The sequence below is a fragment of the Mycobacterium sp. PS03-16 genome (assembly GCF_004570325.1).
Taxonomy (GTDB): Bacteria; Actinomycetota; Actinomycetes; order Mycobacteriales; family Mycobacteriaceae; genus Mycobacterium.
Genome location: NZ_SPQO01000020.1, coordinates 57,030 through 98,395 on the forward strand (window position 1 = coordinate 57,030; position 41,366 = coordinate 98,395).

General features: G+C 69.3%; 39 protein-coding genes and 1 pseudogene (1 of these 40 only partly in view). 26 read left to right on the forward strand and 14 right to left on the reverse strand.

Going from position 1 to position 41,366, the window contains the following annotated elements:
* Positions 1-897 carry the 5' portion of an FAD-dependent oxidoreductase gene (locus tag E4P42_RS17365; protein ID WP_135127315.1) on the reverse strand. The gene continues 744 nt to the left of window position 1, outside the view, so the window shows 897 of its 1,641 coding nt (coding positions 1-897); its start codon is at positions 895-897; the stop codon falls past the left edge of the window.
* Between the two features lie 27 nt (positions 898-924).
* Complete coding sequence (locus E4P42_RS17370; RefSeq protein ID WP_135127316.1) at positions 925-1,632, reverse strand: IclR family transcriptional regulator; 708 nt, start codon at positions 1,630-1,632, stop codon at positions 925-927.
* 105 nt (positions 1,633-1,737) lie between these two features.
* On the opposite strand from E4P42_RS17370, the gene E4P42_RS17375 reads away from it, so the two are divergent.
* The 19 genes from E4P42_RS17375 (at position 1,738) to E4P42_RS17465 (ending at position 22,354) form a co-directional block, all read left to right on the forward strand.
* Positions 1,738-2,604 carry an alpha/beta fold hydrolase gene (locus E4P42_RS17375; RefSeq protein WP_135127317.1) on the forward strand — a complete coding sequence of 289 codons (867 nt, stop codon included), beginning with the start codon at positions 1,738-1,740 and terminating at the stop codon, positions 2,602-2,604.
* Positions 2,601-4,280 (forward strand): bifunctional 3-(3-hydroxy-phenyl)propionate/3-hydroxycinnamic acid hydroxylase, encoded by a 1,680-nt coding sequence (locus E4P42_RS17380; RefSeq protein ID WP_135127318.1) that lies wholly within the window; start codon positions 2,601-2,603, stop codon positions 4,278-4,280. Before E4P42_RS17375 ends, E4P42_RS17380 begins: the two co-directional genes overlap by 4 nt.
* On the forward strand, positions 4,228-5,145 hold the full coding sequence (locus E4P42_RS17385; protein ID WP_245234077.1) for a 3-carboxyethylcatechol 2,3-dioxygenase: 918 nt from the start codon (positions 4,228-4,230) through the stop codon (positions 5,143-5,145). The genes E4P42_RS17380 and E4P42_RS17385 overlap by 53 nt, the downstream gene beginning before the upstream one ends.
* 20 nt (positions 5,146-5,165) lie before the next feature.
* A complete protein-coding gene (locus E4P42_RS17390; protein WP_135127357.1) occupies positions 5,166-6,932 on the forward strand; it encodes an FAD-binding protein in 1,767 nt (588 codons plus the stop codon).
* Positions 6,929-8,239 (forward strand): LLM class flavin-dependent oxidoreductase, encoded by a 1,311-nt coding sequence (locus tag E4P42_RS17395; RefSeq protein WP_135127320.1) that lies wholly within the window; start codon positions 6,929-6,931, stop codon positions 8,237-8,239. Before E4P42_RS17390 ends, E4P42_RS17395 begins: the two co-directional genes overlap by 4 nt.
* An 8-nt stretch (positions 8,240-8,247) precedes the next feature.
* Positions 8,248-9,060 carry a coniferyl-alcohol dehydrogenase gene (locus tag E4P42_RS17400; protein ID WP_135127321.1) on the forward strand — a complete coding sequence of 271 codons (813 nt, stop codon included), beginning with the start codon at positions 8,248-8,250 and terminating at the stop codon, positions 9,058-9,060.
* A gap of 1 nt (position 9,061) precedes the next feature.
* Positions 9,062-10,051 carry a cyclase family protein gene (locus E4P42_RS17405; RefSeq protein WP_135127322.1) on the forward strand — a complete coding sequence of 330 codons (990 nt, stop codon included), beginning with the start codon at positions 9,062-9,064 and terminating at the stop codon, positions 10,049-10,051.
* An 11-nt stretch (positions 10,052-10,062) separates the two neighbouring features.
* The gene (locus E4P42_RS17410) at positions 10,063-10,674 is read left to right on the forward strand and encodes an NADPH-dependent FMN reductase (protein WP_135127323.1); all 612 of its coding nucleotides are present in this window, start codon (positions 10,063-10,065) and stop codon (positions 10,672-10,674) included.
* The gene (locus tag E4P42_RS17415) at positions 10,671-11,513 is read left to right on the forward strand and encodes an alpha/beta fold hydrolase (protein WP_135127324.1); all 843 of its coding nucleotides are present in this window, start codon (positions 10,671-10,673) and stop codon (positions 11,511-11,513) included. The genes E4P42_RS17410 and E4P42_RS17415 overlap by 4 nt, the downstream gene beginning before the upstream one ends.
* Positions 11,513-12,349, forward strand: a complete 837-nt coding sequence (locus tag E4P42_RS17420; protein ID WP_135127325.1) for an SDR family NAD(P)-dependent oxidoreductase — start codon at positions 11,513-11,515, stop codon at positions 12,347-12,349. The genes E4P42_RS17415 and E4P42_RS17420 overlap by 1 nt, the downstream gene beginning before the upstream one ends.
* Positions 12,346-13,089 (forward strand): TetR/AcrR family transcriptional regulator, encoded by a 744-nt coding sequence (locus E4P42_RS17425; RefSeq protein ID WP_135127326.1) that lies wholly within the window; start codon positions 12,346-12,348, stop codon positions 13,087-13,089. Before E4P42_RS17420 ends, E4P42_RS17425 begins: the two co-directional genes overlap by 4 nt.
* Positions 13,089-13,283 carry a ferredoxin gene (locus tag E4P42_RS17430; RefSeq protein WP_135127327.1) on the forward strand — a complete coding sequence of 65 codons (195 nt, stop codon included), beginning with the start codon at positions 13,089-13,091 and terminating at the stop codon, positions 13,281-13,283. Before E4P42_RS17425 ends, E4P42_RS17430 begins: the two co-directional genes overlap by 1 nt.
* Positions 13,284-13,288: 5 nt before the next feature.
* Positions 13,289-14,521, forward strand: coding sequence for a cytochrome P450 (locus tag E4P42_RS17435; RefSeq protein ID WP_135127328.1), 1,233 nt, complete (start codon positions 13,289-13,291; stop codon positions 14,519-14,521).
* A 40-nt stretch (positions 14,522-14,561) separates the two neighbouring features.
* Positions 14,562-15,734 (forward strand): amidohydrolase family protein, encoded by a 1,173-nt coding sequence (locus tag E4P42_RS17440; protein ID WP_135127329.1) that lies wholly within the window; start codon positions 14,562-14,564, stop codon positions 15,732-15,734.
* Between the two features lie 68 nt (positions 15,735-15,802).
* Entirely contained in the window at positions 15,803-16,987 is a 1,185-nt protein-coding gene (locus E4P42_RS17445; RefSeq protein ID WP_135127358.1) for a Xaa-Pro peptidase family protein, read from the forward strand.
* Positions 16,988-16,998: 11 nt separating this feature from the next.
* Positions 16,999-18,132 (forward strand): Xaa-Pro peptidase family protein, encoded by a 1,134-nt coding sequence (locus tag E4P42_RS17450; protein ID WP_135127330.1) that lies wholly within the window; start codon positions 16,999-17,001, stop codon positions 18,130-18,132.
* A gap of 4 nt (positions 18,133-18,136) precedes the next feature.
* On the forward strand, positions 18,137-19,114 hold the full coding sequence (locus E4P42_RS17455) for an enoyl-CoA hydratase/isomerase family protein (protein WP_135127331.1): 978 nt from the start codon (positions 18,137-18,139) through the stop codon (positions 19,112-19,114).
* Complete coding sequence (locus E4P42_RS17460) at positions 19,111-21,528, forward strand: CaiB/BaiF CoA-transferase family protein (protein WP_135127332.1); 2,418 nt, start codon at positions 19,111-19,113, stop codon at positions 21,526-21,528. Before E4P42_RS17455 ends, E4P42_RS17460 begins: the two co-directional genes overlap by 4 nt.
* 16 nt (positions 21,529-21,544) lie before the next feature.
* Positions 21,545-22,354 (forward strand): SDR family NAD(P)-dependent oxidoreductase, encoded by an 810-nt coding sequence (locus tag E4P42_RS17465; protein ID WP_135127333.1) that lies wholly within the window; start codon positions 21,545-21,547, stop codon positions 22,352-22,354.
* On the opposite strand, the gene E4P42_RS17470 is transcribed toward E4P42_RS17465, so the two are convergent.
* Entirely contained in the window at positions 22,351-23,418 is a 1,068-nt protein-coding gene (locus tag E4P42_RS17470; protein WP_135127359.1) for an NAD(P)-dependent oxidoreductase, read from the reverse strand. The two genes, E4P42_RS17465 and E4P42_RS17470, sit on opposite strands and share 4 nt — an antisense overlap.
* Positions 23,419-23,503: 85 nt before the next feature.
* On the opposite strand from E4P42_RS17470, the gene E4P42_RS17475 reads away from it, so the two are divergent.
* Together E4P42_RS17475 and fadD12 are read left to right on the forward strand one after the other, a co-directional pair.
* Positions 23,504-24,304, forward strand: a complete 801-nt coding sequence (locus tag E4P42_RS17475) for a lysophospholipid acyltransferase family protein (protein WP_135127334.1) — start codon at positions 23,504-23,506, stop codon at positions 24,302-24,304.
* Positions 24,301-25,944, forward strand: coding sequence for an acyl-CoA ligase FadD12 (gene fadD12 / locus E4P42_RS17480; RefSeq protein ID WP_135127335.1), 1,644 nt, complete (start codon positions 24,301-24,303; stop codon positions 25,942-25,944). Before E4P42_RS17475 ends, fadD12 begins: the two co-directional genes overlap by 4 nt.
* Here fadD12 and E4P42_RS17485 read toward each other — a convergent pair.
* From E4P42_RS17485 to E4P42_RS17495, 3 genes are all read right to left on the reverse strand, one after another.
* Entirely contained in the window at positions 25,941-27,389 is a 1,449-nt protein-coding gene (locus E4P42_RS17485) for a wax ester/triacylglycerol synthase family O-acyltransferase (RefSeq protein WP_135127336.1), read from the reverse strand. The genes fadD12 and E4P42_RS17485 overlap by 4 nt on opposite strands.
* A gap of 168 nt (positions 27,390-27,557) precedes the next feature.
* Positions 27,558-28,394 carry a mycofactocin-coupled SDR family oxidoreductase gene (locus E4P42_RS17490; RefSeq protein ID WP_135127337.1) on the reverse strand — a complete coding sequence of 279 codons (837 nt, stop codon included), beginning with the start codon at positions 28,392-28,394 and terminating at the stop codon, positions 27,558-27,560.
* A gap of 221 nt (positions 28,395-28,615) precedes the next feature.
* Positions 28,616-29,335: a TetR/AcrR family transcriptional regulator gene (locus E4P42_RS17495; protein WP_167759524.1), complete on the reverse strand. Its 720-nt coding sequence runs from the start codon at positions 29,333-29,335 to the stop codon at positions 28,616-28,618.
* 121 nt (positions 29,336-29,456) lie between these two features.
* Between E4P42_RS17495 and E4P42_RS17500 the strand changes: the two genes are divergently transcribed.
* Both E4P42_RS17500 and E4P42_RS17505 read left to right on the forward strand, forming a co-directional pair.
* On the forward strand, positions 29,457-30,638 hold the full coding sequence (locus E4P42_RS17500; protein ID WP_135127339.1) for an acyl-CoA dehydrogenase family protein: 1,182 nt from the start codon (positions 29,457-29,459) through the stop codon (positions 30,636-30,638).
* 9 nt (positions 30,639-30,647) lie between these two features.
* Positions 30,648-31,430 carry an enoyl-CoA hydratase gene (locus E4P42_RS17505; protein ID WP_135127340.1) on the forward strand — a complete coding sequence of 261 codons (783 nt, stop codon included), beginning with the start codon at positions 30,648-30,650 and terminating at the stop codon, positions 31,428-31,430.
* A 75-nt stretch (positions 31,431-31,505) separates the two neighbouring features.
* Here E4P42_RS17505 and E4P42_RS17510 read toward each other — a convergent pair whose 3' ends face one another.
* The 8 genes from E4P42_RS17510 to E4P42_RS17545 form a co-directional block, all read right to left on the reverse strand.
* Positions 31,506-32,393 carry a hypothetical protein gene (locus E4P42_RS17510; protein WP_135127341.1) on the reverse strand — a complete coding sequence of 296 codons (888 nt, stop codon included), beginning with the start codon at positions 32,391-32,393 and terminating at the stop codon, positions 31,506-31,508.
* A 163-nt stretch (positions 32,394-32,556) separates the two neighbouring features.
* A complete protein-coding gene (locus E4P42_RS17515; protein ID WP_135127360.1) occupies positions 32,557-33,309 on the reverse strand; it encodes an acyl-CoA dehydrogenase family protein in 753 nt (250 codons plus the stop codon).
* Positions 33,310-33,371: 62 nt separating this feature from the next.
* Positions 33,372-34,496 carry an acyl-CoA dehydrogenase family protein gene (locus E4P42_RS17520; protein ID WP_135127342.1) on the reverse strand — a complete coding sequence of 375 codons (1,125 nt, stop codon included), beginning with the start codon at positions 34,494-34,496 and terminating at the stop codon, positions 33,372-33,374.
* Positions 34,493-34,948 carry a nuclear transport factor 2 family protein gene (locus E4P42_RS17525; RefSeq protein WP_135127343.1) on the reverse strand — a complete coding sequence of 152 codons (456 nt, stop codon included), beginning with the start codon at positions 34,946-34,948 and terminating at the stop codon, positions 34,493-34,495. Before E4P42_RS17525 ends, E4P42_RS17520 begins: the two co-directional genes overlap by 4 nt.
* Positions 34,932-36,158 carry an amidohydrolase family protein gene (locus tag E4P42_RS17530; protein WP_135127344.1) on the reverse strand — a complete coding sequence of 409 codons (1,227 nt, stop codon included), beginning with the start codon at positions 36,156-36,158 and terminating at the stop codon, positions 34,932-34,934. The genes E4P42_RS17525 and E4P42_RS17530 overlap by 17 nt, the downstream gene beginning before the upstream one ends.
* 2 nt (positions 36,159-36,160) lie before the next feature.
* Positions 36,161-36,490, reverse strand: a complete 330-nt coding sequence (locus E4P42_RS17535) for a hypothetical protein (protein WP_135127345.1) — start codon at positions 36,488-36,490, stop codon at positions 36,161-36,163.
* The gene (locus E4P42_RS17540) at positions 36,483-37,820 is read right to left on the reverse strand and encodes an SRPBCC family protein (RefSeq protein WP_135127346.1); all 1,338 of its coding nucleotides are present in this window, start codon (positions 37,818-37,820) and stop codon (positions 36,483-36,485) included. Before E4P42_RS17540 ends, E4P42_RS17535 begins: the two co-directional genes overlap by 8 nt.
* Positions 37,821-37,826: 6 nt before the next feature.
* The gene (locus E4P42_RS17545) at positions 37,827-38,369 is read right to left on the reverse strand and encodes a carboxymuconolactone decarboxylase family protein (protein WP_135127347.1); all 543 of its coding nucleotides are present in this window, start codon (positions 38,367-38,369) and stop codon (positions 37,827-37,829) included.
* A 242-nt stretch (positions 38,370-38,611) separates the two neighbouring features.
* Between E4P42_RS17545 and E4P42_RS17550 the strand changes: the two genes are divergently transcribed.
* The 3 genes and pseudogenes from E4P42_RS17550 to E4P42_RS27445 form a co-directional block, all read left to right on the forward strand.
* Positions 38,612-39,910: an amidohydrolase family protein gene (locus E4P42_RS17550; RefSeq protein WP_135127348.1), complete on the forward strand. Its 1,299-nt coding sequence runs from the start codon at positions 38,612-38,614 to the stop codon at positions 39,908-39,910.
* 121 nt (positions 39,911-40,031) lie between these two features.
* Complete coding sequence (locus E4P42_RS17555; RefSeq protein WP_135127349.1) at positions 40,032-41,198, forward strand: acyl-CoA dehydrogenase family protein; 1,167 nt, start codon at positions 40,032-40,034, stop codon at positions 41,196-41,198.
* Positions 41,198-41,366: pseudogene (locus tag E4P42_RS27445) on the forward strand (3-oxoacyl-ACP reductase); the annotation flags it as partial. The gene E4P42_RS17555 and the pseudogene E4P42_RS27445, both read left to right, overlap by 1 nt.

Here is a 41,366-nt window from a genome sequence, read left to right on the forward strand (position 1 = left end):
CTCACCCATGTTGGCCAGCTCGGCGCCGTGGGCCATGACCATGCGCAGCCCGTCCCCGGTGTTGTTGGGCGGCGACACCGCGCCGCGCATCGGACCGCGCAGGAACGCCTCGACGAGTGCGGTGTCCCACTCGAAACCGCCGGTGCCCAGAATCACGGCGCGTCGTGCGCGCACCCGGATCTCCCCGTCCGGCCGGGCGATCCGCACCCCGGTGATGCGGCCGGATTCGGCGATCAGCTCGACGGCGCGGGCCTCGGTGACGGGCTCGACCCCGCGGTCGAGCAGTCCCTCGAGCAGGCCGGCGATCAGTGCGGTGCCGGCGACGCACGGATCCTCGAGGGTCTCGTCGACCGAGGCGTGGATGCGGGCCCTGGTCTCGGCGTCGATGCCGACGTTGCTGAAGTCGGCGGGGAAGGAGGTGATCCGGTCCCGCCACGGCCCCAGCCGCGCGAGGTCGAACGGCGCGGCCGACAACGACCGGCCCCCGCCGGGACGCCCGCCCGGCAGTTCGGGTTTGTAGTCGGGAAACCCCTCGGCGATCGTGAACCGCAGCGCGCTGTGCGTCTCGATGACCTCCAGGGCGAGGGGGCCGGTCCGCACGAACGTCTCGACCAGGTCCTCGTCCATCACGCCCAGCGACTGCGCCCGCAGATAGGCCAGCGCGTCGCCGACCGGGAGCTCGCCGTCGGGAGACCGGTCGTGCGCGGGAATCCACACGATGCCGCCGGAGACGGCGGTGGTGCCGCCCACGGTGGCCGCCTTCTCGTAGATCGCGACCGAGGCGCCGTCGGCAGCGGCGCTGAGCGCGGCGGCCAGCCCGGCCCCGCCGCTGCCCAGCACCACGACGTCTGCCTCGCTGTCCCAGAGCTCGTTCGACGGTCGATCTGCTCGAGTCACACCGACTCCTTTCTCCGACGCGGGCGACTACAGGATGGCGGCGAGCCGGGCGGCGGCGTCGAGGACCGCGTCCTTGCCGTTCAGCACCACGTCCTCGCGATGCGAGATCACGTTGATGCACGTCGGCGGCGACGGTGGTCGCCGCCGCACCGGGACCGCCAGACCGTAGGTGTTCGGTTCGATCTCGCCGTGGGTGATGACCCATCCCTGAGCGCGGGTCTGCGGCACCAGATCCCGTTCTCCCGGACGCGGCGGCATGCTGGCCAGCAGCGCGATCCCCGCCGCGCCGCGGTCGAGTGGATACCGGCTGCCCTCGTGGAACGACAACTGGTAGAAGACGTTCGTCGGCACTATCACCGCGACGGCCACCTGCTGCTCACCGTCGGCGACCAAGAGCGAGACCGTGGTGCCGAGCTGGTCGGCGAGGCCGCGCAGCACCGGCAGGCTCAGCGCGCGCACGTTGTTGTCGAACGACGAGCCCAACAGCGCCAGCCCGGCCGCCGGCCGGTAGCGCCCGTCCTCGCCCTTGGCGACGTAGCGGAACTGGGTGAGCGTTCCGAGTAGGCGGTAGGCGATCGTGCGGTGCACCCCGACGTAGTCGGCCACCTGCGCGACCGTCAGTCCGGACGGTGCGGTGGCCACCGCCTGCAGGGCCGACAGCCCCCGGGCCAGGGTCTGCGACCCGGCCGCGAGTTTGTCGGGCACGTTGCCCGGCGCTCCCTTGACAGACGTCATCGGGGAAGTGATGCTCTAAACATAGTGCACATTAGTGAGCGATATTAGCACAGCATGTTATCGTCCAATGAGAACGTCATTTTCATCGCGAGGAGCACAGGACTGGTGGCGGAGCACGAAAGCGTGTGGAGCGACCTGCAGGGCGTCGCGTTCTCCCAGGGCTATCTCGACGCCGGCGGAGTGCGCACCCGCTACCTGCATGCGGGGGATCCCGCTGCGCCCGCGCTGGTGCTGCTGCACGGGTCCGGCGGGCACGCCGAGGCCTACGTACGCAACTTCGAGGCCCACGCCGAGCACTTCTCGACCTGGTCGATCGACATGCTCGGCCACGGGTACACCGACAAACCCGGTCATCCCCTGGAGGTACGGCACTACGTCGAGCATCTGGCCGCGTTCCTCGACGCGATCGGCGCCGAGCGGGCGTCCCTGAGCGGTGAGTCGCTCGGCGGCTGGGTGGCCTCGCGCTTCGCGGTCGACCATCCGGGGCGTCTGAATCGGTTGGTGCTCAACACGGCCGGCGGCTCGCAGGCCGATCCCGAGGTGATGAAGCGCATCATCACGTTGTCCATGGCGGCCGCGGAGGAGCCCAGCTGGGATACCGTGCAGGCCCGGGTCAAGTGGCTGATGGCCGACAAGACCAAGGATTACGACGACATCGTCGCCAGCCGCCAGCGGGTGTACCGCCAGCCCGGGTTCGTCGACGCGATGCGCGACATCATGGCTCTGCAGGATCCCGAGATCCGGGCCCGCAACCTGATGACCGCCGCCGACTACGGGGCGATCAGCGCCCCGACGCTGGTGCTGTGGACCAGCGACGATCCGACCGCCGATGTCAGTGAGGGCCGGCGCATCTCGGAGATGATCCCCGGCGCCCGATTCGAGGTGATGCCCGACTGCGGGCACTGGCCGCAGTACGAGGATCCGAAGACGTTCAACCGGCTGCATCTCGACTTCCTGCTGGGGAAGCGATGAGCGACGACGTCGACGTCGTCATCGTCGGGGCGGGCCCGGTGGGCCTGACGCTCGCCAACATCCTCGGCGGGCAGGGGGTGCGCACGCTGGTCGTCGAGGAGCGCGACACGCTGATCGACTATCCGCGCGGCGTCGGCCTCGACGACGAGGCGCTGCGGACCTTCCAGGGCATCGGCCTGGTCGAGCGGGTTCTGCCGCATACGGTGCCGAACCAGATCCTGCGGTTCTTCGACGGCAACCGGCGGCTGCTCGCCGAGATGGCGCCGCCGGACGCCCGGTTCGGCTGGCCCAAGCGCAACGGGTTCGTCCAGCCGATGGTCGACGCCGAGTTGCTCGCCGGCCTCGACCGGTTCGACCACGTCGAGGTGCGCTGGGGCCGCAAGATGCTGTCGTGCACCGAGACCGCCGACGGTGTGATGGTGGAACTGCCCGGCGGAACCGCCCACGCCCGCTATCTGGTGGGTTGCGACGGCGGCCGCAGCGCCACCCGGCACCTGATGGGCGTGTCGTTCGAGGGCACCACCTCGGCGACCCGCTGGCTGGTCGTCGACATCGCCAACGATCCGCTCGGCCACCCCAACAGCGAGGTGGGCGCCGACCCGGCGCGGCCGTACGCGTCGATCTCGATCGCCCACGGCATCCGGCGGTTCGAGTTCATGATCCACGCCGAGGAGACCGACGAGCAGGTCGAGGAACCGGAGTTCATCCACCGGATGCTCGGCCGGTTCGTGCCGCATCCCGAGCGGGTCGACGTGATCCGCCACCGCGTCTACACCCACCACTCCCGGATCGCCGGGGCGTTCCGCAAGGGCCGGCTGTTCCTCGCCGGTGACGCCGCCCATCTGATGCCGGTCTGGCAGGGGCAGGGGTACAACAGCGGCATTCGTGATGCGGCGAATCTCGGCTGGAAGCTGGCCGCGGTGGTCAACGGCCAGGCCGGCGATGCGCTGCTCGACACCTATGACACCGAGCGGCGCAAGCACGCCAGGGCGATGATCGACCTGTCCACGATGGTGGGCCGCGTCATCTCGCCGACCAACCGCCACGTCGCGACGTTGCGGGACAAGCTGATCCGCGGCGCGTCGGTGGTGCCGACGCTCAAACGCTACGTGCTGGAGATGCGCTTCAAACCGATGCCCCGCTACGACCAGGGTGCGGTCCACCACGCCGAGCCGCCGACCGCCACGTCCCCGACCGGGACCCTGTTCGTCCAGCCCCGCGTCGACACCCGCGATCAGCGCAACGTGTTGCTCGACGAGGTGCTGGGCACGGGGTTCGCGGTGCTGTGCTGGAACAACGATCCGCGGGCGCTGCTCGGCGCCGAGGCCTTCGCGCGGTGGACGGCGCTGGGCGCGCGGTTCGTCGCCGCCCGCCCGCTCACCCAGCTGCACTGGACCGGTCACGACGACCCCGATGTGGTGGTCGTGGGAGACCGCACCGGCGCGCTCAAGGGCTGGTTCGACGCCCACACCGAATCCGTGCTGTTCCTGCGCCCGGACCGCTGCATCGCCGGTGCCTGCATCGCCCAGCGCGCCCCTGAGATCAGCGCCGCGCTGTTCGACGTCCTGCATCTGACCCAGGGAGGAGGCAATGGTCACCATGGCGGAAGTCGCCCTGTGCTGCATGTCGCACAGCCCGCTGTTGAATCTTCCGGGACCGTCGCGGGAACTCCTTGACGAGATCGAGGCCGCGCTGGCCCGGGCGCGCGACTTCGTCACCGCGTTCGACCCGGAACTGGTGGTCACGTTCTCGCCGGACCACTACAACGGCTTCTTCTACAAACTGATGCCGCCGTTCTGCGTGGGCACCGCCGCGCAGGGCGTCGGCGATTACGGAACTCACGCCGGACCGCTCGACGTACCGCAGGAACGGGCGGGCGAACTCGCCGCCGCGGTGCTGGAAGCCGGTGTGGACGCCGCGATTTCGGCCAGCATGGACGTCGATCACGGCACCGTGCAGCCGCTGGAGAAGCTGTTCGGTGACGCCACCGCCCGGCCCGTCATCCCGGTGTTCATCAACTCCGTCGCCACGCCGCTGGGGCCGCTGAAGCGTTCCCGGGCGCTGGGGGCCGCGGTCGGCGGGTACCTGGCGTCGCTCGGCAAGCGCGTCCTCGTGGTGGGATCCGGTGGCCTGTCGCATGACCCGCCGGTGCCGACGCTGGCCACCGCACCGCCTGCGGCGCTGGACCGGATCGTGCGCGGCGCCCCGATGAGCGCCGAACAGCGCATGGCGCGGCAGTCCGCCGTGATCGACGCCGCGCGCGCCTTCGCGCACGGGCACAGCCCGCTGCAGCCGCTCAATCCGGCCTGGGACCAGACGTTCCTGGAGATCCTCGACGAGGGCCGGCTGACCGACCTGGACGGGTGGTCGAACCCGTTCATCGCCCGCGAGGGCGGCAACTCCGCGCACGAGATTCGCACCTGGGTGGCGGCGTTCGCCGCCCTCGCGGCTGCGGGTCCCTACCGGACGACGCAGCGGTTCTACCGTGCCGCGCCGGAATTGATCGCAGGTTTCGCCATCCGGACGGCGGTGCCGGCATGATCCCCGACGCGTCGGCCGCCATGCCGTTCGACACCGAGGTCGACGTCCTCGTCGTCGGGTCCGGCGGTGGCGGCATGACCGCCGCGTTGACCGCCGACGCGGCCGGGCTCGACACGCTGGTGGTGGAGAAGGCCGCCAAGTACGGCGGGTCGACCGCACTGTCCGGCGGCGGCATCTGGGTACCGGGTGCGCCGTCGCAGCGCCGGGCCGGCTACACGCCCGACCCCGACGAGGTCTTCGGCTACCTCCGCCGGATCACCGACGGACTGGTCAGCGACGCGCGGTTGCGCGCGTACGTCGACGCCGCACCGGAGATGATGGAGTTCCTCGAACAACTCAGTCCGTGGTTCGAGTTCGTCTGGAAGCCCGGCTACGCCGACTACTACCCCGAGCTGCCGGGCGGCTCCGCACTGGGCAGCACGATCAACGTGCCTGCGATCGACCTGCGCGTGCTGGGCGACGAGGAACAGAACCTGCTGCAGCCGCTGGCCCTGGCGCCGAGAGGGATCTGGTTCGCGCCCAAAGACCTACGGCTGTTCTACCAGGTGCGCCAGAATTGGCGCGGCAAAGCCGTTCTGGTCAAGCTGATCTGGCGGATGGTCAGGGCCCGGGTGTTCGGTGACCGGATGGCCGCGATTGGACAGTCGCTGGCCGCGCGGATGCGGCTGGCGCTGGCCCAGCAGAGGATCCCGCTGTGGCTGGACGCGCCGATGACCGAGCTCATCGCCGACCCCGACGGTGCGGTGGTCGGAGCCGTCGTCGACAAGGACGGGCGCGCGTGCCGGATCCGCACGCGCCGCGGGGTGATCCTGGCCGCGGGCGGATTCGACCACGACATGGCCTGGCGCAGGCAACACCTGCCGGAGCTGGAGAAGGACTGGAGCTTCGGCAATCCGGCCGCCATGGGGGACGGGATCCGGGCGGCTGAGAAGGTCGGCGCCGCAACCGAGCTGCTGGACGAGGCGTGGTGGTTCCCGGCCATCTGCTGGCCCGACGGCCGGTTGCAGTTCATGCTCAACGAACGGATGATGCCCTCGCAGTTCGTCGTCAACGGCGCCGGTGAGCGGTTCATCAACGAGGCCGCACCGTACATGGACTTCGCGCACGCGATGATCGACGGCCAGCGTTCCGGAATCACCCACATCCCGTGCTGGCTGATCACCGACATCCGGTCCTTTCACCGCTACGTGGTGGCCGGGCACCTGCCCATCCCCAAGGTCCCGTTCGCGCCGGTGCCCACCGGTGCGAAGGTGCCGAAGGCGTGGCTGGAGTCCGGGGTGGTCGAGGAGGCCCACAGCTGGGAGGAGCTGGCCGGCAAGATCGGTGTGCCGCCGGAGAACTTGCGCCGCACCGCCGAGCGCTTCAACGAGCTCGCCCGCAACGGTCACGACGACGACTTCGGCCGCGGCGACAGCGCCTACGACAACTACTACGGCGACCCCACGCTGCCCAACCCCAACCTGCACCCGCTGGGCAAGCCGCCGTACTACGCGTTCCAGATCATCCTCGGCGACCTCGGCACCTCGGGAGGCCTGCGCACCGACGAACACGCGCGGGTCCTGCGTGACGATGACTCCGCGGTGCCCGGGCTGTACGCGGTCGGCAACAACTCCGCGGCGGTGATGGGACGCAGCTACGCCGGCGCCGGCGCAACGATCGGCCCGGCCATGACGTTCGGCTATGTCGCCGCCAGGCACCTGGCCGCACAGCAGCTGTCCGCAGACGCCGACAGCACCCGCCAGACTCACCCCAGTCCAGGGCCGACACCCATCGGAGGTAGTACATGAAAATCTCGCTGTTCTACGAATTCCCGCTGCCGCGGCCGTGGTCGGAAGACGACGAGCACCAGCTGTTCCAGCACGGGCTCGACGAGGTGGAGGCCGCCGACAAGGCGGGTTTCTCGACGGTGTGGCTGACCGAGCACCACTTCCTCGAGGAGTACTGCCACTCCACCGCACCCGAGATGTTCCTCGCGGCGGCCAGCCAGCGCACCAAGGACATCCGGCTCGGCTTCGGCGTCATGCACCTGCCGCCGCCGATCAACCATCCGGCCCGCATCGCCGAACGCGTCGCCACGCTCGACCACCTGTCGAACGGTCGCGTCGAATTCGGCACCGGCGAAGGCTCCTCGGTCGCCGAGCTCGGCGGATTCAACATCGATCCCGCCGACAAGCGCGCCCAGTGGGAGGAAGCCCTCGAGGTCTCGATCCGCTGCATGACCGAGACGCCGTTCAGCGGGTTCAAGGGCGAACACGTCGAAATGCCGGCCCGCAACGTGATTCCCAAGCCGCTGCAGTCACCGCACCCGCCGGTGTGGGTGGCCTGCACCCGGCCGTCGTCGGTGCAGATGGCGGCGCAGAAGGCCATCGGCGCACTGAGTTTCGCCTACACCGGTCCCGAGGCGCTCAAAGAGCGTGTCGACGGCTACTACAAGGAGTTCGAGGAGAAGGGCGCGCCGGTCACCCCGGCGATCAACCCGAATCTGCTGGCGATCGGTGGCGACCTGTCGATGATGGTGGCCAAGACCGACGAGGAGGCGCTGGCGCGGCTCGGGATCGGCGGCGGCTTCTTCTCGTTCGGCATCATGCACTACTACATGACCGGTATGCACACCCCGGGCCGCACCGGGGTCTGGGAACTCTACGAGCAGGCGGTCAAGGAGGATCCGACGCTGGCCTACGGCCCCGGCCGCGGCGCGATCGGGTCGCCGGACACCGTGCGCGAGTTCCTGCGCGGCTACGAAGCCAGCGGCGTCGACGAGATCATCCTGTTGCTCAACCCGCGCAGCCACGAGGGGACCATGGAGTCGATCGAGATCATGGGCCGCGAGATCCTGCCCGAATTCATCGAACGCGACGAGAAGGCCCGCGCGGACAAGGCCAAGCGGCTCGAGCCCGTCATCGAGAAGGTGGAGGCGCGGCGCGAGAAGTCCGACGCCCCGCTGTTCGACGAGACCTACGCGTTCGGCGGCCTGCCCACCGGCCGGGGCGGGAAGTTCACCGCGGGGGAGATCCCCGAGGCGATGGCCGAGATCAACGAGGGGCGGGTCAAGGCCGCGCAACTGGAGAAGCAGGCGCGCGAGCAGGCGGGCTGACACCGACCGTGGGTCAGATCGACGCGATGTGGCGCTACGACGGCAAGCGGGTGGTGGTCACGGGCTGCGCGTCGGGCATCGGCGCGCACCTGGTCGGCCAGCTCAGCGCCCTGGGCGCACACGTCACGGGCCTGGACATACGCAGGCCCGCGATGCAGGTCGACGAGTTCATCGAACTCGACCTCTCCGACCAGGCGTCGATCGACCACGCGGTGGCCTCGCTCGGCGGGGACCTCGACGTGCTGTTCAACGTGGCCGGGGTGTCCTCGGGAATCGGTGACCCGCTGCGGGTGGTGCGGATCAACTTCCTGGGCGCCCGGCATCTGACCGAGGCGCTGCTGCCCCGGATGCGTCCGGGTTCCGCGGTGGTCAGCGTGTCATCGCTGGCGGCGGCGAACTACCTCGAGAACCGGCACACCACCGCGCCACTGGTCGCCACCGCGACGATCGACGACGGGATCGCTTGGTGCCGCGACCATCCGGACGCGCTGGCCGACGGCGGGTACCGGCTGGCCAAGGAGGCGGTGATCCTCTACACCATGTGCAGCGCCGGGCCGCTCGGCGCGCGGGGGATCCGGATCAACTGCACCGGACCGGGTGTGACCGAGACGCCGATCCTCGACCAGCTCCGCACGGCCTACGGGCCGGCCTTCCTCGATGACATCCCCAAACCGCTGGGCCGGGTGTCCGAGCCGGAGGAGCAGGCGGCGGTGCTGGTGTTCCTCGGCGGCAACGCCGCCAGTTACCTCACCGGGCAGGTCATCTGGGTCGACGGTGGGAACCTCGCCGGCCGGGTGGCCGCGGACCTGAAAGGGGAGTGACGTGGCCACACTCGATGAGTTCCGCCGGGCCGGTGACGCGGTGCGCAACTGGGGCCGCTGGGGCGAAACCGATGAACTCGGCACGCTGAACTTCATCACCGCAGGCAAGGTGGCCGAGGCGGCGGGCCTGGTGCGCCACGGCAAGGTGTTCCCGCTCGGCGTCGACTTCGGCTCCGCGGGTCCGCAGGGGGCGTTCCAGTACCGGCCCAACCCGATGCACGTGATGACCGTCGACGGCGGCGACGCCAACACGCTGGTGCAGTACGGCCCGCAGTGGCTGAAGAACACCGTTGCCCAGCAGCTCGCCGGGTACTTCGTCGACAACCCGTTCCGGTTCAACGACGACATGATCATCATGCCGCTGCAGGCCGCGACCCAGTGGGACGCGTTGTCGCATGTCTACTACGACGACAAGCTCTACAACGGATTCCCGGCCGACTCGGTGACCAGCCAGGGCGCGTTCCACTGCGGGATCGACAAGGTCGACGGCAAGGGCATCACCTCGCGCGGTGTCCTGCTCGACCTGGTGCGCCACCGCGGGGCCGACGTCTTCGTCGAGCACGGCGAACCCATCACGCCCGACGAACTCGACGAGGTCGCGCGCGCCCAGGGCGTGTCGGTGGGCAGCGGTGACATCGTGCTGATCCGGACCGGGTGGTGGGACAGGTTCCTCGAAGCCGGCGACGGCACCGAACCGTACGCCGGCCTGGACTGGCGCTGCGCGGGCTGGCTGCACGAGCGTGAGGTGGCCGCGGTGGCCGCCGACAACCTGATGGTCGAGGACCCGGTGTCGGGGGTCGAGGGCACGATCCTGCCGATGCACATGCTGTGCCTGCGCGACATGGGCCTGATGCTCGGCGAGTACTGGGACCTCGGTGCGCTGGCCGCCGACTGTGCCGGCGACGGGGTGTACGAATTCCAACTCGTGGCACCGCCGTTGCGGGTCACCGGCGCGGTGGGCGCGCCGCTGAATCCGATCGCGATCAAGTGAGGGGAAGTGAGATGACCGTGTCCACCGACACCGCCGGCACCGCTGCGGGCACCGACGAGGCGCCGCTGGTGGTGGGGCTCGGCGGGACGCTGCGGGCGAACTCGTCGACCGAGCGCGCGCTGCGCTACTGCCTCGACGCGGTGGCGCGCCAGGGCGGGCGGGTCCGCATGTTCGCCGGACCCGACCTGGACCTGCCGATGTATGCGCCGCATCAGCTGGAACGCACCCCGCGGGCGCTGGAACTGGTTGGCGCGCTGCGTGACGCCGATGCGGTCGTGGTCGGGTCGCCGGGCTACCACGGCGCGGTGTCCGGGCTCGTGAAGAACGCGCTCGACTACATCGAGGACCTCCGTGAGGATCCCCGGGTGTACCTCGACAACACCCCGTGGGGCTGCATCAGCTGTGCGTATGGCTGGCAGGCGGCGGTCGGCACCCTGGGCCAGCTGCGCTCGATCGGCCATGCGCTGCGGGCCTGGCCGACCCCGCTGGGGGTGGCGATCAACTCCGCCGACGACATCTGGAACAGCGACGGCGAACTCGTCGACGAACCGGTCCGCAATCAACTCGATCTGCTCGCCGCGCAGGTGCTCAGCTTCGCCGCGGCGCACCGGTCGGCTCCGTGACGTTCGCGCGGCGCACCGTCGACGTCGGCGGGCTGATGACCGCCTACCTCGAAGCGGGGCAGGGTGACCCGGTCGTGCTGCTGCACGGCGGGGAGTTCGGCGCCGGCGCGGAACTGGGCTGGGAGCGCGTCATCGACGCGCTGGCCGCCCACCACCGTGTGCTGGCACCGGACATGCTCGGCTTCGGCGGCTCGGCCAAGGTCGTCGACTTCACCGACGGGCGCGGACTGCGGATCCGGCACATCGCGCGGTTCTGCGCGGCGCTGGGCGTGCCCGGGGCGCACTTCGTGGGCAACTCGATGGGGGCGATCAACCTGCTCGTCGATGCCGCCTCCGACGCACCGGTGCTGCCGATGCGCAGCCTCGTCGCGATCTGCGGCGGCGGGGAGATCCAGCGCGGCGAACACATGGACGCGCTCTACGACTACGACGCGACCGTGGCCGGGATGCGCCGCATCGTCACCGCGCTGTTCGCCGATCCGGCCTACCACGGCGACGACGACTACGTGCGGCGCCGCTACCAGTCCAGCATCGCGCCCGGTGCCTGGGAAGCGTTGGCGGCGGCCCGCTTCCGGCGCCCCGGGTTGGCGCCGCCGCCCGCGCCGTCGAGCGCTCGGCCCTATGACCGCATCGCGGTGCCCGCGCTGCTGATCGAGGGGGCCCGCGACAAGCTGCTGCGGCCGGGATGGGCGGCCGAGATCGCCGCGCAGATCGCCGACGGCCGGTCGGCGGTGGTCGCCGACGCAGGGCACTGCCCGCAGATCGAACAGCCGGCGGCGGTCACCGACCTGCTCCTCGGTTTCTTCGCCGACGTGTCACGACGAAAGGTGTCCGCCTGATGGCAAGCGAACTCGACGGCAAGGTCGCGATCGTCACCGGCGGCGCGTCCGGCATCGGACGCGGCATCGTGGAACGCTTCGTGGCCGAGGGAGCCAAGGTCGTCATCGCCGACGTGCAGACCGAACTCGGGGAGGCACTGGCGGCGGAGTCCGGTGCCGCCGCACTCTTCCGGCACACCGACGTGGGTCAGCAGGCAGACGTCACCGCCCTGGTCGCCGACACCGTCGAGCAGTTCGGCGGGCTCGATGTGATGGTGAACAACGCGGGCATCTCCAGCCCGTTGCGGCGCGCCATGTTCGACGAGGACTTCGAGGAGTTCGACCGCGTCATGCGGGTCAACGTGCTCGGCGTCATGGCCGGCACCCGCGACGCGGCCCGGCACATGGCCGACCACGGCGGCGGATCGGTGATCAACCTGTCCTCGATCGGCGGCATCCAGGCCGGCGGCGGCGTCCCGGTGTACCGCGCGTCGAAGGCCGCGATCCTGCACTTCACGAAATGCGCCGCCATCGAGCTGGCGCACTACGACGTTCGGGTGAACTGCATTGCCCCGGGCAACATCCCGACACCGATCCTGCAGTCGTCGGCCACCGGGGCCGACCGGGAGCGGCTCGAACGGTTCGAGGCGAAGATCCGCGAACAGATGCGCAACGACCGGCCGCTCAAACGGGAGGGCACCCCGGCCGACGTCGCCGAGATGGCGCTGTACCTGGCCACCGAACGGTCGCGCTACGTCACCGGGACAGTGCTCACGGTCGACGGCGGTACGTCCGCGGGCAAGGTCATCCCCCGGCCGCCCAGGGACGCACCGGTCGGCAACGGCACCGCGCGATGATGCTAAATCAGTCGCTTGACTTAAAGGGTCGGGCGGCGTTGACTGTGAGCGTGACCACAGCCCGCAGTGTGACCACCGCCCGTACGGCGAGCCCGGCCAGGACCGCCCGCGCCGAACGCGCCAGCGGCACGCAGGAGGCGATCCTGCGGGCCGCCGAACGGCTGTATGCCGAGCACGGCGTGTTCGCCGTGTCCAACCGTCAGGTCAGCGAGGCCGCCGGGCAGGGCAACAACGCCGCGGTCGGTTACCACTTCGGCACGAAGACCGACCTGGTTCGCGCCATCGAGCACAAGCACCGGGGGCCGATCGAGCGATTGCGCGAACAGATGGTCGCCGACCTGGGTCCCGCGCCGGACATGCGTGACTGGGTCGCCTGCCTGGTCCGGCCGCTGACCGACCACCTCGAGGAGTTGGGCAACCCCACCTGGTACGCCCGGTTCGCCGCGCAGGTCATGACCGACCCCGCCTACCACGGCATGATCGTGCGCGACGCGCTGTCCTCGCCGTCGCTGGTCCAGGTCATCAGCGGGATCGGCGCCTGCCTGCCCGACCTGCCGCCCGACGTGCTCGCGGAGCGAAACGTGATGGGCCGCAACCTGTTGATGCACAGTTGCGCCGACCGCGAGCGCGGCATGGCCCAGGGTGCGCGGGTGCCGCGGACGTCGTGGGGGGCCGCGGCCTCCGGTCTGATCGACGCCCTGGTCGGGCTGTGGCTGGCACCGGTCACCGAGGAGCCCTGATGAGGGTCACCGTGGATCAGGACCGGTGCGTGTCATCGGGTCAGTGCGTGCTCAACGCCGCCGAGGTGTTCGACCAGCGAGATGACGACGGGGTTGTGGAACTGCTCGCCGAGTTCCCCGGTCCCGACCAGGAAGCCGACACCCGCCGGGCCGCGGCTGCCTGCCCCGCCCTGGCCATCCAGCTCGAGGAGTGACGACCTTGTCCGACACGTTGACCAACCCCGACACCGGGACCATCCCCGAGTATCCGATGGAACGGGCCGCGGGGTGCCCCTTCGCCCCGCCGCCGCAGATGCTCGAGATGGGGGCGGCCAGACCGCTGTCGCGCGTGCGGATCTGGGACGGCAGCACACCGTGGCTGATCACCGGGCACGCGGTGGCGCGGGAACTGTTCGCGGACTCGCGGGTCAGCGTCGACGACCGCCGCGACGGCTTCCCGCACTGGAACGAGCACATGCTGTCCACGGTCAACAAGCGCCCGCGGTCGGTGTTCACCTCCGACGCCGAGGAGCACACCCGGTTCCGCCGCATGCTGTCCAAGCCGTTCACGTTCAAGCGCGTGGAGGGTCTGCGCCCGGCGATCCAACAGGTCACCGACGAGTGCATCGACGACATCCTGGCCGGCCCGCAGCCCGCCGACATCGTGGCCAAACTGGCGCTGCCGGTGCCGACCCGGGTGATCAGCGAAATGCTCGGCGTGCCCTATGAAGACCACGAGTTCTTCCAGCACCACGCCAATGTCGGTCTGGCCCGGTATGCCAGCGCCGACGCCGGTCAAAAGGGTGCGATGAGCCTGCACCAGTACCTGATCAACCTCGTCGAGCAGAAGCGCCAGAACCCGGCCGAGGATGCGGTGTCCGACCTGGCCGAGCGGGTCAATGCGGGAGAGATCAGCGTCAAGGAGGCCGCCCAGCTGGGCACCGGTCTGCTGATCGCCGGGCACGAGACCACCGCGAACATGATCGGGATCGCGGTGCTGGCCCTGCTCGAACACCCTGAACAGGCCGATTTCCTGCGCGAGGCCGACGATCCGAAGGTGATCGCCAACGCCGTCGAGGAGTTGATGCGCTACCTGTCGATCATCCAGAACGGGCAGCGGCGCGTCGCCATCGAGGACATCGAGATCGCCGGTGAGACGATTCGCGCCGGCGAGGGCATCATCCTCGATCTCGCCCCGGCGAACTGGGATCCGGCCGCCTATCCGGAACCCGACCGGCTCGACCTGTCCCGCGACGCCGGAGCGCAGCTGGGCTTCGGGTACGGCCGTCACCAGTGCGTCGGCCAGCAGCTGGCCCGCGCCGAGATGCAGATCGTCTTCCACACGCTGCTGCGCCGCATCCCGACCATGCGCCTGGCGATCCCGTTCGAGGAGATCCCGTTCAAACACGATCGGCTCGCCTACGGCGTCTATGAACTTCCCGTCACCTGGTGACGAACTGAAACCTCGCTCGACAGCGCAAAAGGAGTCCATCATGACCACGACGATGTCCACGCTGTATCCCCCCGAGGGCTTCGGCGCCCCCAAGCATCGCAAGGGGCACGCGTCCAAGGACGGCCTCGCCGGTCTGCCCGAGGGCACCGAGATCTTCTCGGCCGACAATCACATCTCGGTGGCCGACGACATCTTCTTCGAACGCTTCCCCGAGGAACTCAAGGGTGCGGCGCCGCGGATCTGGTACGAGGACGGCGCGTATATGGTCGGCATGAAGGGAAAAGCTTGGACCGGCGGAGATTTCGGCCGAGTGCTGATGCAGTACGACGACCTCGCCGGTGCGGCGTCGAACAACATCGACGCCCGCATCCGCGAACTCGCCGAGGACGGCATCGACAAGGAGCTGGCCTTCCCCAACGCCGTGCTGGCGCTGTTCCACTACCCGGACAAGTCGCTGCGCGAGCGGGTGTTTCGCATCTACAACGAACACATCGCGGATCTGCAGGAGCGCTCGGGCGGCCACTTCTACGGCGTCGGGCTGATCAACTGGTGGGATCCCAAAGGCACCCGCAGCACCCTCGAAGAGCTCAAATCGCTGGGGCTCAAGACGTTCCTGCTGCCGCTCAACCCCGGCAAGGACGACGACGGCAACATCTACGACTACGGCAGTACCGACATGGACGCGGTCTGGGACGAGATCGAGGCCGCCGGGCTGCCGGTCAGCCACCACATCGGCGAAACCCCGCCCAAGACGCCGTGCCAGCACAACAGCGTCGTGGTCGGGATGATGGTCAATGTCGACTCGTTCCGCGAGCAGTTCGCCAAGTACGTGTTCTCCGGCATTCTGGACCGGCATCCGAGCTTGAGGATCGGCTGGTTCGAGGGTGGTATCGCCTGGGTGCCGACCGCTCTGCAGGACGCCGAGCACATGCTGGCCTCCTACCGGCACATGTTCAACCACGAACTCGCCCATCCGGTTCGGCACTACTGGGACGAGCACATGAGCGCGTCGTTCATGGTCGACCCGCTGGGCCTGGAACTGATCGACAGGATCGGGGTCGACAACGTGATGTGGTCGAGCGACTACCCGCACAACGAGAGCACGTTCGGCTACTCGGAGAAGTCACTGGCCACCGTGGTCGAGGCGGTCGGGCCGGATGACGCCGCCAAGATCGTCAGCGGCAACGTCAAGCAGTTCCTGGGGCTCGCGTGACGACACTGGAAGCGCCCGGCCGCCCCGGAAGTTCCTGGGACATCCCTGATCTGCCCGACCGTGCCCGGATGTACTCCGAGTGTGGCGCGCGGCTGCGGGAATCCATGCGCGACAGAGGCGTCGACGCGCTGGTGCTGCTCGGCAACGGTAACGTGGTGTACGCGGCGGGGATCAGCTGGCCGCTGCTCGACGCCGGGCTCTCGCACGTCGAGCGGCCGGTGGCGATCGTGCTCGCCGACGACCCGCATCCGCACGTGTTCATGCCGCTGCGGGAGGGCTCGGCCGCGGTGGCCACCGAATCCGAGGTGCCCGCCGACCACATCCACCCGCCGCTGTATCTCGAATTCGACGAGGGCGTTGAACATTTCGCGACCGTACTCGCCGAGCTCGTGCCGGCCGGGTCCACCGTCGCCGTCGACGAACTGACCGGCGCGATGCGGCGGGCGCAGTCGCGGCTGTTCCCGTCCGGCCCGCCCAGCGATGCCGCGCAGGTGGTCGGGCCGGCCAAACTGGTCAAGACGCGCGACCAGATCTCGTGTGTCCGCAACGCCTGCCGCATCACCGAGGCGGCCATGGTGGACGTGCAGCGCGGGCTCGCCCCGGGTGTGCGTCAGGTTGACCTCTCGGCGGCGTTCGTCCGCCGGGCGTTCGAACTCGGCGCGACCGCGAACATGCTCGAGGCGATCTGGCAGGTGATGCCCACAACGCGCACCAGCGGCGCGGTGTGGACCACCACGGGTGATCTGGCCCTGCCGCTGCTGACCACCGAACGGGAACTGCAGCGCGGCGACGTGCTGTGGACCGATGTCTCCATCACCTACACCGGCTACTGCTCGGACTTCGGGCGCACCTGGGTGGTCGGGGAGGAGCCCACCGCCCGCCAGCATGCGCAGTTCGACAAGTGGCGCAGCATCCTCGACGCCGTGCTCAGCGTGACCAGGGCCGGCGCGACGTGCGGCGACCTCGCGCGGGCGGCGATCGCGGCGAACGACGGGGTGAAACCGTGGCTCCCGCACTTCTACCTCGGCCACGGCATCGGCACCAACGCCGCCGAGATGCCGATGATCGGCACCGACCTCGGGCAGGAGTTCGACGACAACTTCGTGTTCCCGGCCGGGATGCTGCTGGTGCTCGAACCGGTGGTCTGGGAGGACGGCACCGGCGGTTACCGCAGCGAGGAGATCGTCGTCATCACCGAGGACGGCTACCAGTCGATCACCGACTATCCCTACGCGCCCTACGGCATGAACTGACAGGCGAGACCATGAGCACTGAAATCCTCCCCGACGCCGCCGATCTGCGCCGTGGCCGCCGCGAGCGGGCGCTGGCGCAGATGCACGCGCACGACCTCGACATCCTGGTCCTGGGCCGGCAGGCCAACGTCCGCTACGTCACCGGTGCCCCACAGCTGTGGGTGGCGGGCACCCGGCCGTTCGGGCCGATCTGCGAGGTGGTCCGGTCCACCGGCGAGATCCACCTCAACAGCACCTGGGACGAGGGCATCCCCGACGAGATCGCCCACGACCACCTGTACGGCCTGGCGTGGAATCCGATGACGCTGATCGAGGTGCTCAAGGGCATCCCCGGCGCGGCCACCGTGCGCCGGGTCGGGACCGATTCCCTGACACCGACATTCGCCCAGCTGCTGCCGATGGCGTTCCCGAACGCCGAGATCGTCGATGCCGAACCCGCGCTGCGGGCCGCCCGGCGCATCAAGACCCCCGACGAGATCGCGGTCCTGCGGGGTGCGCTGGGCGTCGCCGAGCGGGCGCTCGACGCCGCCCGCGCGGAACTGGCCGCCGGCGTCACCGAGCAGACGCTGACCGGCGCGATGCTGCAGGCGATGGCCGCCGGCGGCGTCACCACCCCGGCCACCCAGGACGGGGCTTGGATCACGCCGAAGGACCATTCGTGGCGGCGGGGATCGGGCGATCGCACCGTGACCGACGGAGATCTGGTCGCGTTCAGTGCCGGCGCGCTGGCCGACGGCTACGTCGGCGAGGTCGGCCGCACCTGGCCGGTGGGCGAGGTGGCGGGCGCCGACGCCCTGTTCCGCCGGTCGAACGACCTGTGGGAGCGCCTCGTCGCGGCGTGCCGGCCCGGCGCGGCAGCCGGAGACCTTTTCGACGCCTACGAGCGCAGCGGAGAGCGGTTGCCCGCGACCCCGGTCGCGCACGGCCTCGGTCTCGGCTTCGACCCGCCGGTGATCTGTGCGGACCTGCCGGTGACGTGTGCGCAGGAACGCCTGGAACCCGGCATGGTGCTGGCGGTGACCGGCTACGTGTGGGAGCCCGGCGTCGGGGCGGTGTTCACCCGTGAAGCGGTGCTGGTCGGCGACGAGGGTCCCGAGGTGCTCACCTCGGGCGCCTGGCACGCCGCCGCGGCCCCTGTGTCATGAGCCGATGACATCGGGTGGACCGCCCCCGCCGGAGGAGATCGTCGGCTACGACAAGGACCCGGCGACCAAGATCGCGACCATCACGTTCAACCGGCCGGACCATCTGAACGCCCCGACGTCGGCGGCCCGGTTGCGCTACGCCGACCTGCTGCGTGGGGCAAGCGTGGACGACGACGTCAAGGTCGTGGTGATCCGCGGGGTCGGTGAGAACCTCGGCAGCGGTGCGGATCTGCCCGACTTCATGGCGGGCACGGAGGAGGACCGGCTCGCCGAACTGCGTGTCGACGACCCGGCCGTGACCTATCCGCCGAAGGGGTCCTACCGGCACGGCGCCACGATGGGCGCGTGGTATGCCAATGTGGCTGCGGGCAACCGGGCGCTGCAGGAGCTCAAGAAGATCAGCATCGTGGAGGCCAAGGGCTACTGTTACGGCTGGCACTTCTACCAGTGCGCCGACGCCGACCTGGTGATCTCCAGCGACGACGCGCTGTTCGGCCATCCGTCGTTTCGCTACTACGGGTGGGGTCCGCGGATGTGGACCTGGATGCTGACCATGGGGCTGAGACCGTTCCAGGAGATGGTGTTCACCGGCCGCCCGTTCACCGCCGAGGAGATGCTGGCGTGCAACTTCCTCAACAAGGTCGTCGCGCGGGATGCGCTGGAGAACGAAGTCGAGAAGTACGCGCTGGCGTGTGCCCGAAACCGCCCGGTGGACAGCGTTTTCCAGCAGAAGATGTTCTTCGAGGTGGTCAAGCAGTTCCAGGGCGAGTACCTGGGCAGCGTGTTGTCGGCGGTGTTCGAGTCGCTGGGGGCGACGGTGCGCCCGGACGGCAGGGACTTCATGCTCGGCGACGCGATCGACGCCGGACTGGCTGATGCGGTCAACGACAACGATGCGAAGTTCCCGCCCGAGTTCCGGCTGAGCAAGTCCGGACGCGCCCAGCCGGCACCGGACGAGGGCGGCGACGGGAGAGGTCAGTGAGCACACCCGCCGGGCCGCAACCGCCGTTGACCGGCTACACCGTGGTCGACCTGTCGACCGGGATCGCCGGCGCGTACTGCACCAAGATCCTCGCCGACGGCGGCGCGCAGATCGTCAAAATTGAGCCGCCAGAGGGCGATCCGCTGCGGCGCTGGTCGGCCTCCGGTGCGGACACCGGCCGGAGCGGAGCGCTGTTCGGCTTCCTGGCCGGCGGTAAGCACAGCGTGGTGGCCGACCCGTCCCTCCGTTCCGACCAGGCGTTCGTCGACGCCCTGCTCGCCGACGCCGATGCGGTGGTGTGGTCGCGCGGGTCGTCGGTCGCCGAACACCCCGCGCTGGCGCCGGCCGAGATCCACCGCCGTCATCCCCGGCTGACCGTCGCCGCCATCACCCCGTTCGGGCTCGACGGGCCCTGGTCGGAGCGCCCGGCCACCGAGTTCACCCTGCAGGCGTGGTCGGGCGGCATCGTCGGACTGGGCCGCGGCGCGGCCGACCGGGCACCGGTGTACGTCGGCGGCCAGGTGGGTGAGTACCTCGCCGGCGCGTACGCGAGCGCGGCCATCCTGGCCGGTCGCCTGCGCGGCACCGGGGAGCTGATCGACCTGTCGATGCTCGAGACCCAGATCCTCGGACTGACCTACTATCCCGTCACCTATTTCCAGATGCTGGGCCGGCCGTGGCGTGATGCGCGCCGCCTGACCGTGCCGGGCATCGCGCAGGCCAAGGACGGTCTGGTCGACATCGGCTGCGGCACCGCCCAGCAGTGGTTCGACCTGTGCGCGATGACCGGCCACGACGAGTGGATCGACGAGGACTCGCCGCTGTCGATCACCGAGCAGGCCAACGAGAAGGCCGACGAACTGTACGCGTGGGTGGCCGATCAGACGGTCGACGAGATCCGCGACCTGGCCACCGCGTTCCGCATCCCCAACGCGCCGGTCGCCAACGGCCAGAACGTCACCGGGCTCGACCACTTCGTCGCTCGCGGCACGTTCGTGCGCAACCCGCGGGACGGCTTCACCCAACCCGGCCCGCCGTACCGGCTGAGCCCGGCGGTGCTGCGGGCCGCCGCGCCCGCGCCGCGGCTCGGCGAGCACACCGAGCACCACCGACGAGTGAGCGGAAACGGCGGCGATCGCGCCACATCCACAACCACCGGTGCTCACTCACGGCGGGTGGAGTTGCCGCTCGAAGGGTTGCGCGTGCTCGACCTGACCACGTTCTGGGCCGGCCCGTCGTGCACGCACATCATGGCGCTGCTGGGCGCGGAGGTGATCCACGTCGAGTCGCTGCGCAGGCCGGACGGCACCCGGCTGATCGCCGGCATCCCGGCGACCGAGGACGCGTGGTGGGAACGCTCACCGATCTTCTCGGGTCTGAACACCAACAAGAAGGGGATCACGCTCGATCTGCAGACGGCGCCGGGCCGGGCGGTGCTCAACCGGCTCATCGCCACCTCCGACGTCGTGGTCGAGAACTTCACGCCCCGGGTGCTCGACTCGATCGGAATGGACTTCGCCGCGGTACAGGCGCTGCGGGCGGACGCGATCATGGTGCGCATGCCGGGGTTCGGTCTGGATGGGCCGTGGCGGGACAACGCGGCGTTCGCCTACGTCATCGAGGCGGCAGCGGGGATCAGCTGGCTCACCGGCTATCCCGACCGCAACCCGAACGAACCCTATTCGGTGGGTGACCCGAACGCCGGCATCCATGCGCTCAACGGGCTGCTGCTGGCGCTCGAACACCGCCGCCGCACCGGGCAGGGCGTGCTGGTCGAGGCCGCGATGGTCGATGCCGCGCTCAACGTGGCCGCCGAGCAGGTCATCGAGTACACCGCCTACGGTGCGCTGCTGCAGCGCGACGGCAACCGCGGCCCGGTCGCCGCACCGCAGAACCTGTACCGGACCAACGAGATCGACGAGTTCGGCCGGCTCGACCGCTGGGTCGCGGTCGCGGTCGCCGACGACACGCAGTGGCGCGGGCTGTGCGAGACGATCGGCGCCGGTGACTGGGCGGCGGATCCCGCGCTGTCGACGGCCGCGGGCCGTCGCGCCGCCCACGACGCGATCGACGAACGGCTGGGCCGGTGGTGCGCCGAGCGAACCGGCGACGAGATCGTCGACCGGCTCTGGGGCGCAGGGGTTCCGGTCGCCAAGGTGATGCAACCGCACCGGCAGACCGAACTGCCCCAGCTGGCGCACCGCGGCTTCTTCGAAGACGTCGCGCACCCCGTCAACGCCACCACCCCGCACAGCGGGTTGCCGTTCCGGTCGTCGGCGGGACCCGCGCGCTACCACCGCCACCCCGCACCGCTGCTCGGCGAGCACACCACCGACGTGCTCATCGAGCTCGGGCTGGGTGAAGACGAGATCGCCCAACTGGCCGCCGACAGGGTGATCGGACGAGCGCTCTGACTGGTTGACTGGACCCATGGCCATCGACCCCTCGTCCGTCTCGCTCACCGGCCGCGTCGCCGTGGTCACCGGTGGCGGCACCGGCATCGGCCTGGGCATCGCCGCGGGGCTGGCGAACTTCGGCGCCCGGGTGGCGATCTGGGAGCGCGACGCCGAGCGGTGCGCCGCCGCGGCCGAGGCGGTCGGCGGGCTCGGCGTGGTGACCGATGTCCGCGACAGCGCCGAGGTGACCGCCGCACTCGACCGGACCGAAGCCGAACTGGCCACACCGACCATCCTGGTCAACAACGCCGGCGGGACGTTCGCCTCACCGCTGTTGGACACCGGCGAGAACGCCTGGGATGCGTTGTACCGGGCGAATCTGCGGCACGTGCTGCTGTGCACCCAGCAGGTGGCGCGGCGGATCGTCACCGCCGGAGCCGGCCGCGGCAGCGTCATCAACGTGACCTCCATCGAGGGGGTGCGGGCGGCACCCGGCTACGCCGCCTACGCGGCGGCCAAGGCGGGCGTCATCAACTACACCAGGACCGCGGCGTTCGAGTTGGCGCCGCACCGCATCCGGGTCAACGCACTGGCTCCCGACGTCATCGTCACCGAGGGGCTGCTGGCACTCTCACCCGGCGGGCTGCCCGCCGGGATCGGCGACGCGATCCCGATGGGCCGGCCCGGCACCGTCGACGAGATGGCCGGCGCCGCGGTGTTCCTCGCCTCCGAGTTGTCGAGTTACGTCACCGGTCAGACGTTGCACGTCGACGGCGGAACGCATGCGGCGGGCGGCTGGTACCACCACCCGCAGACCGGCGCGGCCACGCTCGGACCGGGTTAACGCACGCGGTCGAGTCCCGGCTCGCCGAGCCGGCGGCGGATCGCCGCCCACGGATCGGCGTAGCGGCCCGGTGTGTCGCGGTAGGCGGACTGGCGCGCGATGAAGATCCGGGCGAGCGGCGCCAGGACCGGCAGCACGTGGCGCAACCAGCCCGCCCTGGCCCGCATCTCGGCGAGCATGTCCGGCCACGAATGGTGTTGGAAGCCCAACGCTTCCTGCGCGCGGGTGGCGTCCATCCAGTCGGTGATGAACCAGGCGTCGTCGCGTTCGGGGTCTCCGGGCCGGCCCGGCGGCAGCACACCGGACATCCCGCGGGCCGCGGCCAGTGCGGCGCCGATCTCGCCCTGGGTGAGCCGATGGGAGTCGTCGCCGGCGATGAGCAGGATCTCGCCGACGACGTCCGCGGTGGTGGCGGCCGCGAACGCCCAGGCGACATCGCGGACGTCGACGGTGTGGATGCGCCCGTCGGCGGGCAGGGCGCTCTCGAAGAAGAGCGCGTCGGTGGTGAACGGCATCGCCTTCGGGTCCACGGTCAACACGCCGCCCAGTCGCAGCACCACCCACGGCAACGACGAGGCGCGCACCAGCTCTTCGGCCTCGAGCTTGTGGCCGCCGTAGAGTTCCGTCGGATTGGGGGGAGTGTCGGCCGCGACCGGCGGCGTGGTGCGGTGCGGGTTGCGGGCGCCGTAGACGGCGTTGCTCGACGCCTGCACGAACCGTGGCGGCTCCGGTTGCGCCTCGGCCACCCGCACCAGGGTCGCGGTGGCGTCGACGTTGACCTTGCGGGCCAGAGCGGCGTTGCGGTAGATCGGCGGCGGGATCACGGCGGCGAGGTGGATGATCGCGGCGGGCGCCACCTCGGCGAGCAGCTGCTCGACCTGTGCGGCGTCGGTGAGGTCCGCCCACCGCGCCTCGGCTCCCTTCGGCAGCGCCTCGGCGGCCTTGCGGTTGGCGTCGGTGCGCAGGTCGGTGGCCACCACCCGTCTGCCCTGGTCGGCCAGTCGCCGCACCGTCTGCGAGCCGACCAGCCCGAATCCTCCGGTTACCAGCACCGCGTCGGACATCGGTCTCCTCATCGGGTGGATGATGGCGTTCTCGTTTCGAGAGAGTAACGTATTCGCTGATCAGTAGCCCATCCAGGGGGAGCCGATGAGCGAGGACGAGGGCGCCGAGGTCGCCAAGTGGGATCCGCAGTTCGCGGCGACCGTGGCCAGGGCCGTCGGGCCGGTGATCAAGCGGTGGTTCCGGTCGGAGGTGCGCGGGCTCGACGCGATGCCGGCGGCGGGCGGTGCGCTGGTGGTGTCTAACCACTCGGGCGGCATGCTCACTCCGGACGTTCTGATCTTCGCACCGGCGTTCTACGGGCGCTTCGGCTATGACCGTCCGCTCTACACGCTCGCCCATTACGGGGTGTTCATCGGGCCGCTCGGCGGCCTGCTGCGCCGCGCCGGGGTGATCGAGGCCAGCCGCGAGAACGCGGGCAAGGCGTTGCGCTCCGGTGCGGTGGTGCTGGTGTTCCCGGGCGGCGACTACGACTCGTACCGGTCGACGTTCTCGGAGAACCGGATCGACTTCGCCGGCCGCACCGGCTACGTCCGCACGGCGATCGAGGCGGGGGTGCCGATCGTGCCGGTGGTGTCGATCGGCGGGCAGGAGACGCAGCTGTTCCTGGCGCGCGGTGACTCGATCGCCCGCCGGCTGGGGCTCAAGCGGGCGCGTCTGGAGATCCTGCCCGTCAGCTTCGGCTTCCCGTTCGGGTTGTCGGTGATCTTCCCGCCGAACCTGCCGTTGCCGTCGAAGGTGGTGACCCGGGTGCTCGACCCCATCGACGTCACCGAGCGCTTCGGAGCGGAACCCGATGTGGCCGAGGTGGACGCGTACGTGCGCGGGGTGATGCAGGCCGCGCTCGACGAGCTGGCGCGCGAGCGGCGTTTCCCGGTGCTCGGATGACGGGCCCGCTGGCCGGCCCGGTGGCTGCGGTGGGCGCGACGGCCGGGCTGGTGCAGACTCTGGTGCGGGCGCGGCTGCTCGCACCGTTGCGCCCCGACCGGTATCTGCGGATGGGTGCCGCGGTGCGTCGCGTCGGCCTGACGGCCACGGTGGGCTTCGCGATCGCGGCACAGCGGTGCCCGGACCGGCCGGGGCTGGTCGACGAACGGGGGACGCTCACCTTCCGGCAGCTCGACGACCGGGCCGATGCGCTCGCCGCGGCGTTGCAGGATTTCCCGGGTGGCGCGCCGCACACGGTGGCGATCATGTGCCGCAACCACCGCGGTTTCGTGGCAGCGCTGTTGGCGGCCAACCGAATCGGCGCCGACGCACTGCTGCTGAACACGTCTTTCGCCGGGCCGGCGCTGGCCGAGGTCGTCGCACGCGAGGGCGCCGACGTGATGATCTACGACGAGGAGTTCACCGGGATCGTCGACCGGGCGCTGGCGGATGCGCCGGCCACGGTGCGGGTGCTGGGCTGGGTCGACGACTCGCCCGCCGCCGGGCCGACCGTGGATGCGCTGATCGAGGAACACCGCGGCCGGCGGCCGCGACCGGCCGCGCGCACCAGCCAGGTGATCCTGCTGACGTCGGGCACCACCGGGACGCCGAAGGGGGCCAAGCGATCCGCGGGCAGCGGCGGTACCGGTGACCTGAAGGCGGTGCTGGACCGGACGCCGTGGCGGGCCGAGGAGACCACGGTGATCGCCGCCCCGATGTTCCACGCGTGGGGGTTCTCGCAGCTGCTGTTCGCCGCGCTGCTCGCGTGTACCGTCGTCACCCGCCGCAAGTTCGACCCGGAGGCCACGCTGGCGTTGGTCGACGAGCACCGCGCCACCGGCCTGGTGGTGGTGCCGGTGATGTTCGACCGGATCATGGAACTGCCGGCCGACGTCCGGGCGCGCTACAGCGGCCGGTCCCTGCGCTTCGCCACCGCGTCGGGATCGCGCATGCGCCCGGATGTGGTGACCGCGTTCATGGACCAGTTCGGCGACGTGGTCTACAACAACTACAACGCCACCGAGGCCGGCATGATCGCCACCGCGACGCCGGCAGATCTGCGCGCCGCTCCTGACACGGCGGGACGCCCGGCGGACGGCACCGAGGTGAGGATCTTCGACGAGGCGCACCGCGCACTCCCGGCCGGTGAGGTGGGGCAGATCTTCGTGCGCAGCGGAACGCTGTTCGACGGATACACCTCGGGGGCGACCAAGGACTTCCACGACGGGTTCATGGCATCGGGCGACCTGGGGTACCTCGACGCGGCCGGTCGGCTGTTCGTGGTCGGCCGCGACGACGAGATGATCGTCTCCGGCGGGGAGAACGTCTACCCGATCGAGGTCGAGAACACGTTGACCGCCCATCCTGGGGTGGCCGAGGCGGTGGTGCTCGGGGTCGACGACGAACAGTACGGTCAGCGGTTGGCGGCCTTCGTCGTCCCGGCGGCCGGGGCGTCGGTGACGCCCGAGGAGCTGAAAACCCACGTCCGGGACAACCTGGCCAACTACAAGGTGCCGCGGGAGATCCGGGTACTGGACGAACTGCCGCGCGGCGGCACCGGCAAGGTGCTGCGCAACGACCTGCTGGCGCAGCTCGACTAGGTGACCGCCGACGCCGGCGCCATCGCCGTGCTGACCGCGCTCAGCTCCGCCGACAACCCAGCGGCGCGGCGGATCTCGATGAGCCCGTGGACCATCGCGTCCGTGGCCTCGTGGACGTCGTCGAAGGTGCGGTCGTCGGAGAGCACCGAGATGTCGACCTGGTCGACGTAGCTCCACACCGTCATGTTGAACGCGCTGGCCGCGGACAGCACGCCGACCGAGTAGATCTCGGTGACGTCGGCGCCGCCGATGTGCCCGCGTTCGCGGGGCCCGGGAACGCTGGACACCGCGACATTCATGATGCGGTTGTGCGAGGCGTGCTCGGACTGCCACCGGAACGCCGCGGGCGCCACCGGCGGCGGCAGGTACTCCATCATTCGGCCCTGCAGCCGCGGCCCGAGGAGTTCGTTGACCTCCTTGGCCCGCGTGGTGGCCTGGGCGGTGAGCCGGACCCGCTCCAGTGGATCGTCGACGTGGACGGGCAGCGAGACGGCCAGGCCGCTGATTTCATTGCCGGTGACCCGGTCGGGCGAGCGGTCGGTGGCCACGGGCACCGAGGCGAGCAGCGGCCGGTCCGCGCGGCCGTCGTAGCGCAGCAGCAGCTCCCGCAGTCCACCCGCGCTGACCGCGAGGATCAGGTCGTTGAACGTCACGCCGAGATGCCGGGCGGTCTCCTTGACGTCCGACAGCGCCACCGATGCGGTGGCGAACGTCCGTCCCGGCGAGACCACGTGGTTGAGAAACGTCGGCGGGGTGTGGAACATCTTCGCCATGTCGGCGGCGTCGCGCTGCGCGCGAGTCCGGCGCCGCACCCGCCCGATGCCGCGGACCGCCTCGCCGACGAGGCCGGGCAGTTCGGCCACCTTCTGGAGGTGGTCGCGGCCGGCCTCGGCCAATAGTGCGGAGTTCGGCGGCGGCGCGCAGGTCGTGTACTCGTCGCGTTCCTCGGTGACCGATCCGGCCAGATCCATCAGGCGCGCCAGCAGATTCGCCGAGGCCACCCCGTCGGCGAGCGTGTGGTGCACCTTGCCGATCAACGCGAACCGGTTGTCGGCCAGCCCCTCGGCGAAGTAGAACTCCCACAGCGGCCGGTCCCGGTTGAGCGGGGTGCTGGCGATGCGGCCGATCACCTCGTCGAGTTCCCGCCGGCCACCGGGTGCGGGCACCGCCACCGTGCGGACGTGGTAGTCGAGGTCGACGTCGCAGTTCTCCAGCCACATCGGGTGGTGGAACTTGAACGGGATGTCGACGAGCCGGTAGCGCAGCGGCTCGAGCAGGTGCAGGCGCCGGGCGATGGTGCGGCGGAACACCTCGAACGAGTAGGGGCTGTCGTGGCTCCCGTCGTAACCGGTGGCGTCGATGATCGCCACCTTCAGCGTGTGCGTGTGCAGATTCGGCGTCTCGCTGTACAAGAGCATGGCGTCCATGCCGTTGAGTCGCTTCACGCGCCCCCACCTCGATTTCTCGCCCGCCCGCCTGGCGTGCCCGACGGGTACCCCCCGGACCGCTGACTTCATGCAACCACCCGGCCCTTCGGCGCCGCGGCGTTTCGGCGAAGACGCGAACCGGGGGCCTCACCTGTGGCGAGGCCCCCGGTTCGTGGGTGCTGTCGGTTACTTCAGGCAGCTGCCGCCGTCGACGGGCAGGGTGACGCCGGTGATGTAGCGGGACTCGTCGGAGGCCAGGAACAGTACGGCGTTGGCGATGTCCTCGGGCTCGACCCAGCCGATGGGCAGCGTGTGCATCATCTGGCCGACGACCTTCATATCGTCCGGGCCCGGATTCTCCAGGTCGGGGCGGAACAGCTTCATGGTGCCCTCGTTCATGAACAGGGGCGTGTTGACGTTGGTCGGATGGACCGAGTTGACGCGCACGTTCTGGGCGCCCAGTTCGACGGCGAACGTGCGCATCAGGCCCACCACACCGTGTTTGGCGGCGACGTAGTGGCCGGTGTGCGGGTAGGCCTTGAGGCCGCCGACCGAGCTGGTCAGGATGATCGATCCGCCGCGGCCGCCCGCGAGGATATGCGGCACACCGGCTTTCACCGTCTTCCAGACGCCGCTGAGGTTGATGTCGATCATGTCGGTCCAGTCGGGCTCGCTGGTCTTGTCCAGCGTGGCGCCGCCGTTCCCGATTCCCGCGTTGGCCACGATGATGTCGAGGCGGCCCAGCTGGTCGACGCCGGCGTCGACCGCGGACTTCAGCGCGTCGAAGTCGCGGACGTCGACCTCCGCGGTATAAATCTGTCGGTTGAGGCCCTTGACCAGATCGGCGGTCTCCGCGAGGTCCTCGGGCGTCGACAGCGGGATCCGCACGCTGTCGACCTGCCGGCAGATGTCGACGGCGATGATGTCGGCGCCCTCCTGCGCCAGCCGCACCGCGTGGGCGCGGCCCTGCCCGCGGGCCGCGCCGGTGATGAATGCGACCTTGCCTTCTACGCGTCCTGCCATGGTTCCTCGTTCCTCACTCGTGGTCGCGCCGCCGCTCGGGGTCGGTCTGCTGGGCACGTGCACAGCACTTTGTCATCGCGGCTCAATTGTGTCAACGGCACATTCAGAGGGAGCAATTTGTACTATCCGCTTAGTAGAACGTCATTTCCGCGACGGCAGGCGGCACCGCACGAGAGAGGCACTGAGCGACGGTGACGAGGCGCGGGGTGGCGCGCGGCGGGTCAGGCGTGGGTGAAGCCGTGAGCGACGAAGTCCCAGACCTCGTCGGCGGTGATCGGGTGCACCGATCCGTCGTCGGAGCCGCCGCTGGACTGGGCGACGAACATGACCGTCTGCATCGTCATCGCCGCCATGCGCTTCGGATTGATGCCGTCGCGCAATTGGCCGGCGGCGCCGGCCTCTTCCATCAACTCGGTGAGCAGCGCGAGCAGCGGCGCGTGCGCGACCTTGACCTCGGACGGGTGGGAGACCAGAAGGCGTGGCGCGAAGTCGGTGAACAGCGGTCTCTTCGCGGCCGGATCGGGTCGTGAGGACTCGAAGAGCAGTTGAACGGCGACCTTGAGCCGCTCCAGCGGATCGGTGTGGCCGGCCGTGGCCGCACGGATCTGGTCGGCCGAGCGGCTGAGCGCGTCCTCGAACAGCGCCAGCAGCAGTTCGTGCTTACCGTCGAACTGCAGATAGAAGCTCCGCAGCGACTGACGGGACCGGTCGACCACCTCTTGCACGGTGAAATCCGTGCTGCCCTTCTCGATGATGATCGCCTGCGCGGCGTCGAGGAACCGCTGCACGCGTTGAGCCGCGCGTAATTTGGCGGTCTTGATCGACCGCTCGACGGCCCGCTGCTTCCAGGCCGGCTCTTCGCTCGGCGTGCTCACCGGCTGCTCGAAGCCTGGCCCGTTGGGGAGAACATGCATGAACTGTACCGGAGAACGCCTGGGCATTGTGGTCCGAGCCCCCCTCGCGGCCAACGTGTCGGAGATTGTGCCTTCCTCATGACGAGAATAGTATTCTCACAACTAGCAATAGAGAAGCGTTTCCTCCGAGAGCAGACCCGGGAGTGCCGTGCAGCTGACTTTCGACGCCGACGTCGAGTCCTTCCGGGCCGATTTCGTGGCATTCCTGGACGACAACCTGCCCGATGAGGCCACCGCGACGGAGCGGCCCGGTTCGACCGCGCACATCCCGCAGTGGGCCCGACAGTGGCAACGCCTGCTGTTCGACAACGGGTGGTTGCTGCCCGGTCACCCTCCGGAGTTCGGGGGGCGCAACGCCGACCTGCTGCAGCAGTACGTCTACCAACTGGAGTTGTCGCGGCGCCGGATCTACCACAGCTTCAACCCACAGGGCGTCGGCATCATCGCCGCGTCGCTGATCACCTTCGGAAGCCCTGAGCAGCAACAGAAGTGGGCGGTGCCGATCCTGCGCGCCGAGATCACCGCGGCGCTGGGCATGAGCGAACCGGGAGCCGGGTCCGACCTCGCCTCGCTGCGCACCCGTGCCGCGCGCTCACCCGATGCCGGTCACTTCGTCGTCAACGGTCAGAAGGTCTGGACGTCGGGGGCGCACGACGCCGACGTCATCCTGACGTTCGTGCGCACTGACCCGAACGCGGCCAAACACCGGGGCATCAGCGTGCTGATGATCCCGACCGACCTGCCCGGCGTGGTGCGCCGGCCGTTCGCCTCGATCTGCGGCCGTGACGACCTCGACTTCAACGAGGTGTTCTTCAACGACGTCGAGGTGCCCGCCGAGAACCTGATCGGACCGGAGAACGACGGCTGGCGGGTGGCGAACGGGTCGCTCGGCCACGAGCGCACCATGTTGTGGCTGAGTTACGCCGACCGACTGCAGGATCTGATCGAGGACTTCCGGCCGGCGACGGAACTGGACTGCGACCGGTACGCGACGATGGTCATGGACACCATGGCGCTGCGGCTGCTCGGTTCGGTCGCGCTGGCCCGCGCTGCCCGGGGCGTCGAGGACGCCGCGGGGCTGTCGGTGCTCAAGCTGCTCGGCTCCGAGGCCGGCCAGGCCGCCACCGAACACGCGCTGAACGCCGTCGGCGCCGAGGGCCTGGCGCATCCGACGACCGTGGGGCCGTGGGCGCCGCTCAATCTGGACGCCCACTCGTGCGGCTGGTTCGAGCGCTACACCCGCAGCTTCGCCGGCACCATCGCCGGAGGGACGTCGGAGATCCAGCGCAACATCATCGCCCAGCGGCTGCTCGGGTTGCCCCGGAACTAGAGGAGACACGTGTACATCGACTACGAGGTCGCCGATCGCATCGGCACCATCACGCTCAACCGGCCCGAAGCGGCCAACGCGCAGAACCCGGAGCTGCTCGACGAGCTGGACGCGGCCTGGACGCGGGCGGCCGAGGACCCGGAGGTGGTGGTGATCGTGCTGCGCGCCAACGGGAAACACTTCTCGGCCGGTCACGACCTGCGCGGCGGCGGTCCGGTCCCCGACAAGATCACGCTCGAGTTCATCATCGCTCAGGAATCCAAGCGTTTCCTGGAGTACACGCTGCGGTGGCGCAACGTGCCCAAACCGTCGATCGCCGCGGTGCAGGGCCGCTGCATCTCGGGCGGGCTGATGCTGTGCTGGCCCTGTGATCTCATCGTGGCCGCTGACGACGCGCTGTTCTCCGACCCGGTGGCGCTGATGGGAATCGGCGGCGTCGAATACCACGGCCACACCTGGGAACTGGGGCCGCGTAAAGCCAAGGAGATCCTGTTCACCGGGCGGCCGCTGACCGCCGAGGAGGCCGAGCGCACCGGGATGGTGAACCGCGTGGTACCCCGCGACGAGCTCGACACCCACACCCGCGCGCTGGCCGAGCAGATCGCGACCATGCATCCGTTCGCGCTGCGGCAGGCCAAGCGGGCGGTCAACCAGACCCTCGACGTGCAGGGCTTCTATGCCGCGATCCAGTCGGTGTTCGACATCCACCAGACCGGCCACGGCAACGCGCTGAGCGTCGGCGGATGGCCGGTGCTGGTCGACCTCGAGAACATGAAATCCAACGTCCAGTAGCCCCCTGTACGCCATTCCGCGAGCGTGCGTGTCTGCACACGACACGCCGCGGTCCTTCCAGCAGTTCACGCACGCTCACGCGGCCTGAGCGTGCCGAAGCTGCTGGTCGATCCGCGCGACGAAATCCCACGCGCGGTACCGGACGTCCTCGAAGACGATCGGGACGACCACCCAGCCGATGTCGAGTAACGCCGCGCTGCGTCGACGGTCCCGGCGCATGGCGTCCGGTCCGCTGTGCCAGTCGAGCCCGTCGTACTCGGCGGCAACGCGGTGGTCGGGCCACGCGAAGTCGAGGCGGCGCAGCTCGCCGTTCCCGTCGATGACCTCGTACTGCAGCTCAGGGGTCGGCAATCCGCCGTCGATCATGGCGAGCCGGGCCTCGCTCTCCATGGGCGACTCGGCTCGCCCGTCGGCCAGCGCGAGCAGGTTCCGGACTGCGACGATGCCGCGACGGCCGGCTTGTTGCGTTGCCGCACGCCACATCTCGCCATGACTGCACATTCCGCTGCGCAGGGCGGCGTCGAGGGTGGCCAGGGCCCGCGGTCGGCGCAGGCCGCGCGCTACTTCGACCGCGGTCCACGCCGGTGCGGTGGCAGGCCGCTCACCCGTCGACACGAGCGGCGCACCCTCGCGGCGGTGGACGACGAGACCGTCGACGGGACGCAGCTGATGGCCCATCGGGTTGAGCACATGCAGATCGCTCGGCTCTTCGGTGTCGAAACCGAACATCGCCGCTGCGGTCGCGAGGCAGATCGCGACGGTGGTGCCGCACGACAGGTCGAGCCCCCGCAGTCGCAGCAAGTCGATCGGCTCACCGAGGCAGTACACCCCCTGCCAGATCCGCTCGACGTACTTGGTCTTGACGACCGTCTCGAACTCGTACCTCGACACCACTGACAGAATCTGTTGACTCGTCGCCACCCCACCCTGGCGGTCGAAAAGCCGCTGCAGCACTGCATCCATAGCGGTCATGATCGATCGGATCGGACCGCGCAGGCAGCGGCGATTGCTCGCGCTGTGGATAGCCGCGCAGTTGTGCACAGTCACCGGTGGGCGAGCGTGCGCTGCGCGTTGTCAATCTCGCGGCGTGTTGTGCGCAAACACGCACGCTCGCGGAAAAAGGGAATCAGAGGTTGGCGAGGCGGGGGGCCGAGCCGCGGGCCCGCAGCCCCGCACCGGCCCGGCGGGTGAGTTCCCGTGAGCTGCCGAGCAACCCGTCGAGCACCAGCACCCGCTTCACGTGCAGGGCGAACTCGTGCTCCTCGGTGAACCCGATGCCGCCGAGCACCTGCTGACAGTGCCTGGCCGCGGTCAGCGCCGCCTTGCCCGCGGCCGCCTTGGCCAGCAGCGCGGTCAGATCGGGGTTGTCGGCACTCGGCAGGCTCAGCGTCGCCTCCGCGCCCTCGATCGCCACCAGGGTCTCGGCGAGCCGGTGGCGCACGGCCTGGAAGCCCGCGATCGGCCGGCCGAACTGCACGCGGTCGAGCGCGTGCCGGCGGGCCAGGGCCAGCATCGCACGCGCCGCCCCGACCAGCCACCAGCCGACGGCCACCCGCGCCTCGGCCACCCGGATCGGATAGCCCTCCTCCTCGCGGCGCAGCGGGAGTCCGCCCAGCGTCGGGTCCAGACTGGCCGGGCTGATGCGGTCCCACACCACCCAGGCGTTGCCGGCGTAGGGGAGCGGCAGTTCGACGGTGTCGCCGATCGTGTTGCCCGTCGCGTTGAGCACCACGTCAACGAGAACTGATGCGTGCGAGCCGGTTTCGCCCAGCAGCCGGAACACCAGCGGCACCGCGACCTGGGGCATCTCGGTCAGCATCTCGGCCCAGCCGAGTTCGGTCAGCGCCGCGTCGAGTTCGGGGCCGGAAACCGACAGCATGGACTTGCGCAGACCGTCTTCGAGCAGGCCGAGCGACTCGGCGTCGGATCCGTGGATCACGGTCACTCCTTTCCGAGGTCGAGCAGGCGCCGGGCGATGATGTTGCGCTGCACCTCGGCCGTGCCGCCGTAGATGGTGGCCGCCCGCGAGTACAGATACTCGGTCCGCCACGGCGTGTCGTCGAGCTCGATGACGCCCGGCAACAGATCGCGTGCGGTGTCGTAGAGGCGCTGTTCGGCGGCGGCGAGCAGCACCTTGTCGATCGACGTCTCGGGACCCAGCTTCTCCCCGTTGCCCAGCCGGTGCTGGGTGGCGCGCGACCGGCAGCGCAGCGTGTGCAGGGCCAGATACGCCTCACCCATGTCGGAGTCCACCGCCTGCCCCTGCCTCTTGACATCCTCGATCAGCGCGTCGAACCGCGAGTACAGGTAGGCGATGCGCTGCCAGAAGCACGTCGAGCGCTCGTAGGGCAGCAGATCCATCGCCAGCTTCCAGCCGTCGCCCGGCCCGCCGAGCATCCGGTCCGCGGGCACCTCGACATCGTCGAAGTACACCTCGCAGAATTCGTCGACGCCGTGCATGGTGCGCAACGGCCGGACCGTGATGCCGGGAGTGTCCAGGTCGACGAAGAACGCGGTGATCGCGTCGTGATTCGGCACGTCCGGCCCACCGGTGCGGGTCAGCAGGATGCACCGGGAGGCGTACTGCGCGAAGCTGGTCCACACCTTCTGGCCGTTGATCACCCAGGCGTCGCCCCGCGGCACGGCGCGCGTGGTCAGCGACGCCAGATCACTGCCCGAGCCGGGTTCGGAGAAGCCCTGACACCACGTCTCCTTCCCGGACAGCAGCTTCGGCACCATCTCGGCGGCCAGTTCGGGGCGCGCGTAGTCGATCAACGTCGGGGTGAGCGTGTCGAGCATCGAGTACGGCCCCGGGTGGTCGATGCCGCGGCCGACGATCTCCTCGCCGACGATCGCGCGCAGGATGTCCGGACCGCCGAGCCCGCCCGCCGACTCCGGCCACCCGTAGCGCATCCACCCCGCGTCGTACAACGCTGCGAGCACCCGACGGTGTTGGGCCTGATGGGCGTCGAGCGACGCGTCCCCCTCGGGCGGGGTCAGATCGTTCTCGTCGAGCCAATCCAGCAGCGCGGTGCGGAACGCGGCGGGCTCATGCAGATCGGTCATCCCGCTTCCGGCCTCCCGATCGCGTGCGGACGGCCGTGGTCGTGGTCACCGCTGCGCCGGATGAACGTCATGGCCCGGGTCTTGAGCCGCCACCCGTCCTCGGTGCGGAGGTAGGTGTCGCGGTAGTAGCCGATCCGCATGTCGTGCTGCGAGTGCTCGATGAAGCACAGCGGCTGGGTCCCGGAAGCCGTGTCGGCGCCCTCGACCAGGTCGACCAGCGCGGTGCCGGTGAGGAACAGGCCCTTCGGGGCGGCGTCGACCAGCACCGGGAACCGGTTGAGCGTATAGGTCTCGCCGAACGCGCTGTAGGTGCCGTCGGGGGTGAACACGCTGATCAACCCGTCGATGTCGAGCTGGGTGATCGTCACCGCGTACTTCGCGAGGAGCTGCTGGATCTCCACCAGGTCCTCGGTGCGGGTCGGGGCCGGAGGCCGGTCAGTTGTGGATGTCATCTCGGAAGACCTTACCGCCCTTCATTACGAAGTTGACCCGCTGTGTAACGGTGATGTCGGCCAGGGGGTCGCCCGGCACCGCGATGATGTCGGCGAGGAGTCCCTCGGCCAGCCGTCCCCGGTCGGAGACGTCGATGAGATCGGCCGCGACGGTGGTCGCGGCGCGCAGCACCGCGGCCGGCGGCATACCCCACTCCACGAGCGTGACCAGCTCATCGGCGTTGCGGCCGTGAGGGATGGCCGGGGCGTCGGTGCCCACGGCGATCTTCACGCCGGCCTCGTAGGCCGCCTTGATCGAGGTCTCGGCCTTGGGGAACATCTCCGCGGCCTTGTCCTGCAGCGCCTGCGGCGCCTTCGACACGTCCATGGCCTGGGCCAGGCGGCGGGTGGTGACCAGGAAGCGGTCGTGCTCCACGAGCATCCGGATCGCCTCGTCGTCCATCAGGAACCCGTGTTCGATGCAGTCGATCCCGCAGGCGACCGCGTGCTTGACCGCTTCGGCGCCGTGGGTGTGCGCGGCGACGCGCAGACCCCGCCGGTGCGCCTCGTCGACGATCGCCCGCAGCTCCTCGTCCGAATAGTGTTGCGCGCCGGCCTCTCCGGTCAGCGACATCACGCCACCGGACACGCAGACCTTGATCAACTGGGCGCCGTGCTTGATCTGGTACCGCACCGCCTTGCGGATCTCGTCGACCCCGTTGGCGATGCCCTCCTCGATGGTCAGCTCGAGCGCGCCGGGCATGAACGCGGCGAACATGGTCGGGTCGAGGTGGCCGCCGGTCGGCGTGATGGCGTGACCGGCCGGCACCACCCTCGGGCCCTCGATCCAGCCGGCGTCGATGGCCTTCCCCAGCGCCACGTCCAGCAGGTATCCGCCGGTCTTGACGAACAGGCCGAGGTTGCGCACCGTGGTGAAGCCGGCGCGCAGCGTGCGCCTGGCGTTGCCCACCGCGCGCAGCACCCGCGTCGGGGGGTCGTCCTGCACCTGGGACAGGCCGGGATGCTCCCCGCGGCCGCCCATCAGCAGGTTGACCTCCATGTCCATCAGCCCGGGCAGCAGAATCGCCTCACCCAGATCGAGCACCGTCGACTCCGGCGGGATGTCGCCGCCGACGCCGGCGATGCGGTCGCCGTCGACATGGATGACGCCGGGCCGGACGATCTCCCCGGCGTCGACGTCGAGGTAACCCGCGGCCTTGAGGGTCACCACGTCTAGACCACCGGCTCCTTGACGAGCTTGATGTAGGCGGCGCCGCTGTCGAGGACGCGCGGCTGCTTCCACACCTCGACGGGAAAGCTCACCATGACGATCGACTGGCCCAGATGCACCAGCGCCTTGGCGTCCTCGGGCATCCCCCTGAGCGGGAACCGGGCGTCGACGTAGACCATGATGTCCTCGAGTCGCGCCATGCCGGCGTCGTAGAGTGCCTGCATCTCCTCCATCGTGGAGTTGAGCCGCTTGGTGTAGCGCTCCTCCTCGGTGGGCAGGCACCATTCGGCGAACCGCTCCAGGTCGGCGAACTCCTCGGGCAGCTTAGGCATGTGCGTGGTCTTTCTCGCTCGACGTGGTCGCCGCACCGTTGGTCGCCCCGTTGCCGTTGGCCAGCGACGCTTTGTACCGGTCGACGTACTCGTGCGCGGTCTTGTGCAGGTGGCGCAGCAGGATCTCCTGGTCGCACAGCGGGAAGTCGGTGACGACCCGCGTACCGATCTGGGTCTGGGTGGCCTCGAGGGTGTTGGCGTCCTGGAACGCGTACTCCTTGAACGTCACCGCCGCCAGCTCCTGGGAGAGCCGTTCGCGCAGATTCGTCGGCGGGACGAAGTAGAGGTCGGCTTCGAAGATGTGCGTGTCGACCCCGGTCGGCCAGTAGTGGTAGGTGAGGTACCAGCCCGGCGCCCAGAACAGCAGCGTGAAGTTGGGGAAGAACTCGAAAGAGTCGGTGCCCCAGGTCTTGTGGCGACCGGGGTTGATGGCCGGCGGCAGTTCGTCGGGCAGGATGCCCTTGATCTTCGGCCGGTCCCACGGCCCGAACAGACCGCTGTGCAGGATCCGTTCGATCGGCTTGACCATGTTGAGGTCCTTGGGCGGGCTCATACCGCCCCACGACGACACCATCGAGTGGTCGCCCTTGATGTCGTAGGCCAGCGCCTCGAAGCCGAATTTGGCCAGCTTCTCGGCCTCCTCCTTCTCCGCCTGCTTCATGTGCAGGATCGGTGCGTGGTAGAACTCGACGAACGCGTCGATGAACAGCTTCCAGTTCGACTTGATCTCGGAGCGGTAGCTGTAGTGCTCGGTCATCTCGTGGAACGGATAGCCCTCCAGGCCCTCGGCGAAGTCGCCGAGGTACTCCCGCAGCGGTATCGCGTCGTTGTCGAAGTTGACGAAGATGAAGCCTTCCCACACCTCACAGCGCACGGGAACCAGTCCGTAGCGCGACTTGTCGAGGTCGAAGAACTCGCCCTCCTGCTGCACGAACGTGAGGTCGCCCTTGAGGTTGTAGCGCCAGGCGTGGTACTTGCAGACGAACTGACGGCAGCTGCCCGACACCTCCTCGCCCGGGTAGTCCGACCACACCAACTTGTTGCCGCGGTGCCGGCAGAAGTTGTAGAAGGCGCGGACCTCGTCTCCGTCCTTGACCACGATGATCGACACGCCGGGGCCGACCGACGGCATCTCCCGGGTGAAGTAGCTGCCCTTTTTCGGCAACCGCTCGATGCGTCCGATGTTGAGCCAGGTCTTCTTGAAGATCGCCTGCTGCTCGAGTTTGTAGTGCTCGGGATCGACCGAGTCCTCGTAATTGACCGGTGCGGTGCCCAGTTCCGGCCAGTTCTCGGTCCAGCTGCCGGCGGCCGGCTTCTGAAAAAATGCCACGATCCGTTACCTCTCTGCATCCATGTGGAAGTCGGGTTCGACGCCGAATGTGTTGATGGCCATCGCGAGTGCGCCGTAGCAGCCGATGGTGAAAACCAGGTCCATGCGCTGGCGCTCGTCGAGGTGGGCGCTCAGCTTCGCCCAGGTTCGATCGGACACATTGGCCTTGTCCTGCAATTCGTCGACCGCGTCGAGGATCGCCTGGTCGAGTTCGTCGCCGCCGCGACCGTGGGCGGCGCCGTCGATCGCGGCGTCGGTGAGCCCGGCTTCGCGGCCCATCGAAACGTGATGACGCCATTCGTAGTCCGCGCCGAGGAGGTGGGCGACGCGCAGGATCGCCAGCTCGCGCAGCCGCGGTGACAACGTCGAGCCGAAGAGAAGGTGGACGTTGAAACGCAGGAAGGCGCGCGTGAGGTCGGGATGGCGCACCAGTGTCGCCAGCAGGTTCCCCGCCGCTTCGGGGTTCTGCCGCTCCGGGGGGACCATCACCGACAGCGCGCGCCGCACGTCGTCATCCCACCGGTCCGCCGGTAACGGGGGCACGCGCACGGCGGCTCCTTTCGCGGTTCGGTATGAGAATCAGGTTCTCATTTTCGACTAACAGATTTTCACATCCACCGTGGGATGGTCAATACACCCGTCTCCGGTGCCCGTCGGCGCGTCGCCGGACACCGCACCCGCGCTGCGGCAATCGCTGGGCGGCGTTGATTCTCCTGCAGTGAGAAGATAGTTTCCTGACAGGGAGAAGATTGCGGAAGCGCGAGTGCGGGCACCAACCGGAAGGAACGGCCGTGAAGCACGAGGACATGATCCTGATCAGCGTCGACGATCACATCATCGAGCCGCCCAACATGTTCAAGAACCACCTGCCGGAGAAGTACGTCAACGACGCCCCGCGGCTGGTGCACAATCCCGACGGGTCGGACACGTGGCAGTTCCGTGACACGGTGATTCCGAACGTGGCGCTCAATGCGGTGGCGGGGCGCCCGAAGGAGGAGTACGGGCTCGAACCGCAGGGGCTCGACGAGATCCGCAAGGGCTGCTACGACCCGAACGAGCGGGTGAAGGACATGAACGCCGGCGGCGTGCTGGCCACCATGAACTTCCCGTCGTTCCCGGGTTTCGCCGCCCGGCTGTTCGCCACCGAGGATCCCGACTTCTCGATGGCGCTGGTGCAGGCCTACAACGACTGGCACATCGACGAGTGGTGCGGCAGCAATCCGGGCCGCTTCATCCCGATGGCGATCCCGGCGATCTGGGACCCGCAACTGTGCGCCAAGGAGGTGCGCCGGGTGTCGGAGAAAGGGGTGCACTCGTTGACGTTCACCGAGAACCCTTCCACGCTCGGGTATCCGAGCTTCCACGACCTGGAGCATTGGAAGCCGTTGTGGGAGGCGCTCGTCGACACCGACACAGTGCTCAACGTCCACATCGGCTCGTCGGGCAAGCTGGCGATCACCGCGCCCGATGCGCCGATGGACGTCATGATCACGCTGCAGCCGATGAACATCGTGCAGGCGGCAGCCGATCTGCTGTGGTCGGCGCCGATCAAGGCGTATCCGGACCTGAAGATCGCGTTGTCCGAGGGCGGCACCGGGTGGATTCCCTACTTCCTCGACCGGGTGGACCGCACCTATGAGATGCACTCGACGTGGACCCATCAGGACTTCGGCGGCAAGTTGCCGTCCGAGGTGTTCCGTGAGCACTTCCTGACGTGCTTCATCTCCGATCCGGTCGGCGTGAAGAACCGCCACTCCATCGGCATCGACAACATCTGCTGGGAGATGGACTATCCCCACTCGGATTCGATGTGGCCGGGCGCCCCCGAAGAGCTGGGGGCGGTGTTCGACACCTATGACGTGCCCGACGACGAGATCAACAAGATCACTCACGAGAACGCCATGCGCTGGTACCACTTCGAACCGTTCACCCACATCCCCAAGGAGCAGGCCACCGTCGGTGCGCTGCGCCGGGCCGCGGAGGGCCACGACGTCTCCGTCCGGGCGTTGAGCCACCACCGCGACGGCGCGAAGACCAGCTTCGCCGACTTCCAGGCGAACGCCAAGGCGGTATCCGGCGCGCGCGAATAGGGCGGCCGGACAGCAGATCACCGGCGCGACCGAGCCGCTCCGGTGGTCCCGCCGTGTCGGCGACCGACCGGCGCGGCCACCGGTGTAACCACAGGACAGAGGGAGTGCAGTGTCAGGCGGGATGAACTTCGAGCTGACCGAGGATCAGCAGCTGATCTACAAGTCGGTCAGCGAACTGGCGGCCCGATTCGACGACCAGTACTGGTTGGAGAAGGACTCGAAACACGAGTTCCCGTCCGAGTTCTACGACGCCGTCGCCGGTGGCGGGTGGCTGGGCATGACGATCCCCGAGGAGTACGGCGGACACGGCCTCGGCATCACCGAGGCCACGCTGCTCGCCGAGGCCGTCGCACGGTCCGGCGGGGGTATGAATGCGGCGAGCTCGATCCACATGTCGATCTTCGGGATGCATCCGGTGGTCAAGCACGGCTCGGCCGAGCTCAAGGCGCGCACCCTTCCACGCATCGCCGCCGGCGATCTGCACGTGTGCTTCGGCGTCACCGAACCCGGTGCCGGTCTGGACACCTCGCGCATCACCACATTCGCCCGACGCGACGGCGATCATTACCTAGTCAACGGCCGGAAGGTGTGGATCTCCAAGGCGCTCGAGTCCGAGAAGATCCTGCTGCTCACCCGCACCACCCCGTATGACGAGGTGACGAAGAAGACCGACGGCATGACGTTGTTCATGACCGACCTCGACCGGGCCCACGTCGACATCCGGCCGATCCAGAAGATGGGCCGCAACGCGGTCAGCTCCAACGAGCTGTTCATCGACGACCTGCGGATCCCCGTCGAGGACCGGGTCGGGGAGGAGGGCAAGGGCTTCTTCTACATCCTCGACGGGCTCAACCCGGAGCGGATGCTGATCGCCGCCGAAGCGCTCGGCATCGGCCGCGTCGCGCTCGACAAGGCCGTCACCTACGCCACCGACCGGCACGTGTTCGACCGGCCGATCGGGATGAATCAGGGCATCCAGTTCCCGCTGGCCGATTCACTGGCCCGGCTGGACGCCGCGGAACTCATGCTGCGCAAGGCGACCTGGCTCTACGACAACGGCAAGGCCTGTGGCCGGGAGGCCAACACCGCCAAGTACCTGTGTGCCGACGCGGGATTCGCCGCGGCCGACCGGGCGCTGCAGACCCACGGCGGCATGGGCTACGCCGAGGAGTACCACGTCGCCCGCTTCTTCCGCGAAGCGCGACTGATGAAGATCGCCCCGGTCAGCCAGGAGATGATCCTCAACTTCCTCGGCTCCCACGTCCTCGGCCTGCCCAGGAGCTACTGATGCCCGGCTACTTCGACCTGACCGGACGCGCGGCGATGGTCACCGGTGCGGGCGCCGGTGGCGGCATCGGGGCGGCGGTCGCGGCCGCGCTCGCCCAGGCCGGTGCGGCCGTGCTGGTCACCGACATCGACGGCGACGCCGCGGCGGCCGTCGCCGACCGCATCCGCG

Bases quoted from the DNA above. Each gene is read 5' to 3' on its own strand.
- fadD12 (WP_135127335.1), top strand. From the start codon at position 24,301: ATGACGGGCCCGCTGGCCGGCCCGGTGGCTGCGGTGGGCGCGACGGCC.
- E4P42_RS17390 (WP_135127357.1), top strand. From the start codon at position 5,166: ATGCCGTTCGACACCGAGGTCGACGTCCTCGTCGTCGGGTCCGGCGGT.
- E4P42_RS17425 (WP_135127326.1), top strand. From the start codon at position 12,346: ATGATGCTAAATCAGTCGCTTGACTTAAAGGGTCGGGCGGCGTTGACT.
- E4P42_RS17420 (WP_135127325.1), top strand. From the start codon at position 11,513: ATGGCAAGCGAACTCGACGGCAAGGTCGCGATCGTCACCGGCGGCGCG.
- E4P42_RS17430 (WP_135127327.1), top strand. From the start codon at position 13,089: ATGAGGGTCACCGTGGATCAGGACCGGTGCGTGTCATCGGGTCAGTGC.
- E4P42_RS17535 (WP_135127345.1), bottom strand. From the start codon at position 36,490: ATGCCTAAGCTGCCCGAGGAGTTCGCCGACCTGGAGCGGTTCGCCGAA.
- E4P42_RS17455 (WP_135127331.1), top strand. From the start codon at position 18,137: ATGACATCGGGTGGACCGCCCCCGCCGGAGGAGATCGTCGGCTACGAC.
- E4P42_RS17510 (WP_135127341.1), bottom strand. From the start codon at position 32,393: ATGGATGCAGTGCTGCAGCGGCTTTTCGACCGCCAGGGTGGGGTGGCG.
- E4P42_RS17490 (WP_135127337.1), bottom strand. From the start codon at position 28,394: ATGGCAGGACGCGTAGAAGGCAAGGTCGCATTCATCACCGGCGCGGCC.
- E4P42_RS17465 (WP_135127333.1), top strand. From the start codon at position 21,545: ATGGCCATCGACCCCTCGTCCGTCTCGCTCACCGGCCGCGTCGCCGTG.
- E4P42_RS17515 (WP_135127360.1), bottom strand. From the start codon at position 33,309: ATGCTGTCGGTTTCCGGCCCCGAACTCGACGCGGCGCTGACCGAACTC.
- E4P42_RS17450 (WP_135127330.1), top strand. From the start codon at position 16,999: ATGAGCACTGAAATCCTCCCCGACGCCGCCGATCTGCGCCGTGGCCGC.
- E4P42_RS17520 (WP_135127342.1), bottom strand. From the start codon at position 34,496: ATGACCGATCTGCATGAGCCCGCCGCGTTCCGCACCGCGCTGCTGGAT.
- E4P42_RS17385 (WP_245234077.1), top strand. From the start codon at position 4,228: ATGTCGCACAGCCCGCTGTTGAATCTTCCGGGACCGTCGCGGGAACTC.
- E4P42_RS17395 (WP_135127320.1), top strand. From the start codon at position 6,929: ATGAAAATCTCGCTGTTCTACGAATTCCCGCTGCCGCGGCCGTGGTCG.
- E4P42_RS17410 (WP_135127323.1), top strand. From the start codon at position 10,063: ATGACCGTGTCCACCGACACCGCCGGCACCGCTGCGGGCACCGACGAG.
- E4P42_RS17555 (WP_135127349.1), top strand. From the start codon at position 40,032: ATGAACTTCGAGCTGACCGAGGATCAGCAGCTGATCTACAAGTCGGTC.
- E4P42_RS17440 (WP_135127329.1), top strand. From the start codon at position 14,562: ATGACCACGACGATGTCCACGCTGTATCCCCCCGAGGGCTTCGGCGCC.
- E4P42_RS17470 (WP_135127359.1), bottom strand. From the start codon at position 23,418: ATGTCCGACGCGGTGCTGGTAACCGGAGGATTCGGGCTGGTCGGCTCG.
- E4P42_RS17370 (WP_135127316.1), bottom strand. From the start codon at position 1,632: ATGACGTCTGTCAAGGGAGCGCCGGGCAACGTGCCCGACAAACTCGCG.
- E4P42_RS17445 (WP_135127358.1), top strand. From the start codon at position 15,803: ATGTACTCCGAGTGTGGCGCGCGGCTGCGGGAATCCATGCGCGACAGA.
- E4P42_RS17380 (WP_135127318.1), top strand. From the start codon at position 2,601: ATGAGCGACGACGTCGACGTCGTCATCGTCGGGGCGGGCCCGGTGGGC.
- E4P42_RS17525 (WP_135127343.1), bottom strand. From the start codon at position 34,948: ATGACATCCACAACTGACCGGCCTCCGGCCCCGACCCGCACCGAGGAC.
- E4P42_RS17495 (WP_167759524.1), bottom strand. From the start codon at position 29,335: ATGCCCAGGCGTTCTCCGGTACAGTTCATGCATGTTCTCCCCAACGGG.
- E4P42_RS17475 (WP_135127334.1), top strand. From the start codon at position 23,504: ATGAGCGAGGACGAGGGCGCCGAGGTCGCCAAGTGGGATCCGCAGTTC.